Genomic DNA, 57,671 nt, shown 5'->3' with positions numbered 1-57,671 from the left:
AGCAGAAAAACCGACCAGGCGATGTATTTCGGAAGTCTATTTGTCATCATGACGTCATATAAAACGCCGTGCGCGTAAACGGAAGCGGGTGTTTTTCACGTCTCGCCCAATTAATCACACTTTTTGGTCAAATAGTTGAGAAACCGCCTTTCGCTCAGGCCCCGCACGGGCTAAGGCAGAAGGCAACCGGGCGAGGATCGCGGCTGATGGCGTTTGTGCTGTCGCCTTTCGGTCCATGTCACGGTGTCGGGTGGATTTTCCACGCAGGATCAGATTTTCAGGGAAGAGCACAATGAGTTTCAAGCCGCACGGCAAACATCTGGTTGCAGGAGAATGGGTCGCAACGGAAGCAAAATTCCGCAGCGAGCCTGCACATGGCGAGGCTTTCGATTTTTCGGTCGGCACGGTCGATCTGGTGAACAAGGCTGCAGAAGCTGCTGAAGAAGCCTTCTGGAGCTACGGCTACACCACCCGCGAAGAGCGCGCCGCATTCCTCGACACCATCGCCGATGAGATCGAAGCCCGCGCCGACGCCATAACCGAAATCGGCTCGTCCGAGACCGGCCTGCCCGCAGGACGCCTGCAGGGCGAACGTGGCCGCACCGTTGGCCAGCTCCGCCTTTTCGCCTCGCATATCCGCAAAGGTGACTATCTCGACCGCCGCCACGACGAAGCGCTGCCGGATCGCCAGCCGCTGCCGCGCCCGGATATCCGCCTGATGCAGCGCCCGATCGGCCCCGTCGCCGTCTTCGGCGCGTCGAACTTCCCGCTCGCCTTCTCCACGGCCGGTGGTGACACCGCTGCTGCTCTGGCCGCCGGCTGCCCCGTCGTCGTCAAGGGCCATTCCGCCCATCCCGGCACCGGTGAAATCGTTGCGGAAGCAGTTCTCGCCGCCGTCAAGAAGCACAATCTGCATCCAGGCGTCTTCTCGCTGATCCAGGGCGGCCGCCGCGATGTCGGTTCCGCGCTCGTGCAGCATCCGCGCATCAAGGCGGTCGGTTTCACCGGTTCGCTCGCTGGCGGCCGCGCGCTGTTCGATCTCTGCGCCCAGCGTCCCGAGCCGATCCCCTTCTTCGGCGAACTCGGTTCCGTGAACCCGATGTTCCTGCTGCCGGAAGCGGTTTCCGCTCGCGGCGAGGCCATCGCCAAGGGCTGGGCCGGTTCGCTGACCATGGGTGCGGGCCAGTTCTGCACCAACCCCGGCATCGCCGTCGTTCTCGCCTCGCAGGCCGATGCGGTTGCCGAAACCGCGCGTGCCGCACTTTCCGAAGTCGGCCCGCAGGTCATGCTGACGGACGGCATTGCCGCTGCCTATCGTGACGGCCGCGACCGCATCGCCGCCGGCAATGGCGTGCGCGACGTGCTGACCACCACCTGCGATCTGCGCAATGCAACGCCCTACCTGTTCCGCGTTTCGGGCAAGGACTGGGTTGCCAACCACGCGCTTGCCGAAGAAGTCTTCGGACCGCTCGGCCTGATCGTGACGGTTGATAGCGCGGAAGAAATGCTGGAAGTCGCAAAGAGCTTCGAAGGCCAGCTGACCGCAACGCTGCATCTGGATGCCGGCGACGCCGAGCTTGGCCGCAAGCTGCTGCCGATCCTTGAGCGCAAGGCCGGCCGCGTTCTCGCCAACGGTTTCCCGACCGGCGTGGAAGTCTCCGAAGCCATGGTTCACGGCGGTCCTTATCCGGCATCGACGAACTTCGGCGCAACCTCTGTTGGTACCATGTCGATCCGCCGCTTCATGCGTCCGGTTTCCTACCAGAACATCCCTTCGGATGTTCTGCCGCAGGATATCCGCTAAAACTGACGGAGGCAGGCGCAGCGATGCGCCTGCCTTTTTTATCCGGCTTTACAGCCCTTCGGGAAATACGGCCTGACGCTGAAGCGTCACCTGCCTCCTCCCGCCTCCCCTTTTCTCGCCTCACTGTCTCCATCCAGATTTTTCCGTACCAAGACGTCGGCATCGGTTGACATCGCCCCCGCACGTAATGCTAATACGCAATCTCGTAACGTAATAACATTACAATCATCCTTCAGAACCGATACCGGTTCTTATCCGCACGGGGATGATAACGTCTGGAAGGAACACCATGAGATTTTCCCTTCAACAGCACCTTGGCATGAGCGCGCTTGCCACGTGCATTGCCCTCACCCTGCCGCTCGCCTCTGGCGTGGCGCAGGCGGAAGAAAGCGGCGACACCGTCAAGGAATGGCGTCTCTTCATTGCCGATCACACCCAGCCTGTGGTGCGCGCAATCAATTTCGAAACCGGCAAGGAACTCGGACGCTACGACCTGAAGGGCTATGCGGCGCTGACCGCCAGCGCATCAGGCAAGACTGTTTTCGCCACACAGTCGGATTCGGATATCGTGCATGTGATCAAGACCGGCATCGTCTTTTCCGACCACGGTGAACACCGCGATCTGGATGTGGAAGATGCAGCACTGCTGCCCGTTACCTTCGAAGGCAAACGCCCGTTCCACGTCGTGCCACATGATGACCATGCGATCCTCTTCTACGACCGTGGTGGCAAGGCTGAGATCATCGATGAGGCCACCCTGCTGGATGGCAAGGCAAAGGTCCGCACTGTCGATACGACCGCCCCGCATCACGGCGTGGCAGTGACGATGGGCCGTTACGTTCTGGTATCCGTACCCAATACGCAGATCGAAACCAAACCCGACACGCTGCCGCCCCGCATCGGGCTGCGCGTTCTTGACAGGGAAGGCAAGCAGGTTGGTGAACAGGCAACATGCACCGATCTGCATGGCGAGGCGACATCCGCACGGCTTGCGGCCTTTGGCTGCAAGGAAGGCATTCTCGTTGCCCGGCCGGGCGGCACGGATGGCCCGAAGCTCGAAATGCTGGCCTATCCGGAAGATTTCCCGAAAGCCTATACCGGCACGCTGCTCGGCGGCAAATCCATGCAGTTTTTCCTTGGAAACTACGGTGAGGACAAGGTCGTCCTGATCGATCCTGACAGCAAGGACGCCTTCCGCCTTGTCGAACTGCCGACCCGGCGCGTCGACTTCATCCTCGACCCCGCCAATCCGCGCAATGCCTATATCCTGACGGAAGATGGCGACCTGCATGTGCTTGACGTGCTGGAAGGCGCCATCACCCGCAAGGCGAAGGTCACCGAACCCTACAGCAAGGATGGCCATTGGCGCGATCCGCGTCCGCGTCTCGCCGTTGCCGACGGGCAGGTGGCAATTTCCGATCCGCGCCATTCGCTGGTGCGCGTGGTGGATGCGGAAAGCCTGAAGGAAACCCGCACGCTTGCGGTGGAAGGCCAGCCCTACTCCATCGTTGCCGTTGGCGGCTCCGGCGCTTCGCACTGATACCGAACAGAAGAAACCCCGTGCGCCCGAAGGACGCACGGGGTTTCCTGATTTTGATGGGCCGTATTATCAGGCCGACTGCACAGCCTGTATCTTCTCGATGCCGCCAACAATGCCGGAGAAATCCTGCCAGACGCCCTGCGCGCCCTTGCGCCATTCGTCCAGCGCTTCCGGCTGCAGCACCTTGCCGCCCTTGGAGAGCGCAAGCTCGACGGACTTTACTTCGTCCTCGACGATCAGCTGGTTGAAATATTGCGCGCCTTCGCTCGATGCTTCCAGGAGAACCTTCTTCTCTTCGTCATCCAGCTGGTTCCAGAAGGTCGCACCGTAATAGACGACGCCTGAAGCCCAGATGTGGCCGGTTTCCGTCAGATAGGGCACGACCTCGTAAAGCTTGAAGCCGGCATAAGCGGACTTGGTGAGATCCATGGCATCAGCCACGCCGGTTGCCAGCGCATTATAGGTCTCGGTGATCGGAATCCCTACCGGGGTGGTGCCGAAGGCGCTCCACAGCTTGGTGTGCAGCGGGCTCTGGATGACGCGGATCTTCTTGCCTTCCAGCTGCTCCGGCCGGGTTACCGGCTCCTTGGTCAGAAGATGGCGTGCGCCGTAATTGATGAAATCGGCAGCGATGAATTGCTGGGCGGCGAGCTTCGTCTTCAGATCAGTGCCAGTCTCGCCCGTCACCACCTTGCGCACATGGTCGGCATCGCGAAACAGGAAAGGCAGATCGAGGATCTGCAGTTCCGGCACCCAGCCGGAGAGCGAGGAGACTGTCGAAAGGCTCGCCTGAACCGATCCCAGCCGGATATTTTCCGCCACTTCCTTTTCACCCCCCAGCGCACCGCTCTTGACGATGTTGAAACGGAAACGGCCGGGCAGCTTTGCCTCCACCAGCTCGCTGATCTTCACCCAGATTTTCGTCTCCGGCTTGTCATCGGCAAACAGCGAGGCAACGGTGATGCTGCGGGTTCTGGCATTTGCCGTACGCACGAAGGCGGGCGCAGCGAGCGTTGCGGCGCCGATGGCGGAGAGTTTGAGGAGATTGCGACGATCGATAATAGTCATGATTGAAACCCCAAATTTAGAAGAAAATGGCCCAGGCGCACAGAATGGCGAGGGAAACGAGAAGCGAGACGAGATAGGGAACGACGGCCCGGAAAAGTGCTGTCGCCGGAATTCGGGTGACGCCGCTGACCACGAAGATCAGCATGCCGAGCGGCGGTGTCAGGCCATGGATCATCAGATTGACCACGAGAATGACGCCGAAATGGATGGGATCAATACCGGCTGCCACGGCTGCGGGCAGCAGGATCGGCCCGAACAGCAGGATGGCAGCACCAATATCCAGCACCAGACCAACCACGAGCAGGATGAGGTTGGAGAGCAGGAGCACCGCAATCTTGCTGCCGCCCAGAAGCGTCACAAAATCGGTGACGAGGCCGGAGACATTGTCCACCGCCAACAGGAAGGCGAAAGGCCCCGCCGTGCCGATCAGAAGACCGATGGCCGCCGCTTCACCCGCCGACTGGCGGAAGGTCGCGAAAATGCGGCCCGCGCCCAGCCGGTAACCGAAACCGAGAAACAGCGTATAAAGGGCGGCAAGGGCCGCAGCTTCCGTAGTGGTGACGACGCCGATGCGGATGCCGACCACCACGATGACGCCAAGCCCGAAGGCAGGTATCGCAGCCACGGCCGAACGCCAGCGTTCGCTGCCTGTCGCCCGCGGCAGGGTATCGACGCTGCGCACGCTGAGATGGATTGCCACCGCAAGGCAGATTGCCATAAGCCCACCCGCGAAGAAGCCGCCAACCAGCAACGAGCCCACCGACAGGTTGGTGGCCGTCGCAAGGATGAGAAAGGCGATGGAAGGCGGAATGACATTGTCCAGCACCGAGGTAGCGGCAATGATCGCGCCCGCCTGCGCCGGCGGATAGCCGTGCTTCACCAGTTCCGGCTGGAAGGTGGAGGCGCCGAAGGCGGCATTGGCGACCGAGGAGCCGGATGCGCCGGAAAACAGCACGCTGGTCAGAAGCGTCGTCTGCGCCAGCCCTGCCCGCCGGTGGCCGACCATGGAGGCGGCAAAACGAACCAGCTGGTTGGCGACGCCCGATTCCGTCAGCAGGCTTCCGGCCAGCAGGAAGAAGGGAATGGCCAGCAGCAGGAATTTCGACATGCCCGTCACCGTCGAAGACACGATGGCTGGCTCCGGCAAGGTGCTGCCGAAGGCGATCGCCACATAGGCGGCGGCAAGGAAGGCATGGGCAAGCGGCGCGGCCAGAACCAGCCCTACCGCCGCCGTGAGTGCCAGAAACAGGCTCGGCGGCAGGCTCGTATCGATAAACAGTTCCGGCAGGCCGACATAAGAAACGACCGCGATGGCGACGGAGAGCAGAACGGCAAGCGCCTTGCCTTCGCCGACCCGTTGAAGCGCCAGATAGACAAAGATCAGCGCGCCGCCTGCACCGAGAAAACCGAAGCGCACCCATTCCGGCAGACCAAGCGTTGGCGATGTGCCACCCAGCATGGCCGCAATTTCCGCCCCGCCGAAGGCGAGGATGAGGGCTGCGACGAAGGAAAAGGCATCGGCCAGAACTTCGGTTGCAGCATGAAAGCGTTCCGGCAGGAAGCGCACGAATACATCCAGCCGCATGGCCAGAGCGCTCTTGAGGCTGAGCGGCGCGCCGACCGCGATCATTGCCACATTGAGCCAGATGCCCAGATCTTCCGCGCCGATGAAACCGGTATGGAACAGATATCGCAGAGCGACATTGACCAGCACCACCACAAGAAGCGTCGCAAGGATGGCTGCGGCAACCGCACCCAGCGCCTTGTCCAGAACGGCAAGCGCCCGTTCGGCCACGCGTTGTGGACCGAAGCGCCGTTGCGCGATTGTTGTTGCCGGACTTGCCGTCATGTTGTTCTTCTCCACTCCCGCACCATGCTCAGGAGGCCTTGGCCGAGAGGTCGCGGTCGAACAGGGTCGACCAGGTGAATTGTTTTGCCGCTGACACTTCCCGCGATACGTCGAGACGAGGCAGGACCTTTTCGCCGAAGCGGAAGGCTTCCTCCAGCAATGGCATGCCGGACAGGATAAAGGTGTTCACGCCCGCCTTCTTATAGGCCTCCAGCGTGCGGATAACAGTATCCGGCGAACCGACAATCGCGGTTCCCGGGCCCGGACGGACAAGCCCGATGCCGGCCCAGAGATTGGGAGCGATTTCCAGATCGAGCAGGTTTTCCGGCTTCTGCCCGCCATGCATCGCCGTCATGCGCTGCTGGCCGACGGAATCGGACTTGCCGACAAAACGCTGGTTGGCGGCAATCGCGCGCTCATCCATTCGCCCGTAAAGGTCGGCCGCCGCGGCCCAGGCCTCTTCATCGGTATCACGCACGATGACATAGAGCCGAATGCCATATTCCAGTTCGCGGCCAAGCTGTTCTGCCCGCGCCTTGACGAGGTCGACCTTCGCGCCGATCTGATCGGGCGTTTCACCCCAGGAGAGGTAGGTCTCGACATGTTTGGCGGCAACATCGATGGCCTTGTCCGAAGAACCGCCGAACCACAAGGGCGGCGGCTCGATGCCCTGCCCCACCGGCAGCGCGAGTTTAGCACCCTCGGTCTGGAAATGCCGCCCCTTGAAATCCACCGTCTCGCCAGCGAAAAGCCGGTGCCAGATCTGCAGATATTCATCCGCCATGTCGTAACGCTCATCATGCGGCATGGTCATGCCGTAAGCGCCGAGCATTTTCGCATCGCCAGAGACGACATTGATCAGCAGGCGGCCACGCGAAAACTCCTGAAGCGTCGCCGCCATCTTGGCAAGCAGCGTCGGCGCAATCAGGCCCGGATGGATGGCGACCAGCAGTTTCAGCCGCTCGGTATGGGAGAGCAGTGCGCCCGCCAGAACCCAGACATCATGCGCGCCGGTGGCAAACAGCGCGCCGGTGTAACCCAGCTGATCGTAAGCCAGCGCCAGCTGTTTGTAATAACCGAGATCAACCTTGCGGGAGCCTTCCGGCTGCCAGGGATAGGCGCCGTCGGGTGCGCACATGTACCAGAAAACATTCATCTGTCGCCTCCGACGCTGGCTGATTGCGGGGCCGGGCTTTGCCCAGTCTGAACCGGTAAAGAAGAATGGCCGTGCCTGTAAAGCGTATCGGCCTCCTCCTGCTGTTCGGCAAGGATATTTTCAGTGGCGGGCACCACGGAAAGATCGCGTGAGCGCAGCACCTTCGCCCACGATGCCGCATCACCCTCACTGCCCGGTTCGGCGGCAAGCAGCGCCGCAGCCCTGTCGATATCCGCCATGACGGCGCGGCCGACGCGGTCCAGTTCGGCCGCAATCGCCTGTCGTGTCTCCTGCGCTATATTGTGACGCGCCAGCGTCCAGAACAGCGAGCGGTTGGGAATGGTAGAACCACAACGGACCAGAAGGCTGATCTCCTCATGGGTCAGAGCCTTTTCCAGCCGTGGCGACATCGTTACCCAGGCATCGACACGGCCTTCCACGAGATCGAGCAGGCTGTCGCTGTCACCGCTTTCAATCCGCGTCACGTCCGAAAGACCAAGACCCGCCCCTTCCAGGCTGCGGGCCAGAAGATAGGTGTGAAACGATCCGTCGATCAGCGATATGCGCTTTCCCGAGAGATCAGCGGCAGAACGGATCGGGCTGTCGCGCCGCACGAGGATCGCGCCATTGGCGGGCCTCGGCGCGGAAGCGGCGATATAGACCGCCGAAAGCCCGCGCGCATCCGCTTCAATGGGCGGTGTCGAGCCGGTGCCACCGAAATGGATGCCACCCTTTTCCAGCAGAGCCGCCGTGTCGCGTCCTTCGCGATAGGTCACGAATTCCGGATTAAATTGCTCGAAAGCGCCGGGCCAGAGCCGGGCGAGCCGTAAATGCAGATTGTTGGGATGGACCCCGATTTTCATGTCGACACCTCATTTCACAATCAATCTACTTTTTTATAGAGTGTTTTCGAGGAACGTTTTGGCGATCCTCAGCCGGAAAGCGAAAGAGAAATCTACTAATCCTGTAGATTTTAAAAATTCTGCAGCCGACTAAAAACGACCTGCATCAAGCCATTGAAATTTATCGGCATACAATTTACTTTTTTATAGTCTGAAACAGGGACCAGTAGTTGTGACGAAACCGGTTTCCAATCTCATCTGCCGCAGCGTGGTGGAAGCGAGCGAGCTTTTGAAGCTTGTCGCCAACGCCAACCGTCTGGCCATCGTCTGTTACCTCATGGAAACGGAAGCGTCTGTTTCCGCACTGGAATACGAACTTGGTATCCAGCAGCCAACGCTTTCGCAGCAGCTCGCCGAATTGCGCGACGCCGGTATCATTGAAGGCACACGGGAAGGCAAGGCGGTGATCTATCGTGTCACCGACCCGCGCATTATCCAGCTGGTTCTGACCCTGCGCGGTCTTTACAAGGACCTTTCCGATGTGACGGGCAAGAAAGGCCGTCGTGCCTTGCCGCTGGATGAGGCGATGTTCGACTGACATGATCGACCTTTACACCTGGATCACGCCGAACGGCCTCAAAATCTCGGTTGCGCTGGAAGAACTCGGCCTGCCCTATCGCAGCCACGCCATCGACATCGAAAAAGGCGAGCAGTTCGCGGCCGATTATATCCGCATCAATCCCGGCTCGAAAATTCCGGCAATCATCGACAATGACAACGGCACCGTCCTGACGGAATCAAACGCGATCCTCCTCTATCTCGCCGAAAAGGCCGGCCGGCTTCTGCCCGCCTCTGGCGCCGAGCGACTGACAGTCACCGAATGGCTGATGTGGCAGGCCGCCAATTTCGGCCCGACACTCGGTTATGCCCATTATTTCCTGACCTATCATGCCGGAGAGGCCCCCTTTGCCGAAATGCGTTTTGCCGCGGATGTGGAGCGCCTCTACCGGACATTGAACGACCGTTTAACGGGGCGGGAATATGTGGCGGGAGATTTTTCCATGGCCGATATCGCCATCTGGCCATGGGTCTCGCGTTTCGCGCGCCACAAAGTCAATCTCGATGATTTTCCGGCGGTACAGCGGTGGTATCGCCAGCTTGGACAGCGGGAAAGTTTTAAGCGCGGTTATCGCGTACCCTTCGCAACGTCGGACGTACCAGGACTTTAACAGGCGACGAGATGGCCGGGCGAGACTTCGCGATACTCACGCGGCTTCACGACATAATCGACCGCTCGGATCGGGCTTTTCAGCTCGTCATTCGCCGCACCGCGCCTTGTGTTGCGGCGGTCCGGGTCCGGCACCGGCACGGCGGCCATCAGCTTGCGGGTATAGTCGTGCTGCGGATTGTCGAAGACAGCGGCACGCGGGCCGATTTCGACGATCTCGCCGAGATACATCACCGCCACCCGGTGGCTGACGCGTTCCACCACTGCCATGTCATGGGATATGAACAGGAAGGCGAGATCGAGGCTTTGCTGCAGATCCAGCATCAGGTTGATGACCTGCGCCTTGATCGAGACATCCAGCGCCGAGACGCTTTCATCGGCGACGATGACCTTCGGCTGCAGCGCCAGCGCGCGGGCAATGCAGATGCGCTGGCGCTGGCCGCCAGAAAACTCGTGCGGGTAACGCGCCGCCATATCCGGCGAAAGGCCGACCTTTTCCAGCATGTCGGCCACCACCTCCTTCGCCTCGCGGGCGCTGCCCATGCGGTGCTCCAGAAACGGTTCGGCAATTGCCGCACCCACCGTCATGCGCGGGTTGAGCGAGGCGAAGGGGTCCTGAAAGATCATCTGAACCGTCTTGCGCATTTCGCGCATGCCCATCTTGTCGAGGGCGAGAATATTCTCGCCATTCACCACCACCGAACCGGCATCCGGCTCGATCAGCCGCATGATGGCACGACCGGTAGTCGACTTGCCGCAGCCGCTCTCGCCCACCAGCGATAGTGTCTCCCCAGCCCTCAGATCGAAGGACACGTTTTCCACCGCGTGGACGCGGCCGCTGAGGCGTCCCAGCAGGCCGGAGTGGATGTCGAAACGCTTGGTCAGCCCCTCCACCTTCAGCACCGGCTGGGCGCTGGCGTCAACGGTATCGGCCGGACGCGCCGGCTCCTGCGTTTCCCCCGTGGTGGTGTTGACGATGGGAAACCGGAGCGGTCTTTCCTCACCCGTCATCGACCCGAGAACCGGAACGGCGGACAAAAGCGCGCGCGTATAGGGATGTTTGCCGCGGTGGAAGATATCCGCCGTCGCGCCGACTTCCACCTGTTCGCCGCGATACATGACGACGGTACGGTCGGCGATCTCAGCCACCACGCCCATGTCATGGGTGATGAACAGGACGGAGGTGCCTTCCTCTTCCTGAAGCGTCTTGATGAGGTCGAGAATTTGACCCTGAATGGTCACATCGAGCGCCGTCGTCGGCTCGTCGGCGATCAGGAGCTTCGGCCGGGACGCGAGCGCCATGGCGATCATCACGCGCTGGCGCATGCCGCCGGAAAAGCGGTGCGGATATTCATCGAAACGCGAGGCGGCGGAGGGTATGCGGACCTTTTCCAGCAGGCGGATCGTCTCGGCCCGCGCATCGGCTTTCGACATCGGCTGATGGCACAGCAGAGCCTCGGAAATCTGGTCGCCGATGGTGAAGAGCGGATTGAGGCTGGTCATTGGCTCCTGAAAGATCATCGCCACCTCATTGCCCCGCACCCGCCGCATGGCGTCTTCGGAAAGCGAGAGCAGGTTGCGACCTCCGAGCAGGATTTCACCCTGCACCCTGCTGCTTTCGCGGTCCAGCAGCCGCATGATGGAAAGCGATGTGACGCTTTTGCCCGAACCGCTTTCGCCAACGATCGCAACCGTCTCGCCCGGCCCGACATCAAAGGAAATATCACGCACCACGGGTTTCCAGCCGCCATCCACGTGAAAGGACGTGGTGAGATTGCGGACGGAAAGCACGGCATCTTCTGCACCGAGCGGTGCTGCCTGCGGCATGGTCATGATCATTCCCTTCTTTTCTTCTCGTTTGAATTCAGGCACGGCGTGGCGGCTTGTTTCTTCTCCCCGCCGGGGAGAAGGTGGCCCGAAGGGTCGGATGAGGGGGCAACGTCAGCGATTGACAGCACCCTTGCCCCCTCATCCCGCTGCCGCGACCTTCTCCCCGGCGGGGAGAAGAAGCTCGCGGCACCCGTTCGTTCCATATGCAGTCGTTATTAGTCCGGCCAGCGCAGCATGCCGTCGAAGCGGTGGCGGCTGCGGTCTTCGAACGGTGTGGCGATCACCTCGTTGGAGGCGCGTGCCTTATCCAGCTCTTCCGCCAGACGGGAAGCCACGATGGCTTCCTGGCCGGGATGCAGGTTGCAGGGGTCGAGATAGAAATAACGGTGTTCCACCTCGTGATCGCGGGTAATGATCGGCGGATTGCCTCTGGCCAGCGCCGTCGTCAGGTCCCATGCCGTGATATGGGCTTCTTCGGCATCGATGATGACGCGCAGCCGGTCGAGCGGATTGTTGGTTGGATCGGGCTCGATCAGCGCCGTCACGCCGGGGCGCCCGTCCAGCGTCTTTTTCCAGAGATTGAGATAGCCGGTTTCGCGCTCGCGAATGCCGTCATGGTCACGCTTTTCCCAGGCTTCCAGCGCCGCCATGACGCCGTAAATGCTTTCCTTGCCGACCTTCATGCCGCGGCCGATGCCCATATTCTGAAGGAAGGCATTGCGCACCAGTTCCTTACTTCCGGCGACGATGCCGGAGGTGGGACCGCCAAGGAACTTGTGGCCGGAATAGAGGACAACATCCGCGCCTGTCGCCAGAAACAGCTTCAGATCATATTCTGACGCCGCATCGACGATAACAGGAACGCCCTTGGCGTGGGCAATCTCGACGAATTCGGAGAGACGCAGCAGACCGTAATCGACCACATGGTGCGAGACGACATAGACCGCCGCCGCCGTCTTTTCGGTAATGGCGTTTTCCATGTGGAAACGATGGGTTGATGTCGCCTGCCCGATCAGCACCACCTTGCCGCCGCCGAGGCGGATTGCCTGATCCACCGGCGCGCCATAGCTCACCACATGCCCCATCTGCACCAGAACTTCGTTCTTCTCAGGCGCGACATCGGGCAGCTTTTCGATGGCCAGCAGATTATTGCCGGTAATGGCGCCCGCCACCGCAAGGCTGATGCCGGAGGAGCAGGACGCCGTGACGAAACCGGCCTCGCCGCCCGTCAGCCGTGCAATGATCGCGCTTGCCTTGCGTTGCAGATCATTGATCTCGACGAATTGCGGCAGGATGGCCGCCATGGCCTGAACGGCCTCGGGAACGACAATCGACGCGCCGAGCGAGGTCATGGTGCCCGAGACGTTGATGACCGGGCGAAGGCCGATCCTGCTTCTGATATCCTCGGTCATGTCTTTCTCCTGTCTTTGCGATGCGATAGGCATCGACATATATACCATAATAATGTAATAGCTTCTCAAAACCATGAGGAGCCAAAATTGGACGCCCATAGACTGGACGAAATGCCTTCAACCGCCGTGTCTCCCACGGAGGAAAACCCGGACGCGAAGACGGCCAAGCGCTCGCGCGTCAGCGGCATCGACCGTGCGCTTCAGGTTATTGATTACCTTTACGAAACCGGATCGCCAGCCGGCGCTTACGCGATTGCCAAGGCCATCAAGGCACCGCTTTCCACCGTCTATGTGATCATCGACGATCTCGTCGAAAAGAACATGCTGGCGCGCAATGCCGATGGCAATATCTGGCTTGGCGCGCGGCTTTACCATTATGGCCTTGCTTATGCCCGCTCGCTGGATTTCATGGGTGTCGCCACCCACGAAATGCACGATCTGTGCCGCCATGCGGGCGAGACCGTGCAGCTTTGCGGCCGCGATGGCGACCATATGCTTGTTCTGGCCATGGCCGATGGTCCAAGCCATTTTCAGGTCGCGTCGCGCGTCGGCACCCGTGTTCCCCTGAACTGGACGGCCTCCGGCCGCCTGCTCGTCGGCCATCTGCCGGAGGCGGAGCGTGTCGAACTGTTCAAGCGCTGCGCCCGCACCTCGCCCACTGGCCGCGCGGAAATCAACCCGGAGACCCTGTCGCAATCGGCAGGTGCCGCTTTCCATGACCGCCTGTCGATACAGGTCGCCGAATCCGATTACGCCGTCGCCTGCATTGCCTCGCCGATCTGCGACAACAGGGGCGAATGCGTTGCGACGATTTCCATCGTGCTGCCGGAACAGAAGGTGCTGGCGGACGAAAGCCATTACACCGAACAGGTCAGGGTTTCGGCAGAACGGATCGAAAAGCTGATGGGCTGGCGCAACCATTAAACGGCCTCACCCCTTGAGCGCAACGATTGCTTCGATCTCAACGGTGATGTTGCCCGGCAGTGAGCCGAAACCAACGGCGGAGCGGGCATGTTGTCCCGCATCGCCGAACACATCGATAAAGAGATCGGAGCAGCCATTGATGACGCTCGGGTGATCGCGGAAATCGCTGACGGCATTGACCATGCCGAGCAGCTTGACCACTTTTTTCACCCGCGACAGATCACCCAGCGCCTCATGCATGACGGCAAGCAGATTGATGCCGGTGAGACGCGCATGGTTATAGGCCTCTTCCAGCCCGATTTCCGCGCCCACCTTGCCGGCATAGAGATGGCCGTTTTCTTCCCGCGGCCCCTGGCCCGAGAGATAAAGCATGTTGCCTTCCACCACATGGGTGACGAAATTGGCAATTGGCGGCGGCGGCGGCGGCAGGGAGATGCCGAGCGCAGCGAGCCGGTCATAGGGCGAAAGGTGCCCTTCTGCATCAAGCGAAGACTGTTTCACGCGAATTCCTCATAATGCCGGGACGGGTATCCCGTAATGTCTGCGGAAGGCGGAGCGTGCCCCGCCATTCCATTCGGGTTCAGCGCCAGGAATAACCATGGCTGTGGCGCACCAGCTTGCGCGCCCTTGGAATATAACGGCTGGCGGCAATCGCTTCCGTGCCGATGACCGCGTAACGCGGCTCGAACAGACGCGTCAGGCGCGCCACATCGCCATTTGAATCGGTCGCTTCCAGATCGGAATCCACGAGATCGAAAATGGTGAAGTCGGCGCGCTGACCAACATCGAGACGGTTTTCCATATCGAGGCGGATGACGGAGGCCGGATTGCGGGTAACGGCCTCGATGACATTTTCGAAGGGCATATCGACCGACAGCAGCTTCGACATGGTCGTCGCCAGATCCCAGACCGGGAAATTCATCGAATGGCCATGCAAATCCGTCGAGATCGAGAACGGCAACAGGCCGCGTGCAATTGCCGCTTCCGCCACCTTGAAGGAGAAGGAGGCGCCGCCATGGCCGATATCCAGCCGGATGCCTTCACCGGCGCAGCGTTCGGCAAGGTTGAACAGGTCCTCGTCTTCCATGATGCTGGAGCCCGACTTGCCGTTGAAGCAATGGGTCACGACATCACCGGGGCCGAGAATTTCCAGCACCTCGTCATAAAGTGCGGGCGGTTCGCCCACATGCACCATCATCGGCACTTTCAGGATCTTGGCGATCTTCTTGCCGAGCTTGACCGGCGTCACACCCCAGGAGCCGGTGATGACATGGCTCGCCCGCACCTTCAGGCCGACAATATGCTCGCTGTTTTCGGCGTAACATTCGAGAATGCGATCAAGGTCGATATCCTTGATGTCGCGCAGTTCCGGCACCCGGTTGCAGGCGACAAGGCCGATGGAACCAAGATTGAGGAAGGCCTTGATGCGCTCTCTCGAGGGCTCGATGATATATTCACGGAAACCGTGGAAATTCGCCTCGCCCGCCGAACCGGCATCCACCAGCGTCGTGACGCCGCGTTCCGCCCCGCATTCGGAGGGGCGGATGGAGATATCGGTACCCCCGTGCCAGATGTGCACGTGCAGATCCACCCAGCCGGGCGAGATGAAGGCGCCCTTGGCATCGATACGCTGTGCATCCGCAGGCGCCTGCAGGGCAGCGCCTACCGCGGCGATCTTGCCGTCGCCGCCGATCAGAATATCGGTCGAGGCCTGGGACGCCCCCTTTCCGAAACCGACGGGTTTGACATTGGTGAGAAGAATGGGAGCTTGAAGAGGCGCTTTCGCCTGTTCGCCGGACGTCATATTACAAATCCCTTCGCAGTCTTGGGTCGAGCATGTCCCGCAGCCCGTCGCCGACCATTTGCAGCGACAGCACGGAAAGAATGATGGCAAAGCCGGGGAAATAGGTCATCCAGTCAGCCTGACCGATATATTGGCGGCCAGCGGAGATCATGGTTCCCCAGGTGGGTATCTCGGGGCTAACACCGAGCCCCAGAAAGGAAAGGCCCGCCTCGGCCAGCATGGCGCTGGCGAAAAGGAAGGTGCATTGCACGAGGATGGGCGAGACCAGATTGCGCAGCACATGACGCGTCATGATGTGGAAGGTGGAAATGCCAAGCGCCTTCGCCGCCTCCACATAGGGCAACTCGCGGATTACCAGCGTCGAGGCGCGAACGATGCGGGCAAGGCGCGGCGAATAAACGACTGCAAGCGCGATGATGACGGTGGTCAGCGACGGGCCGAGTGCCGCCACGAGCGCAATCGCCAGCAGAATATCCGGAAAGGCCATCATCGCATCGATCAGGCGCGCAATCGGCGTATCCAGCTTCTGGAAGAAACCGGCGAGCAGGCCGAGCGTGATGCCGATCAGCGCCGAAAGCGCCACCACGGCGGCCCCGACCAGAAGTGACAGTCTTCCGGCATAGATGGTGCGGGAAAACACGTCGCGGCCGAACTCGTCGGTGCCGAACCAGTAAATTTCGCTCGGCGGCTTCAGGCGGTTCACAATCGACAGTTTCGACGGCGAATAAGGCGCAATCATCGGCGCGAAAACGGCAAGCAGCACGAAGACAACGAGAACGATGAGACCGGCAGCGACCGTCTTGCGCTTCAACAGGCGCCGAATGAACAAGATGGTCGGGTTGCGCGCCGGCGGGGTGGTGGAAACAATATCGGCCATCAGTAACGAACCCTCGGATCGACCAGCAAATAAAGCATGTCGATTGCAAAATTGATGAGCACGTAAAGCCCGGCGATGATGAGAAGCGCACCCTGAATGACCGGATAATCCCGCCGGAGTACGGCTGAGACGACAAGATTGCCGACGCCCGGCAGGCCGAAGACGGTTTCCGTTACCACTGCGCCGGAAATCAGCACGGCGGCGGTGAGGCCAAGCACGGTGAGAATGGGAATGAGCGCATTCTTCAGCGCATGTTTCATCACCACCCGGCGCTCCTTGACGCCCTTGGCTCTGGCGGTGCGGACATAATCGTCACCGAGAACATCCAGCATCGAGGCGCGGGTGAAACGCAGAATGAGCGCGGAGGAAACGAGGCCGAGCGCGATGGCCGGCAAGGTCAGGTGATACATGCGCTCCATGAAGCTGGCACCCGGCCCGCCATAACCCGAAACCGGAAATAGATCGAGCCGCACGGCAAAGACCTGCATGAGGATGAGGCCGAGCCAGAAGCTTGGAATGCTCGCCGCCAGCATTGCAATGGTGGTGGCCGCCTGATCCACGAAGGAACCGCGCCGGTAAGCGGCGTAGATGCCGATGGGCAGCGCGATGACGCTGGCAATCAGCAGCGAAAAGATCGTCAGGAAGAAAGTCGGCTCCGCCCGGTCCAGCAGTGCCGATCCAACCGGCATGTTGAGAAAGATAGACTGGCCGAGATCACCCTTCAGCAATTGGCCGATATAATAGACATATTGCACGCCGAGCGACTGATCGAGACCGAGCCGGGTGCGCAGCTCCGCAATATCCTGCGCCGTGGCATCCGGCCCCAACATCACGGCGGCCGGATCGCCGGGTGTAACGCGCAGGATGACGAAAACGATGGTGACGACGAGGAACATCACCACGATCATTCCCGCAAGTCTTTGGAAAATATACCGTATCACGTATCAAGGCTCCGAAGCGGGTGATAGGCCGCGACCAGGCGACGGTTGAGTTGGTTTACGTAAATGCCGACCGCATTTTTCCGTCATGCCGGACTTGATCCGGCATCCAGCCACCACGCGTCCGCGTGGTGAGAGAGTCTCTTGCGATCAAGGACTTGACCGCGCTGGACCCCGGCTCAAGGCCGGGGTGACGGCGAGCGGTGCCGGTCTTATTTCGTGACCGAAGCGTTCCAGAAATACGGCCACGGAGCCGGGTCGACACCATCAAGCTTGTTGGACTTGGCCGCTGCGGCATTGAAGTCACCGATCTTGATGAGCGGCAGCTCGGCATAGATCGTCTTCTGCACGTTGGCCCAAAGCGCGAGGCGTTTTTCCGGATCGGCTTCCGACGTGAAGGCGTCAACTGCCGCCTTGCGTGCCGGCGTATCCCACCAGCCCGGCGAGCTGGTGGACAAAGCTCCCATCAGCGCCGGTTCCGGCAGGAAGGGGCTGTGGCTGATATAGATGTCCCAAAGCTTCGGATCGGCGCGGCGCTGCGTCAGCGTCGCCCAGTCCACCACCTGCATATCCACCTTGAAACCGGCGAGCTTCAGATATTCCGCCGCAACCTGCGCCATCTTGTAATGGAACTCGTATTGGCGGCTGGTTAGGATGCGCAGCGGCTCGCCATTATAACCGGCTGCCTTCAGTTTTTCGGCGGCGGCTTCCGGGTTGCCGACATTATAATTGCCCTCGACACCCTCTTCCGTGTGCCAGGAGAAATTGTCGGGGTAATAGGCGCCGTCCAGCGCGTAGAAATCCGTGCTGCCAAAAGCGGCTGCGAGCATGTCTTCCATATTCAAGGCTTCGGTCACGGCCTTGCGGACCTCGAGCTTGGAAGCAAGCCCCTCCTTGGTGTTGAACACGAAGACCGGGAAACCGAATGGTTTCAGCATCATCGGCTGCGAGGCCGACGAGGACTTCACCTTGTCGAAGGATTCCACCGGAATGGAATCGACATAGTCATATTGTCCGGAAACAGCAGCTTCCACGCGGGTATTCGGATCAGGCACCGGAACGAAGCGGATTTCATCGAGATACTGATGGCGTGCGCCACCATAACCATCGCTTTCACCGTCACGGGATTTGTAGCCATCGAACCGCACGAGCTGGATATATTGGTCCGCCTTGCGTTCCTTCAGCATATAAGGACCGGTGCCGACAAATTCGGCCATCGGCTCCGCCTGTTTTTCAGCCGGCAGAATGATGGCGGCGGAGTTGTTGAAAGCCAGAAGCGAGGTCAGCGGCGCATAGGCCTGCTTGAGGGTGATCGTCACCGTTCCGGCATCGGGCGCGGAAATATTGTCGATGAAACCGGCGGCCTGCTTGCCGCGCGAGGCGATCTTCATCCAGCGGCCGAGCGAGGCGACGACATCTTCCGAGGTCATGTCGCTGCCATCATGGAACTTGATGCCCTGGCGCAGCTTGATCGTGTAGGTTTTGCCATCCGCACTGATTTCCGGCAGACTTTCGGCCAGAAGCGGCGTCACCTTCCAGCCCTTGTCGAAGGTGTAAAGCGTTTCGAAAATATGCTGCGTGACGATGCCGACCAGATCGGCGGTCGAGGCCATGGGATCGAGTGTCGGCGGCTCGCCGATCGTCGCGACGTTGATGACGCCACCCTTCTCCGCGGCCATCATCACACCCGGCGCCAGCAACAGCGCGGCGGTGGCGAGAAATGCAATTTTACGTCTCATGTTGAAGCTCCCAGCTTTTTTTATCAACTCGATGTTCCATTATTATGTTATATGCATCTTTATAAGAGAATATCTTGATAAGACGCCTTGTCAATGACCTCGTGGCGAGATCTCGGAATTCATGGGTTGAGGAACCAGCAGGAAATCTTTGCCAGCGTTAAAACCAAGCTTTTGGGAATGACGGCCACATCTTCCGGGCGAGACAGAAGAGAATTAACAGGTCGGGATATTTCGCATTTGCGAACAAACTGCTATTGAAGATCGAACCAAGACCAGTTTTCGACCGACATCGCTTAGCATTCCTATTATTTTTATATCATTCCGTCTCCGGCAGCCGCTTTTTCAGGACTGGAGACAAGCAGGCCATTCTATACCGCCGAGTTTTTTCCAGGGCGGATTATAAATTTTTATTACGTTGAAATTATTGAGGAAATTATGAAGACGGCAATCGTCCATGACTGGCTCACCGACCGAGGTGGGGCTGAAAAGGTGCTTCACAACCTTCTCGAAATCTATCCTCACGCGGATCTTTATTGTCTTGTCGATTTCATGAGCGAGCGCGACCGGGGTTTCCTCGGCGGGCGGCCCGTCAACACCTCTTTCATCCAGAAACTGCCCTTCGCCCGCAAGAAATACCGTTCCTATTTACCGTTAATGCCGCTTGCCATCGAACAATTTGATCTCAGCGGCTACGATCTGGTGATCTCCTCAAGCTATGCCGTCGCCAAGGGTGTCATCACCGGTCCGGGCCAGTTTCACGTCTCCTATATCCACAGCCCCATCCGTTATGCCTGGGATCTCCAGCACCAATATCTGAAAGAAACAAAACTCAATCGCGGCTTCGCCTCATGGATTGCGCGCGCCATCCTGCACTATATTCGCATGTGGGATATACGCACCGCCAACGGCGTTGACCTGATGACGGTCAATTCCAAATTCATTCGCAACCGGGTGCGCAAATGTTACGGGCGCGATTCAACGGTGATCTATCCGCCGGTGGACACCTCGCATCTGTCTCCTTCCGAATGGAAAGGCGACTATTTCGTTACCGCGTCGCGCCTTGTGCCCTATAAGAAGGTGCACCTGATCGTCGAAGCCTTTGCGAAGATGCCCGAAAAGCGCCTCGTCGTCATTGGCGACGGGCCCGACATGAAACGTATTCGCGACATCGCCGCGCCCAACGTTGAGATCCTTGGCTTCGTCGGCAATGAGGAGCTTCATAAATACATGGCGGAAGCCAGGGCCTTCGTTTTTGCGGCAGAAGATGACTTCGGCATCGTACCGGTGGAATCGCAGGCGCTCGGAACACCGGTCATCGCCTATGGCAGAGGCGGCGTGCTTGAAACGGTCATCCCGCTCGGCGCTTCAAACCAGCCGACGGGCCTCTATTTCGGCGAACAGACACCGGAAGCGATCTGTGCCGCCGTGCAGGAATTCGTCGACAATTCCGAGCGCTTCGACAAGAACGCCTGCATCAACAATGCCGCCCGCTTCTCACGGGAACGTTTCCTGCGGGAATTTGCCGATACCGTGAATTTTGCACTGGCGGAACGGGCCTGAACGTCAACGACCCGTTGCGCGGCTGAAGACCGAGCCCCGCCGATCGATAATGCTAAACCGCTGGCGGCACGCCTGTTAATGACCGCACCGAAGTAGATCTGGATCAGCGATCCCGCCTCAGCGCGAAGTATTTAAATATCGAGGATGCATACACAAAGGCCAGCCCTAATTATTAGCCGGATTTATTGTTGCAGGTTGCCCCCGCGGCACTAATCCTAAGATGCCTTAATCGGTTTATCCAGTTCATTCTCAAACAGCATTGCCTAATTTTATTTATTGTGCGATTTTCGCGCAGTTTTAGGTGTTGATATGTTTTTATTTAATTCTTTTTTAACAAAAAATAGGCGCGCTTTTTTTGCTGTTGGCCTTGCCAGTGCGCTGATGAATATTCTTAATCTTTCCGGCTCGCTCTTCATGCTGGAGGTTTACGATCGCATTTTGCCCAGCAAGAGCATCCCTTCGCTTGTCGCGCTGGTCGTTCTCCTCATCATCCTTTACGCCTTTCTGATGGGCTTTGATGTTTTGCGCAGCCGGATATTGGCGCGTATCGCCGATACTATCGACGACGCGCTCAATCAGAAGCTTTTCAGGGCATCGATCGGCGCTCCTCTTCTTGCCTCCGCCAAGATCGATGGCTTGCAGATCGTCGGCGATCTCGATCAGATACGTCAGTTTTTGTCCGGTCCGGGCCCCGGAGCATTTTTCGATATTCCCTGGCTCCCCATCTATCTGCTGATCTGTTTTGCCCTGCATCCGTGGATCGGCTTTGCCGTGCTTGGCGGCGCCGTCATTCTCGTCATCTTGACGCTTTTGACCAATTGGCTCACCGAAAAGGCGACCAAACAGGCTTATGCCGCGCGTGGGCAGAGAAACACGCTCGTGGGCAACAGTCAGCGCAATATTGAATCCATCAGGACAATGGGGATGATGGGTGCGGTGACCTCGATGTGGAGCGATCTGCACTCCCAATATCGTGCAGTCACCCTTTCGACCTCCGATACGGCGGGCATGCTTGGCGCGATATCGCGCACATTCCGCCTGCTGCTGCAATCCGGCGTCATGGCAATCGGCGCCGTGCTGGTCATCGAGGGCAATGCATCGGCGGGCAGCATCATCGCAGGCTCGATCCTTTCGGCAAAGGCGCTTGGCCCCGTCGAACATGCGATAGCCAACTGGCGCAGTTTCATGACGGCGCGACAGGGTTGGAAGCGCATCAACGAATTTCTTGAACTGGTGCCTGAGCCGCCGCCGCCACTTTCTCTGCCGCGGCCGCAATATACCGTTGCCGTCGATCGTGTGACTGGTGGGCCGCCGAGTGCTGCGCGCGATACGGTTGCCGATATTTCCTTTACGCTGAATGCTGGCGACGGGCTTGGTATCATTGGCCCAAGCGCGTCCGGAAAATCAACACTGGCGCGCCTGATGACGGGGATCTGGCCCTATGAGCGCGGTTCCGTGCGCTTCGATGGCGCAGCGTTGAACCAATGGGATTTCGAGGTTCTCGGCAAATCCATCGGTTACATGCCCCAGCAGGTGGAGTTGATGGCGGGAACCGTCGCGCAGAATATCGCACGATTTGACCCTGATGCGACAGCGGAAGCAATCGTTGCGGCGGCCAAGGCGGCTCAGGTTCATGACCTGATCCTGAGCCTGCCCAGCGGCTACGACACCTATATCGGCGATCGTGGCGAGGCCTTATCGGGCGGGCAGAAGCAGCGCATCGGCCTTGCCCGCGCGCTTTTCGGCGAACCGTTTTTTGTGATTCTGGATGAGCCAAACTCCAATCTGGACAGCGAAGGCGAGATGGCGCTGCGCAATGCAATCGGCGACATCAGGGCGCGGGGCGGCATTGTTGTCGTCATCGCCCATCGTCCCAGCGCCATCGAAAGCGTCAATCTCGTGATGGTCATGAGCGGCGGCCGGATGCTGCGCTTCGGTACCAAGGAAGAAGTGCTGGCGCAAATCCTGAGGCAAAACCTGCATCAGGTACCGGCAGCGGAGGAAGAAACGCGCAGGATCGAAAACCGGGTGGGCGAAAATGGTTGAGCAGGAAAAAGCCGGCGTCACGAATGCGTCTCTCGTAAAGCATTCCGCCGCAGTGATGGTTCTCGCCATCGGCCTGCTCGTCGGCTTGGGCGGCTGGGCAGCCATGGCAAAGCTTGCCGGCGCAGTCGTCGCCACGGGACGGGTCGTCGTCGAAGGCAACTCCAAGAAAATCCAGCACCTTTCCGGCGGAATTGTCAGCGAGATCAGGGTCGCCGAAGGCGACAGGGTCGATGCAGGGCAGATTTTACTGCGGCTGAGCGACACGATCGTTCAGGCCAATTTATCCATCGTGGAGAACACGCTCGCGCAGCTTTATTCGCGCCGTGCCCGCCTGCGCGCCGAAATTACCGAGGCCGCGTCTTTCACCGTGCCGGAAGATCTGGTGGAATTGACCAATCCGAAATCCGCCAGGACATTCATCGACAGCGAACAGGGGCTTTTTAACAGCCGCCTCAGCGCACTGACCGGCATGAAAAAACAGCTGGCAACGCGCAAGGAGCAACTTCTTGACGAAGCGCGAGGCATGGGCGTTCAGGTTGAGGCAACCGAAAACGAGCTTGCCATCGTCAAGGAGGATGTTTCCAAGACGCAGGAACTTTACAGCAAGGGGCTCGTCACGCTTCAGCGGCTCAATCTCTTGAAGCGGCAGCTTTCCAACCTCGAAGGCCAGCAGGGCCAATATATGGCGGCCCGCGCCCAGACGGTGGGCAAGATGAGTGAAATGGACCTGCAGCTGCTGCAGCTCGACGAAGACCGCAAGTCTGAAGTTACCAAAGACCTGACATCGGTCGAGGCAACGGTCGCCGAATACGAAGAACGGCTTGCCGCAACACGCGATCAGCTGGATCGCCTTGATATTCGTTCACCGATCGCCGGGCGTGTCTATCAGCTTTCCGTGCACAATATAAATGGCGTCATTCAGCCGGGTGAAGTGCTGATGCTGGTGGTGCCGGAGAAAGACGACCTTGCAATCGAAGCGGACATACTTCCGCGGGACATTGACCAGATTTACGTCGGCCAGCCGGTCACCATCCGGTTCACGGCCTTCAACCAGAGCACGACACCTGATGTCGTTGCCGAAGTCGCCGTCGTCGCTCCCGATCTACAGATGGATTCCCGAACCGGGGCCTCCTTTTACACCCTGCGGATCAAACCGGATAAGATCGGGATGCAGCATCTTCCGGGCGGAAAACTGTACCCGGGAATGCCGGCGGAAGTCTTCATACAGACGAGTGAGAGAAGCGTTCTGTCCTATTTCGTGAAACCGTTTCAGGACCGACTTAATAAAACGTTCATACAGGAATAAGCTTCTTTATGCTGCAGGTTATCCGAATGAAAACATTCACAAAATATGCGGGTAGACACTCAGTATAGTTAAAAATAAGCGTAAATTAGTCTCTTGTTTTATTATTTTTTATGGATTAAATATCGTAGGCATTGCTAAGTTTAGAGTAAATTTCAATTCATTTCAGTCTCAAAATTTATAGGAGAGTAACATGGCATTAACTGTCACTTTCGGTAATGGCGGCGCTTCGACGGTTTCGTCGCTCACCAATCTCATCGATCAGGAAGCTTACAAGCTCCTCACGGAATCGACGACGCAGACCAAGAACGGCTCCTCGCTCAATTCCGGCGTCGTTGATGTCGGCGCCGTTTCGGTTCCCGGCAGCAGCGTGGGCGGCAAGGTCGATGTTGGATACGACGCCAGCACCAACAGCTTCAATTTCGACGTGACGTCGGCATGGAACTCGGTGAAAAACGTTCTCGCCAAGTCCGACTCCGCAGAAAACCTTTCGTTCAAGGATTTCGTGCAGGTTGACGTTCACCTTGGCGGCACCACCGCTTCCAACGTTGAAGTTCTCAATGCCAAGCGTGGTAATATCTCCACCGGCTCGGGCAATGACACGGTCACCCTCTCACTTCTTTCGAACGACAAAGCCTGGGTAAACGCCTTCAACATCGACACCGGTGCCGGCAACGACACCATCATCGTCAAGGCCGGCTCTGCCCTTAATGATCTGTCTTCGGCGGGCGCAGGCGGCGTTGCTGCCGGCACCAATGTCGTAAACGGTGGCAAGGGCATCACCGACGGTAGCGCAACCTCTGTCACGATCAACGCTGGTGACGGCAACGACACGATCGATCTTAGCGGCGTCAAGCTCGCTTCGTCGCTGGTAACCGGTGGCAAGGGCATCGATCACATCATCGCCAGCGGCGGTGCCGATACTTTCGTGTTCAATCTCGGCGACATGGCCAAGAGCCTTGCGACCGACTCCATCAGTGGCTTCAACGCCAGCGTGGACAAGCTCAAGCTGGTTGGCACGACAATCTCGGACTGGACGCTGTCGAACTTCGGCGACGACACCGTCCTCGACTACAATGTGGACGGCGCGCACAAGGGTGAAAAGATCATCGTTTCGGGTGTTCACCTTACCGGCAGCGGCTGGTTCACCGCATAATTCTCTCAAAGAGAATTTGCATTAGCAGCGCCATTGCCTAAAATGATCGTGGTCCGGATCGTATATCCGGACCACGATTTTTTTGTCCTGAAATTTCTCATTCTCTTTTGAACTTTTAGATTTTATCAAAAACTTTTCAGAGCACCGAGATGGAACAGAAAAAGTCGCGCGACAATAGTTATGATGTCGCCAAAGGTCTGTGCATGATCCTTGTGGTTTTCGGTCACGCGGAAAGGGGACTAAGCGTTTCCGGCGCACCACCGCAATTCAGCCTTCTGGGATTTTTCGACTACACGATCTATACTTTTCATATGCCGTTTTTTTTCTTCGTTTCGGGGCTGTTTTTCTCATCCGGCAAAACGACGGACCCCAGAGATTTCCTGGGCAAGCTGGGAAAAAATATCGCTTATCCCTATCTGTTCTGGTCGCTCCTGCACGGCAGCCTCATGGTTGCCATGGGGCGTCTCGGCCTCACAAATACGGTCATTGATTTTACCAGAATTCTCGAAATCCTGTGGAATCCGATCAGTCCATTCTGGTTTCTCTACGCGCTGTTTTTCTGCCAGCTCGCATCCTTTGTTTTAACACAGCTATCCGCGCTAGTCCGCCTGGCACTCGCACTTGTTCTTTTCACACTGCTTTATTCACTCGGCCATTCCGTCCTGTGGGATATCGCCTACGGCTTCGTGTATTTCACACTCGGCATCGTCGCGAAACAATATGGTTTTCAGCAGAGACGATACGATACGCGCTCATTTCTCGGACTGCTCGCAGCCTTTGCAATTTCAACCTATTTGTCATGGCAAGCCGAGATTCCCGAAAGGCTCCCTTTTATCTCCGCCGTTCTCGGCATCTTTCTGGTGATCGCACTATCGCAAATTCTCGCGAGGAGCGAAAACGCGATATCGTCCGTATTTGAAACGCTTGGGAGACTGTCTATCGGCATTTATGTCATGCACATCATCGCCATCGGCTTTGGCCGGGCTGTCGCAGTAAAACTGTTTCAGGTGACAGATATGGCAAGCCTTCTGGCAATAACGACAATCATCGGTGTTGCGCTGCCGGCCATCGTTCAAATGGCCGCCATCCGCCTTGGCATCCATGAGTGGCTGGCATTGCCCGCCTCGGCCCATAGAAGATCAAACGACATCACACCGTCTTTCGGGCGCATCCGCAAAAAGCTGAAAAAACTTTCGTAAAACAAATAATTACCAATTCGTGATATCAAGACATAAAGAAACTTCGCAAGCGTGACAAAACTGCACTAGCGCAATGCAGCAATCGAAGAGATTATGGCTCTGACTGAATATTAAAAGCAAAGACATCAACGCTCCTTTGAACCACGAATGTGCGCGATTGCAGCTTTCTGGCACAGATGATCGGTGAATGAACTTGAAGCATCGCCTAGAATTGGGCATATGCCTGATGCGGGCAGAAGCAGTTTCTAAATACGATTCTGCTGAAGCAATGTAATACCGGTGGAGTTTCCTTTACCGGATCTGTTTATGACGTGTCTATTTTTAAAAATTATACGATGTCCGGACTGTTTTACTTTTCGGACGAAATTCATTTTGAGGACCAAATGCGTTTATTGAATGTTTCGATTCTGCTTGCCTCCGCAGCACTGACAGGCTGCACGGTCACAGCGGCGTCCGGGCCTGATGCGGCGTCAATCGAATCCAACGCTTCGGTAAAATTCGGTTCCAAGGACAAGCAGAAAACCGCAGGCGTCGACTACGCGCTGATCGACATAAACAGTTCCGTCCTGAATTATGTCGGCGATACCACGACAACGACCCTGCTCGGTAGCTTCGGCGGTGGCAAGGGCGGTGTGCCTGCGCTGCCAATGGGTGTCGGCGACGTGGTGCAGGTGGCGATCTTCGAAAGCCAGGCGGGTGGTCTGTTCATCCCGAGTGATGCGGGCAGCCGCCCAGGCAACTTTATCAGCCTGCCCAACCAGACGGTGGATCGGGAAGGCAATATCAGCGTGCCCTATGCCGGCAAGATCCGCGCGACCGGCCGCAATGTCGAGGATGTGCAGAGCGAAATCGAGGAGCGACTTGCCAACCGCGCCATCGAACCGCAGGTTCTCATCACCAAGATTTCCAGCCGTTCGGCGCAGGCTTCCGTGCTTGGCGATGTCAAGGAGCCGACAAAGGTCCAGCTGTCGGAAGCGGGCGATCGCGTTCTTGACGTGATCTCCTATGCCAAGGGCCTCAGCGCGCCCAATATCGAATCCTATGTAACGCTGATCCGCCGCGGCAAGACTGCGCGCGTCAACTATAATCACCTCGTCAGCACGCCGACCGAGAACATCTATGTGGTTCCGGGCGACACGATCATGGTGGAGCGTGAGCGCCGCACCTATCTCGCCTTCGGCGCTTCCGGCCTCAACGGCCGTTTCGAATTCGAGGACGCCGATCTCAAGCTTTCGGATGCGCTCGGCAAGGCGGGCGGATTGCTCGATTCCCGTGCGGATCCGGCCCAGGTCTATGTCTATCGCACCGTCAAGCGCGAGCTTCTGGTCAAACTCGGCATCAATACGTCCAAGTTCCCCGGGCAGGACGTTCCGGTCATCTTCCGCGCCAATCTGCGCGATCCCTCCACCTTCTTCGCCAGCACGAAATTCCCGATGCAGGATCGCGACATCATCTACGTCACGAATTCGCAGGCAACCGAACTTTACAAGTTCCTCGATCTCGTCGGCTCCGTTCCCGCAACGACGGGCAATGTGGCCGAGGATGTACTTGCGACGCGCAATGCCATCCGGGCCTTCTGACCCATGGCATCGCCCCGCTGACACCAAAGCCGCCCCGGAAACGAGGCGGCTTTTTTGGCTGAAACCATTAGCGGGAATTGTCTGCCGGTCAGGGTGCATATCGACGACATTCCGCTCCAGCAACTGACGGCACCGGTGAACGCAGATGCTGATCGTGGAGGCAGAGGCCGACGCTCAGGCAGCGGCTGTCGCGTGGTAAGCCGGCGACCGGCAGCGATCAAGAACCGCCACACCCCCTGCTCCGCAAGGCGTAGCGCCGTGGCCATTGTCGCCGCCATTACAAAAGTTTAAGGTGATTTCGCAGCGCAATGGGTATCTTCTGGGTGGCAAGCTGCTCCCAAGGCTTGCCGCACATGTTCGGGAAACATGTATCGCTCTCATTATGCGGAATCGTCAGATGAAACGTTTCTGGACCGCCCTCAGCGTTCTTGCCATCGCAGCCATCGGCGCGTGGTATTTCAAAGACCGCCTGCCCCTCGATCAAATTCCCTATCTCAAGCAATTCGCCAGCGTCTCGCAACAGACGGCCCCTGCCACGGCTGATACCAGGGCGCAGCACGCACAAAACGGCCAGGCCGCCCCACAACAGGGCCAAAGACAGGGTGGCGGGCGGCGCAATGGCGGACCGCCCACCGTCAGCACCATCGCCGTCGACAAGGCGACGCTGCCGATGGATGCCATGGCGACAGGCTGGGCGGTTGCCGCCGATATTACCAATATCGCCCCGCTTCAGGCCGGTCTCGTCACGGAAATCGCGGCAAAGGACGGCCAGCATATCAAGGCCGGTGATCTGATCCTGAAAATGGATGACCGCATCGCCCGCGCCGCCGTCGACAAGGACAAGGCCAATATTGCCGCCGATCAGGCGACGCTCGATCAGGCCGAGGCGGCTTTCCAGCGCGCCGCCAATCTGGTCAAGCAGAATGCCGAAGCCCAGCAGGTACTGGATCTGGCCAAGGCGGCGCGGGATTCGGCCAGCGCCAAGATCGGTGCTGACCGCGCGGCACTGGCCGCCGACCAGGTGACGCTTGAGAATATGGAAATCCGTGCGCCCTTTGACGGTCGGCTGGGCGATATCAGCGTCAGTCCCGGCGCTTATCTCAGCGCCGGCGTCAATATCGTGACGATCACGAAATACGACCCCATCGATGTCAGTTTCCGTCTGTCCCAACGTTATCTGCCGCAATTGCGCGAAGGCCTCGAGAAGGGCGCAACTGTGGATGTAGACCCGGCGGCAACCGGCGGTGAAGCCATGCAGGGCGTACTGCGCTTTTACGACAATACGGTGGACCAGACCTCCGGCACCGTACTGGTGAAAGCCGAATTCAAGAACGATCGCGGCCTTTTATGGCCCGGCCAATCCGTCAACGTCACAGCCCACTTCGTCTCGGATGAAGAGATGATCGTCGTGCCGACGGTTGCGGTTCGGCCGGGGCCGAAGGGAAGTTTTGTCTATACCGTCGATGAGAACCACCGTGTTCATATGACAACGGTCGAAGTCGCCCGCTCGAACGGCGATCTCACCGCCATCGCCAGCGGCCTGTCCGGTGGGGAACATGTAATCATCGAAGGCCAGTCAGAACTCGCCGACGGCCAGCAGGTTGTCGAGCAGTTTTCCGACAAGGGTGGCGCGGACGGCAATCTGGCCGCCAATGTTCCGCAGGAAAAGGCTGGTACCCCATGATCTCGAATTTCTGCATCAACCGGCCCGTCGCAACCACCCTTCTCGCCATCGGCCTCGTGCTAGCCGGGCTGGCCGGTTTCCGTCTGCTACCCGTCGCCGCACTGCCGAAGGTCGACTTTCCGACGATCAGTGTCTCGTCGTCGCTATCAGGCGCTTCGCCGCAGACCATGGCCACGTCAGTCACCACGCCGCTGGTCAAGCAGTTCGAGACCATTCCGGGCGTCAGCGAGATCAGCGCCACCAATACGCTGGGCAACAGCTCGATCGTGCTGCAATTTGACCTCAACCGCGATATCGATGCGGCGGCTGCCGATGTTCAGGCCGCTATTTCGCGGGCGCAGCGGCAATTGCCAAGCAACATGACGACGACGCCGAGCTACCGCAAGTCCAACCCCGCCGATGCACCGGTGCTGTTGCTGGCCATCAACAGCAAGGAACTGCCGACCAGTAAGGTGGATGAGATTGCTGAAGATATCATCTCGCCGCTGCTTTCCACCATTTCCGGTGTCGCCCAGGTCAGCGTCTATGGTGCACAGACCTATGCCGTGCGCATCGGCCTGGACCCCGCGCAGCTTCAGGCACGCGGGCTCGGCGTCGATACCGTTACCAATGCCATAGCCCAGGCGAATAATCAGGTGCCCGTCGGCGCCCTGCAGAACGACAACCAGCGCCTGACGATCGAGGCCGACACCCAGCGCACCGATGCGGCGACCTTCCGCACCCTGGTCGTGGCGACGAATAATGGCGCGCCCATCCATCTCGGTGACATCGCCAATGTTACCGACAGCATCGACAACACCAATGCCGGCAGCTGGTTTGACGGCGAACAGGCGATCATCCTTGCCGTACAGCGACAGCCGGACGCCAATACCGTCGACGTTGTCGATGCCATCAAGGCCAAGCTGCCGGCACTTCGCCAGCAATTACCGCCCTCGGTGAATATCAACGTCATGAATGACGCCTCGACCGCCATCACGGATGCGATCTCCGATGTCCAGTTCACGCTTTTCCTCACCATCGGGCTGGTCGTCGCGGTCATCTATCTTTTCACCGGCCACCTGACGGCGACCATCATTCCGGGCCTTGCCGTACCTTTGTCGCTGATCACCGCCTTCGGCGCCATGTATGTGCTGGGTTACAGCATCGACAATATCTCACTGCTTGGCCTGACATTGTCCGTGGGGCTGGTGGTGGACGATGCCATCGTCATGCTGGAAAACATATTACGCCTGCATGAAAAGGGGCTGACCATGCGGGAAGCTGCCCTTCAGGGGGCGGCGGAAGTCAGCAATACCATCCTGTCCATGTCCATCTCGCTGGTCGCCGTGTTCATTCCCATCCTGTTGATGGGTGGGGTGATCGGCAGGCTCTTCAACGAATTCGGCATGGTCGTCACGCTCGCGATCATGGCCTCGGCGCTGGTGTCGCTGACGGTAACGCCGATGCTCGCCTCGCGCCTTTCCGGCAATTCGTCCAGACCGCCAGCCATCGTTCGGTGGTTCGATGCCGGCTTCGAGCGCACACTGCGTGGTTATGGCCGTGCCGTCGGCTGGTGCCTCTCCCATCGTCGTGCGGTTCTGGCTTCGTTTCTGGCCTCGATTGCCGCCTCACTCTATCTGTTCGAGACCCTGCCCTCCAGTTTCTTCCCGCAGGAGGATATTGGCCGCCTTTCCGTGTCGACGCAGGCGCGCGAGGATATTTCCTATACTGCGATGCGGGACCTTCAGGCACAGGTCGCCGACCAGATCCGCAAGAACCCGGCCGTTGTGCATGTCACCTCCATTGTCGGCGGCAACTCCCGCAATCCGCTGAACAACGGTTCGATGTTCGTTGAACTTAAGCCCAAGGAACAACGCGCGCCGCTCAGCCAGATACTGGCGGAACTGGGGCAGGCCACATCGAAAGTGGCGGGCATCCGCACTTACATCAATCCGCAGCAGAGCCTGCGTTTCGGCGGGCGCAGTTCCGCCAGCCAGTATCAGCTCGTCGTTCAGGGCCTGAATGCCGATACGACCAATGACTGGTCTAACAAGCTGATGGAAGCGATGCGCCGCGACCATACGTTCACTGCCGTCACTTCCGACGCCCAGAACGGCGCCATCGCCGCAACAATCACCGTCGATCCGGAAAAAGCCGCCGCCTTCGGCATCACCAATGACCAATTGCGCAAGACGCTGGAAATGTCCTTTGGCGGTTATACGGCGGCGCAAATCCAGTCGACCGGTGACAGCTATGATGTGATTGTGGAGTTCGACAGTTCGAAACAGTGGAATGATGATTTCCTCAGCGATATCAATATTCTCTCGGCCAAATCCGGCGTTCTGGTTCCGCTTTCCAATTTTGCTGCCCTCACCCGCACCCAGGCACCGGTCACCATCAACCAGACAGGCCAGCTCGTTTCCACGACGATTTCCTTCAACCTGCCGGATGGGGTGGCGTTGTCCGATGCCACCAGCCGGATCGATCAGCTCAAGAGTACGATCGGCCTGCCGCAGGACGTTTTCACCAGCTATGGGGGCACGGCGGCCATATTCCAGCAAAGCCAGGGCAATACCGGCATCCTCATTCTTGCGGCGGTGCTGACCATCTATGTGGTTCTCGGCGTTCTCTATGAGAGCTTCATTCACCCCCTGACCATTCTGTCCGGCCTGCCGGCGGCGGCCTTCGGCGCGCTGGTGGCGTTGAAGGTGATGGGCATGGATTTCTCGATCATCGCACTTATCGGCCTGTTGATGCTGATCGGCATCGTCAAGAAAAACGCGATCATGATGATCGATGTGGCGGTGGAACTGATGCGCGAAAAGGCCGAACCGCCCGTCACCGCCATTCACGAAGCCTGCGTTCGCCGGTTTCGGCCGATCATGATGACGACCTTCTGCGCGTTGCTGGGCGCGCTGCCAATCGCGCTTGGCTCGGGTGCCAGTTCGGAACTGCGCCAGCCGCTCGGCGTCGCCGTGGTTGGCGGCCTTATCGTCTCGCAATTGCTGACGCTGTTCATCACCCCCGTTATCTTCGTGGAAATGGACCGGTTCGGCAATTTCCTCGCCGGTCTGTTTTCCCGCAAGAAATCAGCCGGGAAGCACGCCGAGCCGCAAAAGCCGGAGGGTGAAGGCGAGCCTGATTCCGTCGCTGCCTAGACCATTTTGATTTTACGCGTTGTCCGGACGTAAAAGCGTTTCCGCTTTTACTGGAAACGCTCTAACGCAGATTTCCGAGGCGCTTCAGCGCCTCGGAAAAACCTGCCGCCTGCAACTGGAACGACACCGTGCGGCCCTGCAGATCGGGGGCTTCGATCGTCAATGTCTTTCCCGCCTCAAGCGCCGAGACAAGCTCGACAAAGGGCGTGAAGGACACGATGCAGCCGACGGGCAGGCAGGTGCTGACCTGCACTTCCTGCAGCCGCACAGTTCCAGATTTCACCGAAAACAACTTTGTGACGGCAAGGCCGAAAGGCATGACGATGGTGCCGGACAATTTGTCCGGCATTTTCGGATCATCAATCCGGAATTCGACCGAGACGACAAGCTTGCGGGTTTTCTCCTCAAGCTGCACCTGGGCTATGGCGCAGGCCGGCTTTTCCGTCGCCACTGAAGCGTTCGGGTCGGCCTCGTCGTTTTTCGCTTGCGCCGCGCAGGCGAGCTGCCAGCTTCCATAAACCTCGTGCATGGGCGCAGCAACCTTCGCTGCCTCCTGCGCAAGCGCACTCGCTGCAACACTGGCGAAGAGGAAGGCAGCGAGGGTTGTCTTCCCAACCAAGTTTTGACCACGCCTCATCAAAAACGGACTCCCAGTTCGGCAGAGGCGGATTGATCCAGCATGCCTGCTCCGAAAACAGCGCCATAACGGAATGTCAAAGTGGCGGCAGGATTGAGGTCGTAGCGCAGTCCCAGATTGATCAACGCCACATCCTGCGCCATCGCCGCACTTGTAACGGAAAAGCCTTGGCCACCCGTGTAGAACAAGGTGCTCTCAACCGCCGGATCGCCATAGGCATGACGCCAGCCGATATCGAACATCGCCTGCCCAGCCATGCCCTCAAATGCGATATCACGGCTGAAACGCGCACCAAGCGTCGAATAAAGCTGGTCATGGCTGGCGGAGCCGGAAGAAACGGCGGCCATGCCGCCCTTCTCGCCGAAGGCATCCGACCGTGTGTTCACATAGCTGATATTGGCATAGGGCTCAAACTGGACGAGATCAAAATCGAAACGCCAGGCGGCCTCGGCAAAGACCTGCGTGGTGGAGGCGTCATAGCCGGCGGTCAGATTTTCCTGCAATGTCGAAAACGACACCGCCCGGCGGGTTTCGACGTCCTGAAAAGCGTGGATCGCTCCGAGGCGCAGCGAGGCCGGGCCAATTGCCCCGCCCGCATAGGCAGCCGCATAATAGCTGTCCACATCCGCCGACGCCAAAAAAGACTTCTGGCTGATGACATCACGGCCATAACCGGCAGCAACACCGGCGCGCCAACCGTCGCCCCAATCACCATCGAGACCAAAAAAGACGCCGCCACCCTTCATACTGACCGACGAGCCATTGCCATCGCCATCGATATGTCCGCGCGACCCGAAACCATTGGACCAGAAAGTGAGGGAGCCTTCATCGATATTCATCGGATCCGATGCACCCGCCCTTCCGACAGAGGGCAGGATCGGACGCGCACCGATACCCTTGAAGGCGCTGCGCAGCCGGTTGAGAATAACGTCGCGGGTCAACTGACTGCGGTTTATCAATGCCATGGCAAGTGAAGGATGCAGTTCACCGGCAAGCTGTGAGAAGGCGGATTGCGTTTCGCCGTCCTGCAGAAACAACGCCGCCTGATAAAGCGAGGAAGCCTCCCCAAGCGCCTCGACGGCCTTGGCGGCGCTGCGCGCGTTATCCGACGATGTTGCAGCAGCAAAAAGCCCGTTCTCCGATGATGCCCGATTGAAGGAAAGATAGGCGTTGCCGTTATCTGCGCTCTTTGTGACACTCGCAATTACGTAAGCGAAATTATCATCCACACCGGAAAATGTGCCAACAATACCGCCCGTCGCCGTCAGGATTCGATATTGGGTGTCGAGACTGTAGGCCGTATAGTTTGAAAGCGGTGTGACGACGAGACGGACATTGTTATCGATGGTGATGGCGCCATTGACATCAAGCCTGTCGGAACTGCCTGATGCGTCGATTTCGACCGCATAGGCCGAGCCGCTGGCGAATGTCACATCGCCCGTGGAGGTGAGCGTGCCGATGGAATTGCCGGGCGAAAGCGTGCCGCCCGAGGCGACGGTCACGCCGCCGATGGTGCCGGACCCGCCGAGCACCGCACCGCCGCCGACCGAAACCACGCTTGTGAGTGATCCATTGACGCTGAGCTTGCCCGACGAGACCTCGGTGGGGCCTGAATAGGTGCTGTTTCCGGAAAGGACCAGATTGCCCTCACCGGTCTTTTCGAAAGCACCGGTGCCGCTGACGACATTCGAAAACGTACCGGCACCGTCTACGTTAAGTTTCGCATTATTGACGATGTTCCCCGAGCCGAAGCTTTTTGCGGTTCCCGTCAGCGCGCCGGCCGAAATAGTGGTGCCGCCGGCATAGCTGTTGTCGCCGGCGAGAAGGAGATTGCCGTTGCCCGTCTTTTCAAACGAGCCGGAACCGCTGATGACATTGGAAAGCCTGCCGGCCCCATCCACGACGAGCTGCGCATTATTGGCGATCTCGCCCGAACCGAAACTGGTGGCGGTTCCCTTCAGGGTGCCAGCCGAAATCCTCGTTCCACCGGAATAGCTGTTGTTGCCGCTGAGCGTCGTGACGCCGTTTTTGGCATTGATCCGGCCAGCGCCGGAAATATCCGCGGAAAGTTCGTAGTCGCTTTCCGAGTGGTTGAGGACGATGCTGCCGTTGCCGGAACCGAAGGCAATCGCATTCGCCTCAACCTCCCCGGCAGAACGCGCCGTCTGCCCGGCGGCAGCGCCGATATTCAAAACGCCGGTGGAACGCGCCGCCGATGCGATCACGATGGTCGTCGCGGCAAGGGAACCGCCGCCCGTCACCTCCACCATGCCGCTGCCGCTTTTCCCGATAACGAGGGTGTTGCCGATCTCCGCGTGTGAGCCCGCACCGACGACCTGCAATGCACCGTCCGAACCGGCCTCCGCGCCGAGAAAAAGCTGATTGGCATTCAGGGAAGCGCCATTGAATACCGTTACGGAGCCGCTGCCGGAGCGGCCGATATTCATGGAGCCGGAACCGGCAAGATTGTTATCGACCGCAACCGTGACATTCGAGCCGGTGCCTTCGATGGTCATTGTGCCGGAAGAACCGGCAAGTTCGCCCAGGGTTATCTGCCGTGCCTCAATGCCGCCGCCGGTACTGACCACCACCTCTCCCTCGGCATCATTCTGATATCCAACGAAGAGGGTCTTCGCCACCGTCCAGCTCGATCCGCCGCCGTCGACGATCACGGAAGATCTCGAACCGCTAAGTGTTGCGACATAACCGGTATCGCTGTCGACGGAGCCGCCCGCATCGATCTGCAGCGAGCCCTCGCCGGCATTGCCGACATGGAGATTTCCGGAATTGCGCAGGGCGCTCCCCGAACCGGAGATACTGGCGGAGCCGACGCCGCCGGCATTTACCCCGAGAACCGTATCGACCGCTTCGACAAGCCCGCCGCCGGTTATTGTCAGGCGGCCTGTGCCGTTGACGCCAACGCCGAGACTGCCACTGCCGACCGTCCATACGGAACCGCTGCCATCCACGCCAACATTACCCGTCGCACCCGCGGCATTGCCGAGACGCGCGGATGCACTGTCCACCGCGCCTCCCGTCTTCACATTCAGCGTGCCATAACCAGCCATTCCCACCGGGTCTGACGCATCGCCGCCAATCTGCAAATCACCCGTCGTCCATTGCGTGCCGCCGCCGGTTACATCCACCACGGCAATCGAATGGCGGCCGATGGTGACGGCGCCGCTGGTGACGGTCGCGGCTGTACCGACAGCCATAGTGGCCGCGCCCTCATTGCCGACAACCAATGTGCCCTGGGTTTCCAATACGGAACCAGCGCCATCTATCCTGAGCCCACTTCCATCCGATGACCCCAGATTGCCAACGACCGTTTTGCCCTGGCTGATCACCACGCCCCCGCCAGCGATGGAGAAAGAGGCTAGTCCGCCACCGCCGATGATCATATCGCCGGAGCCTGTCACTGTGCTGCCGGCACCCTCCACTGACACGGTCCCCATGGAACCAACTCCGTTGGCGACAACCAGTCCGCCGGTGGTAAACTCGCTTGCGCCCAGCACCTCCAGCAAACCGAAGCCGCCATAACCCACGAAAACGGTGCCGGAATTGTCAAAGCTGGACGAATTGTCCAGTTTGACGGTGCCATATCCCAACCCGTCCTTACCGACGTAGATATTTCCCGCAGACGTGGCCGAACTTCCACTGAGTGAAAGCTCACCGACGCCGCTTCCGCCCACGGTTATATCGTCGGTATTCGACCAGGTTCCCCCCGAAAAGTTCAATTTTCCGGTAACGCCGGCGTTGTAGCCAATGTCGCTCCCGACTGTCGTCAGGCCGCCATTGACTGAAAGCGAGCCATCGGTGTCGATCCCGATCAACAGATCTGAGATATCGGCATGCTTCCCCGCTGCAATCGTCGGCCCCGCGGAATTGAAGCCGGCAGTATCGTTTGGTCCAGGAACTCGCGTATAGCCGTACCAGTTGGAGGGCAAGAACCAGTCGTCCGTGGATGATCCAACCCAGACGATCGTTTCCGCCAGCGCGGGTGACGCGAGTGCGGCGGAAAACATCAGGGCAAAAAGGCTCGTCGAGCCACGCAGAGAGCACCAGGATACGGGCGCTGGCTTCAAGGGCGCCTTCTGCGGATCTTTCTCTTCAGAAACACCACAGAACCAACCGGACATCCAAGCTCCCTCACCGGCGTATTACGCCGCCCTGCCCTGACCGGCGAATCACTGTTTCAGACAAATCAATTAGCCCACTCTGAAAGATAATTGATAGTATAAACAGCATAAAAACTGCTCTGAACGTCTGCGTAAATATAAAATGGAGCGTGACAGGCACGCTCCATGAAATAGTTGGAAAGATTGTTTGAGCCGCAGAATTTTTGCCGAAAACCGAAGCAGAAACGGCAGTTTCTACTACTGCCGGGAAAACCGCCCAAAGGCTCCACCTGAAAAGCACAGGGGGTCGCCATCACGGTGTGCGGCGCGCAAAACCTCGCCGACGATGATGGTGTGGTCGCCCGCATCATGGGCGGCGGCCTGCCGGCATTCAAACCGGGCGAGCGTTCCGGGAATGACCGGCACACCCTCATCGTTCAATTCCCAGTCCAGATCGTCAAAGGCACGGCCATTGCGGGTGAAGCGGGCGCTCAGCACGTCCTGATCGGCGCTCAGCACATGAATGGCGAAATGGGTGGCACCGCTGAAGGCCTGATAACGCGACGAGTTTTTGGCAGGCGACCACAGCACCAGCGGCGGATCAAGCGATACCGACGCGAAGCTGTTGACCGTCATGCCGATCGGTCCGTCCGGCGTCGTTGCCGTCACAACCGTAACCCCCGTCGTGAAGGCGCCGAGCGCGTTGCGAAAGCTGCGGCTGTTTTCGCCGCCGGGAACAAATACATGCTCATTGGGCATTTTGATCGCCTCTGCCATTGCCACTGTCATCACGGCACCTCGTTTCCGATTGCGAGTGTATAAAGCTCAAACCATGTCTGGCGGTCGATCGTGACGCGAAGCGCATCGGCCGCCGTTTTGATGCGCTCGATATTGTTGGTGCCAAGCACCGGCACGATCTTGGCCGGATGGCGCAAAAGCCAGGCGATGGCGACAGCGGTGGCATCCACGCCCTGCTCCTTGCCGATGCGCTGCAGCGCCGCCATCGTTCCACCATGGGCGCCGGAAAACAGCGAGCCGCCGCCAAGCGGTGACCAGGCCATCGGCGAAACGCGCTTTTCCTGCAGGAAAGCGAGATCACCATTGGTGAAACTATCCGTGGCAAGCAGGCTCATTTCGATCTGGTTCGTCACCAGCCGGTTTTTCATGGCCGATTGCAGCAGCGAGAAATCCCATGGCCGGAAGTTGGAGACACCAACGGCCTTCACCTTGCCCGACGCCACCAGTGCGTCGAGCGCCTTGCCGGTTTCCTCCGCATCAACAAGCGGATCAGGGCGATGAATGAGCAAGAGATCGACATAATCGGTTCCCATGTCGCGCAGCGACGCCTCGACCGAGGCATTGATATGGCCAGCCGTCGTATCATAGTGCTTGACGCGGGCGGCGGAGTGACGTCCGGCCGGTGCGACGATGCCGCATTTTGTGACGATCTCTATTTTGTCGCGCAGTCCCGGAGCAGCCTTGAGGCCGTTACCCAGAATGGCTTCCGCCGTGTATCCGCCGTAAATATCGGCCTGATCCATGGTGGTGATGCCCTGCGCCAGGCAGGCTTCGATCTTGGCCTGCACATGGGCGGGCGACGTGTCCTTATCGTCACCGATGCGCCACATGCCATAAACGATGCGGCTGAGTTCGAGTTTGTCGGAAAGAGCGATGCGTTCCATCAGTGGCGTTCCCCGTTGCCGAGCGGCGTGGCAGGCGTTTCAGAAGGCACCCGGCCGTAAGCATGCGGCAGGGAGCAGGTTTTCATCTGCGGCAGAACCTTGGTGCCGAAGTGTTCCGCCTCATCAATATGCGGATAGCCGGAAAGAATGAAGGCGCGAATGCCCATCTTCTGGTATTCCTCCAGCGTCGACAGAACCTGATCCGTCGAACCGACGAGAGCCGCGCCGCAGCCGGAGCGCGCCCGACCGATGCCGGTCCACAGATTGGGTTCGACATAACCGAACTTGTCAGCCAGTTCGCGGGCACGCGCCTGATGCGACACGCCGAGCGAGCCGCTGTCATGGGCGCGGTTGCGGATCAGCTGGCCATATTCGTCATCGAGCTTCGAGACAAGATGCTCCGCATATTCGCGGGCTTCCTGTTCGGTATCGCGCACCACCATGTGGACGCGCAGGCCGTAATCCAGCGTGCGGCCATGGGCGGCTGCACGTTCATTGGCGGCGCGCATGCGGTCCGCCAGCTGGTCCTTCGTCTCAGGCCACATCAGATAGACGTCACACTGCGCGCCACAGAGTTCCAGCGCATCCGGCGAATAACCGCCGAAATAAAGCAGCGGTCCGCCATTCTGCTGGTAAGGCCGTGCCGGCTCGGTGGAGACGCCCTTGAACTGGTAGATTTCACCGTCATGGTCGATGGTGTCGCGCGTCCAGGCCTGACGCAGGATCTCAACGACCTCGTGGCTGCGCTTGTAACGAAACGCACTATCGGCCACTTCTCCGGGAAAATCGGAGCTGATGACGTTGAGCGTCAGGCGGCCCTTCAGCATGTGGTCGAGCGTCGCCACAGTGCGCGCCAGCATGATCGGCTGCATCTCGCCGCAGCGGATGGCCGCGAGGAAATTGATGCGGTCACTGATCGGCGCACAGCCTGCAACGAAGCTCAGCGTATCCTGCCCGACCTGATAGGATGACGGGCAGAGGATGTTGCGGAAACCGAGTTCCTCGGCCTTTTTGACGATATCGGAGCAATGGTCGAAGCTGGAGCGCAGGCTGCCGTCTGGCACGCCCAGATAGGCGTAATCATCGGAGCACAAAGCGGAAAACCAGGAGACCTCGGCAGCATCGAGATCAGCGGATGTAACGGGTACGACGGTCATGCAATTCCTCCTCAGGGCCGCTCTTGTTTTTCTTGCATAACATCAAGAAATATGTAAATCAATGATGTATCAATTTTTGTTTCGGGGAGGAAATGGCATCATGAAAAACACTGGCGGCAGCCTGCCCATGTATCTGCAGATCGCCGAAATGCTGGTGCGCGAGGTGGCGGCGGGCCGGCTGATCGATGGCGAAAAACTGGCGCCGGAGCGTGATATGGCGGCCGATCTCGGCATTGCCGTCGGCACGCTTCGCAAGTCACTCGCCGAATTGCAGGAGCGCGGCCTGCTGGAGCGCGTGCAGGGTTCGGGCAACTACATCCGCGCCGTCAGCGATCCGCAAAGCGTTTATGCCTTCTTCCGCCTCGAGATGATCGAGGGCGGCGGCCTGCCAACGGCGGAGGTTCTGGATGTGGCGCGGCTTGCCAAACCCGCCGCCCTGCCCGCTTTCGGCACGTCCGCCGAAGGGCATCGCATTCGCCGCCTCCGGCGCATTGCCGGAAAACCGGCGGCGATCGAGGAAATCTGGCTTGATGGTTCTTATGTCGACACGATCGCCATCGAGAACATGTCGGAATCCCTTTATCTTTATTATCGCACCCGTCTCAATCTCTGGATCTCGAAGGCGGAAGACCGCATCGATCTGGGCGACGTGCCCGACTGGGCACCCGAGGCCTTCGGCCAGAAGCCGGGCGCGCCGGTGCCGCGCGTGCTGCGTCTCAGCCAGGCGCAGGATGGCGCGGTGGCCGAAGTTTCATGGACATGGTTCGACCATACGGTTGCCCGCTACGTTTCTCGCATACGTTGAGATCGCCGCATATTCGCGTGATCCACATGGGGGCAAGAATTTGACGGGAGGCAAGGAAGCGACGACCTGCCTTGCGGCGAGTTTCGCCATTATATTTCTTTAAATCAACGACTTAATAGTTTTTGATTTCTGTCAGAAATAAAATTGATACACTATTGATTTCCTTTTTGTGAAAGGTAATATCACGGAATTAGGGAGACAGGCGTTTCGCCATCCCACGCTATCGCCGGATAATCGGAACAGATTTTCGACAGAGCGATACGTGGAACTTGAAGGTTGATACCGGCTTTTGCGTCCATCGGGATTTTGGACGCGTCGGTTGTGAGGAGGAAAATATGGCTTCAGTCAGCCTGCGCAAGCTGGATAAGAGTTACGGTGCCCTGCGCATCGTCAAGGGCATCGACCTTGAGATCAACGACGGTGAATTCGTGGTGTTCGTCGGCCCTTCCGGCTGCGGCAAATCCACGACGCTGCGTATGGTCGCGGGTCTGGAAAGCATCAGCGGCGGGGAGGTCATGATCGGTGACCGTGTCGTCAACCGGCTGCCGCCGCGCGAACGGGACATCGCCATGGTGTTTCAGGACTATGCGCTTTATCCGCACAAGACAGTGCGTGAAAACATGGGTTTCAGCCTCAAAGTACGCGGCGTGAGCGCTTCGCAGGCCAATGCCAGCATCGATGAGGCGGCAAAGATGCTCGGCATCGAGCATCTGCTTGACCGCCGGCCCGGCCAGCTTTCCGGCGGCCAGCGCCAGCGTGTGGCCATGGGCCGCGCCATCGTGCGCCGCCCGCAGGTGTTTCTGTTCGACGAGCCGCTTTCCAACCTTGACGCCAAACTCCGCGGACAGGTGCGCACGGAAATCAAGCGGCTGCACCAGCAGCTCGGCACGACGATCATCTATGTCACCCATGACCAGGTGGAGGCCATGACGCTCGCCGACCGCATCGTCATTCTGCGTGGCGGCGATATCGAGCAGGTCGGCACGCCGGACGAGGTCTATAACCGTCCGGAAAGCGTCTTTGTCGGCGGTTTCGTCGGTGCACCCGCCATGAATTTCGCCCGCGCCAGGGTAAACGGCGACCGGCTGACATTTTCCGACGGCAATTTCCTGCCGATGGCGGCCATCCGGCCAGCCCGCGAAACTGGCCTCGAAGGGCGCGAAGTCATTGTCGGCATTCGCCCGGAACATTTCGGCCCCGCCGAGGGCTTCGATACGCAGCTTGCGGTCAAGGTACAGGTGGTGGAGCCGCTGGGTTCCGATACGCTCGTCCATTTCAGCCTCGGCGATGCGGCGCTGACCGCCAGAATGCCGCCGCAGCTTCGCCCGGCGCCGAACGAGGAGCTTAAGATCGGGCTCGATCCGTCCAAGGTTCATCTTTTCGACGCCGCGACGGAGCGCTCTATCCACTGATTGCCGGGCGTGGAAACGCTGCGGCCAACGGGTTTAATAACGGGAGGAACACATGAAATTCAAAGCTATAACCAGGGCAGCGCTCTGCGCAACCATGCTCACTTTCTCGGGACAGGCCTTTGCCGATGCCGAACTGAAAGTTTTCGTTTCCAGCCAGCATCAGCCGGATGTCTGGCGCAAGGCGCTCGATCAATATGAGGCGAAGACGCCGGGCGTGAAGGTTGTCATCGAGACAGGCGGCAACACCTCGGAAATGCAGGCGCAATATCTCAACACCGTGATGTCGGCGAAGGATTCCAGCCTCGACGTGCTGATGCTCGACGTCATCCGTCCGGCGCAATTCGCCACCGCCGGCTGGACCAGCGATTTCTCCGGCAAGGACATGTCCGCCTATCTGCCGACCTATGCCGAAGCCAACACCGTTGACGGCAAGATCGTGGCATTGCCCGCCTTCGCCGACTCCATGTTCCTTTATTACCGCAAGGACCTGCTGGACAAATATGGCATTCAGCCGCCAACCACCTGGGACGAGCTGAAGGAAGCATCCAAGAAGGTGATGGAGGGTGAAAAGAACCCCGAGCTTCAGGGCCTGTCCTTCCAGGGCAAGGCGATCGAAGGCGCGGTCTGCACCTTCCTCCTGCCCTATTGGAGCGAAGGCAAGTCGCTGGTCGAAAACGGCAAGCTGAACTTCGATAACCAGGCGGCCGTGGATTCGCTGAAGCTCTGGAAGAGCTTTGTCGATGAAGGCATTTCCAAGAAGAACATTTCCGAAGTCGCGACCGACGACACCCGCAAGGAATTCCAGGCTGGCAAGGTTCTCTTCGCCGTCAACTGGTCCTACGCCTGGACGCATTTCCAGGGCAAGGAATCGCAGGTGAACGACAAGGTTGGCGTCGCCCGCCTGCCGGCCGTCAAGGGCGGCGAGCAGACAACCTGCCTCGGCGGCTGGGAATTCGGCGTTTCCGCCTATTCCAAACAGCAGGATGAAGCCAAGAAGCTGGTGGAATATCTCTCCGGTCAGGATGTGTCGAAGTTCATGGCCATCAACGCCACGCTGCTGCCGACCTATGCCGCGCTTTACAAGGATGCCGACGTGACCAAGGCAATCCCGTGGTTCGCCGATGCCCTGCCCGTGGTTGAAACCGCCAAGGCCCGTCCCGTGACGCCGCGTTACAACGAGGTCAGCGAGACGATCCGCACCACCGTCAACGGCGTACTTGCCGGTGTCATGACGCCGGAAGACGGCGCAAAGCAGATGGAAAGCCGTCTGCGGCGCGTTCTGCGCTAAGCTTCAAGGCCGGAAAGCGGCATGGTTTCATGCCCTTTCCGGCTGCTTCGACGGACAGGAATAAACGCGCCCGGGCGGTGCGATAAACGGGCCGGATATGAACCGGTCCGATCGGGAGACGATGACGTGAATCCAGTTGCGGGAGTGGCAGGTGTGACAATGCCGGAAAGAACCATGGTCCGGGTGGACGAAAAGCAGCTGCCGCGCTGGACGCGGTGGCTCGATCTCGGCGACCGGTCGCTTGCCGTGCTTCTGCTGGCGCCTGCCGCCATTCTTCTGTCGCTCATCATCGTCTATCCGGTGGCGCGGCTTGTTTATACCTCGTTTTTCAGCCTGTCGCTGACATCGGGCCTGCCGGCGGAATTCATCGGCTTTGAAAACTACACGGCGATGTTCGATGACCCGATCTTCTGGGAAACGACCTGGAACACGGTTCTGATAACGCTGATTACCGTGCCCGGCGCGCTATTCATGGGCCTCGGCCTCGCGCTGCTTGCCAATCTGCCCTTTTCCATGCAATGGCCGATGCGCCTGTCGCTGCTCATCCCCTGGGCGCTGCCGCTCTCCTTTGCCGGCCTGATCTTTGCGTGGTTCTTCCATTACGAGTATGGCGTGGTCAATGATGTGCTGAACCGGCTGGGCTTTGAAGGTGTCATCTGGTTCAACTCCCCCAACTGGGCGTTCGCGGCCATCTGCCTGACGATCATCTGGAAGACATCCTCTTTCATGGCGCTGATGATCCTTGCCGGCCTGCAGACCATTCCCCGCTCGCTCTACGAGGCGGCGGATGTGGATGGCGCCGGTAAAATCCGGCAGTTCTTCGAAATCACCCTGCCGCTTCTCAAGCCCTCGATCGTCGTCGCCCTCATCTTCCGCACGATCACGGCGCTGCAGACCTTTGATATTCCTTACATGATGACCGGCGGTGGCCCCGGCACATCCACCACGACGCTTGCCATGTACATTCACCAGAACACCGTTTCCTTCCTCGATCTCGGTTACGGTTCGGCGCTCGCTGTCATGATGTTTGCGCTCTCCATGTGCGTCACCGCCGTTTATCTCCGCATCATCAGGACGAAGGACTGATCCCATGAGCACCGTTGCAAATTCCGGTCTGTCCTCGTTCTTTTCCGGCAAGCCGCTGCGCTTCATCGCGGCCTCCATCCTTCTGGTCAACGGCCTGTTTCCGGCAATCTGGATCCTCTTCACCTCGCTGAAGACGGAAGCGGAACTGACGGCGAAGCCGATCACCTGGTTTCCGCACGCGCCCACGCTGGCCAACTACATGCAGGCCTTTTCCGATCAGCCGCTGCACCTCTTCCTGTTCAACAGCTTCATGGTGGCGCTGCTTTCGACCGCACTCACCATCCTGATTTCGGTGCTGGCGGCTTACGCGCTGGCGCGGCTCAACCTCAAATACCGGGCGCTGATCCTGTCGCTCATCATCGCCGTTTCCACCTTTCCGCTGGTGACCCTGCTGGTGCCGCTGTTCGAAATCATGCGGGCGCTGAACCTGCTCAACAGCTGGACGGCGCTTATCCTGCCCTACACCGTGCTTTCGCTGCCGGTCTGCACGCTGATGCTGGTCTCCTTCTTCGAAAGCATTCCGCGCGATCTCGAAAACGCCGCCATGATCGATGGCTGCACCCGCATCGGCGCGCTGTTCAAGGTGGTCGTGCCGCTCTGCGCACCGGGCGTCTTTACCGCCGGCATTCTTGCCTTCGTTAATGCCTGGGATGAATTCCTGCTGGCGCTTTCCTTCAATTCCAATCCGGCCCTCCGCACCCTGCCCGTCGGCATCCAGCTTTATCAGGGCGAGTTCGCTTTCCCCTGGCCGGTCATTTCGGCGGCGCTGGTGGTTGGCATCGTGCCGGTCGCGATCCTGATCGTCATCTTTCAGGAACGGGTTGTCTCCGGCCTCACCGCCGGCGGCCTCAAGGGCTAAACAGGTACAGTCATGCATTTCGAAAAGACCAAAGACGGCTTCACGCTCGCAATCGGCGGCCGCACCATCCTTGCCCATTCGCCAGACAACCCCGCCTTCTTCGCCGGTTCTGGCCGCGAGCGGATGGATATGTATCGCGGCAATTTCGACATAGAGGACTATGTCATCGAGCGGACCGCCCTGTGCCACGCCGAGTTGAATGGCGACAGCGTCACGCTTTCCTCCGCGCCCGGACAGGCCACTCGCCTGCGCCTGACGCTGGACGGCAACGCCATCAGGCTGACGGCTCTGGATGAAACCATCAACCGCCTGTGGCTGCGCATCGTCGCGGAAACGGATGAGCACGTCTGGGGCGGCGGCGAGCAGATGTCCTATCTCGACATGCGCGGCCGGCGTTTCCCGCTCTGGACTTCTGAACCCGGCGTCGGCCGTGACAAGACCTCGGAGATCACCTTCAAGGCCGATGTGAGCGGCAAGGCGGGTGGTGATTATTACAACACCAACTACCCGCAGCCGACGTATCTCTCGTCGCGCAAATACGCCCTGCATGTGGAAACGAGCGCCTATTCGGTGTTCGATTTCCGCAACGGCGATTTCCACGAAATCGAAATATGGGCGATCCCGGAAAAGATCGAGTTCTTCGCCGGCGATGCCTTCACCGATATCGTCTCCGCCCTGTCGCTGCGGTTCGGACGCCAGCCGGAACTGCCGGAATGGGTCTATAACGGCGCGATCATCGGATTAAAGGACGGCGTCAACTCCTTTGCCCGGCTGGAGAAAATCCGTGCGGCCGGAACGAAGGTTTCCGGCCTCTGGTGCGAGGACTGGGTGGGCCTGCGCCAGACATCGTTCGGCGCGCGCCTCTTCTGGGACTGGCAGGCCAATGACACCCGCTACCCACATCTGCGCCAGAAGATCGCCGAGCTGGCCGATCACGACATTCGTTTCCTGGGCTATGTGAACCCCTATCTCTGCGTTGACGGCCCGCTGTTCCCGGCCGCCGAAGAAGCCGGTTATTTCGCAACTGGCGCGGACGGCAAGACGGCGCTGGTGGATTTCGGCGAATTCGACTGCGGCGTTGTCGATTTCACCAATCCGGCCGCCGCCGAGTGGTTTGCCGAAGAGATCATCGGCAAGAACATGCTGGATTTCGGCCTTTCCGGCTGGATGGCCGATTTTGGCGAATATCTGCCGATCGACATCAACCTCTCCAACGGCGTCGATGCCAAGCTGATGCATAATGCCTGGCCCACCCTCTGGGCCGAGGTTAACGCGAAGGCCGTCGAAAGCCGGGGCAAGACGGGTGAAGCGCTATTCTTCATGCGCGCAGGCTTCACCGGTGTGCAGGCCCATTGCCCGCTGATCTGGGGCGGCGACCAGTCGGTCGATTTCTCCCGCCACGACGGGCTTGTCACCGTCATCTGCGGCGCGCTCTCTTCCGGCCTGATGGGCAACGCCTATCACCATTCCGATATTGGCGGTTACACCAGCCTGTTCGGCAATGTCCGGACAGCGGAACTCATCATGCGCTGGACGGAAATGGCCGCCTTCACGCCTGTCATGCGCACCCATGAGGGCAATCGCCCGCGCGACAATCTCCAGATCGATCAGGACGAAACGGTTCTCGCCCATTTCGCCCGCATGACGGCAATTTACGTTGCGCTCGCCCCCTATCTGAAATCGCTTTCCGCAGAGGCGGCTGAGACAGGCTTGCCGGTGCAACGCCCGCTTTTCCTGCATTTCGAGGATGACCGGCAGACCTACGCCATTCAGGACTGCTATCTCTATGGAGCCGACATGCTGGTTGCGCCGGTCTGGAAAGCGGGCGAAACGCAGCGCAAGCTTCATCTTCCGGGCAATGGCGAATGGGTGCACCTGTGGAGCGGCGCGCGCCATCCCGGCGGACGCGAAGTCACCATCGAAGCGCCGCTCGGCCAGCCGGCGGTTTTCTATCGTGCCGATAGCCGACATATCGCCCTGTTTGAACAGCTTCGCAGCATCTGAGCCGTTGACAGCCAGCTAAAAAAGCGACAGTTTCCCACGCATTCCGAGGGGAGCACCGAACGGTGCTGAGATGGCGATGAGCCGGACCCTTGAACCTGATCCGGGTCATGCCGGCGTAGGAACGGAAACTGTCGCACCCTTCAGGCGCTGCCCTTTCTCTTCTCCGCTTGGCCATGATCTCCGTGATTGTCACATCTGGAGACTGAATGATGATGCTGAAACCTTCTGTCCTTCGCACATGGTGCGTTTGCGTCTGAGGTCCGGCTCATGCGTGCCACCCATGCATTGAACGGTATCGGTCTCCTGCTGCTTCTGTGGCAGGCAGGCACATGGCTGTTTGCGCCGCCACGCTATATCCTGCCGTCGCCCGCCGATGTCGCCGCCGCCTTCTGGCGTCAGCCCGGCTTCCTGTTCGGGCAGGCCATGGTAACGCTTGGCGAAATGGCGCTTGGGCTAGCGGCCGGTGTTACGGCTGGCATCCTCGTCGCCTTCACCATCGCCGCTATCCCGCGTCTTGGCCGCCTCGTCTGGCCCATGGTTCTGGTGCTCCAGGCCTTCCCGGTCTTCGTGCTCGCGCCCATTCTCGTGCTCTGGTTCGGTTTCGGCATGGCCTCGAAAGTGGTGATGACGGCGATCATCATCTTCTTCCCCGTCGCCTCCTCCTTCACCGATGGCCTTAACCGCACGGATCGCGCCATTCTCGACGCCGCCTCGCTGACGGAGGCAAGCCACTGGCAGATCCTCACCCGGCTGCGCGTGCCGCTGGCGCTGCCATCGCTTATTTCCGGGCTGAGGGTCGCCGCCCCGCTCGCCCCGCTGGGCGCCGTCATCGGCGAATGGGTGGGAGCTTCGGCGGGGCTCGGTTTCGTCATGATCCAGTCCAATGCCCGCATGCAGACTGACACCATGTTTGCCGCCATGGCCATTCTTGCCGTCATGGCGGTGCTGCTGCGGCTCATCGTCGACCGGGCGACCGCCAATCTGGCCCCCTGGGCCAAAGAAACAGAATATACCATTCCTCTCAGATATTTACGGAGACTTTCGGCACCATGAAACGAACGCTTCTTTCCCTCATCGTCGCGGCAGCAGGCGCATTTGCTCCCATGCAATCACAGGCAGCCGACAAGCTTACCGTATTGCTCGAATGGTTCGTGAACCCCGATCATGCGCCGATGGTGATCGCCAGGGAACGTGGCCTGTTTGCCGACGCCGGGCTGGAGGTGGAACTGGTGCCGCCGGCCGACCCTTCCGCCGTGCCGCGTCTCGTCTCGGCAAAACAGGCCGATATCGGCGTGCATTACCAGCCGAACCTCTATCTCGATCACGATGCCGGCCTGCCGCTCGTGCGTTTCGGCACACTGGTGGAAACTCCGCTGAACACCGTCACGGTTCTCGCGGATGGGCCGATCAAGAGCCTGAAGGACCTGAAGGGCAAGAAGGTCGGTTTTTCCGTTTCCGGTTTTGAAGATGCGATGCTTAAGCGCATGCTGGAAAAGGACGGCCTGACGAAGGATGACGTCGAACTCATCAACGTCAATTTCTCGCTCTCGCCATCGCTGATCGCCGGCAAGGTGGATGCAACGCTCGGCGGTTTCCGCAATTTCGAACTGACGCAGATGAAGCTCGAAGGCCATGAGGGCCGCTCCTTCTTCCCGGAAGAACATGGTGTGCCGGCCTATGACGAGCTGATCTTCGTCACCCATCGCGATCTCGCAAAAGACAACCGCCTGCCGCGTTTCCTCTCTGCCGTGGAGCAGGCCGCGATCTTCATCACCAATCACCCGCAGGACTCCTGGCAGCTTTTCATCAAAGCCTATCCGAACCTTGACGATGCGCTGAACAAGCAGGCCTTCTTCGACACGCTACCGCGTTTCGCCAAACGTCCCGCCGCTCTCGACCGCGCGCGCTACGACCGCTTCGGCGCCTTCATGCAGGAGATGCAGCTGATCAAGCAGGCACCGAAGGCAGACGATATCGCCGTGGAGCTGCAGCAGCCATGACGACGAATTTCCCGACAGCGGCAAAAGCCGCCGAGATTCTGGAGCGGGTGCGCAAGACGCGCCCGCGCGTACACTGCCTGATGAACACCGTGGTGCAGAAATTCACCGCCGACGGCATCACCGTCGTCGGCGGCATTCCCTCGATGACCACCTCGCTCGAGGAAATCGAGAGCTTCGTCACCAAGGCGGATGCATTGACCGTCAATCTCGGCACGCTGGATGCCGAGCGGCGCAAGGTCATCCGGCTGGCGATCGAGATCGTCAATGCATCCGGCAAGCCGTGGATCGTCGACCCCGTCCATTGCGATTATTCGCCATCCCGTCTGGAGTTTGCCCGCGAACTCATCGCACTTTCCCCGACGATCGTGCGCGGTAACCGCGCCGAAATGAGCCTGATCGGCGATGTGCCCGACGCGGTGCGGATCGAAACAGGGCCGGTCGATCATCTCCGCGACACGACCCGTGGCGTCAGGATCGTCAACGGTCATCCATGGATGGCAAAGGTCACCGGCACCGGTTGCCTCTCGGGCGGCATCATCGCCGCTTTCATGGCCGTGGAGAAAGATGCGCTGGCGGCGGCGTCCTCCGCCCTTGCCGTGACAGGGGTTTCCGCCGAGTTAGCTGCGAAACAGGCCAGAGGCCCCGGCACCTTCGAACCGGCATTTCTGGATGCGCTTTCCGAAATTTCAGGGGAAGACATCATCAACCACGCGAGGATAGAGCATGAACAAGGTTGATTACCGCCTCAACGCATTGGTCGATGCCAGTCTTGCCGATGTCGCGCCCTTACCCGAGCTTGCTTTGGCGGCCGCACTCAACGGTGCGACCATTCTGCAATATCGTGACAAGCACGGCTCGACGCGGGAGATGATCGACAACGCCCGCGCCATTCATGAGGCCATCGCCGGCACCGGTGTCCCGCTTGTTATCAACGACCGCGTCGATGTGGCGCTCGCCTCCGGCGCTGATGGCGTGCATCTCGGTGCCGATGACATGGATGCGAAGACCGCACGGCGCATTCTCGGCGAAAAGGCGATCATCGGCCTCACCGTCAAGAACCGCGCCGATGCCGAGCGAGCGGCCTCCATGCCTGCCGATTACGCCTGCATTGGCGGCGTGTTCGAAACGGTTTCCAAGGTGAACCCGGACAAGCCGGTCGGTATCGATGGTTTTGCGACGCTTCGCGCCCTGCTGCGCGAATGGCGGCCGGATATGCCTGTCGGCGCCATCGCCGGTATCGACCTTGCCCGTGTACCGTCAGTCATCGCCGCCGGCGCGGATGGTGTCGCGGTTATTTCCGCCATCTTCCGGGCAGGCGATATTGACAGCGCAACCAAGGGCTTCCGCTCTGCAATTGACGCGGCGCTGAAAGCGAGACAGCCATGACATCCATTGCATTGACCATTGCCGGCTCCGACAGCGGCGGCGGTGCCGGCATTCAGGCCGACATCAAGACCTTCTCCGCTGTCGGCGTCTATGCCGCCAGCGTCATCACCGCCATCACCGCCCAGAACACCAGGGGCGTGACGGCGGTGGAGGATATTTCAGTGGCCACCATCGTTGCCCAGATGGACGCGGTTTTTTCCGATCTCGCCGTCAATGCAGTGAAGATCGGCATGGTCTCACGCATCGAAACCATCGCCGCCATCGCGCAACGGCTGCGGCGGCAATCGCAACCGGTGGTGCTTGATCCCGTGATGGTGGCGACATCAGGCGACCGGCTGCTGCATGAGGACGCCATCGAGACATTGCGGCGGGAGCTTTTGCCGCTCGCGGCCGTCGTCACGCCAAACCTGCCCGAAGCGGCGCTGCTGACCGGCACGCCGATGGCGGAGGCGCAGACGGACATCAACCGCCAGGCCGAGACGATCCTCAAGGCCGGTGCAAAAGCCGTACTCATCAAGGGCGGCCATGGCGATGGGCCTGAGAGCACGGATTATCTGTTTGCTGATGGCACCATGCTGGCGCTTGCCGCGCCGCGGGTGGACACGAAGAACGACCACGGCACCGGCTGCACGCTGGCGGCGGCGATTACGGCCCACGTTGCCAGGGGTTGTGAGCTGCGGGAGGCGGTCGGGCTTTCGAAGGAATATCTGAATGGGGCGCTCGATGCCGGGCGGGGGCTTGCTGTCGGGAATGGGCGGGGGCCGGTGCATCATTTTTATCGGTGGTGGGGGTAGCAACGCGAAGGTGGCGCGTGGGGCTTACCCCCCTCTGTCCTGCCGGACATCTCCCCCACAAGGAGGGAGATCGACCCGAGGCGAGGTCTCTCCCATCTCAACGTTGAGATTGAAGTGGCGGTAAAGCGTCTTGCCGATCTCCCCCCTTGTGGGGGAGATGTCCGGCAGGACAGAGGGGGGTAAGCCCCGACCTCGACACTACCTCGCCTTCGGCGTCGCCAACACATTCCGGATCGCAAAACTCGAGTGAATCCGCGAAACCCCCGGCAGTTTCGACAGAATCTCCTTGTGAATCCGCTCGAAATCCCCCGCACTTTCCGCCTCACAGCGCAGGAAATAATCCGAGCCGCCGGTCATCAGGTAACATTCGCGGATTTCCGGATACCGCCGCACCGCATTCTCAAACCGGTTGAGAAAATCCTCCGTCTGGCGGTCGAGCGTGATCTGCACGATGACCGAGATGACCTCTCCGCCCGCAAGGCCGCTGGTCAGCGCCGTATATCCGCGGATAATGCCCTCCCGTTCGAGAATATCGACCCGGCGCAGACAGGCCGAGGCCGAAAGCCCGACTTCCGCGGCCAGCTTCGCATTGCTGATACGGGCGTTGAGCCGAAGCAGGCGGATGATGTGGCGGTCGGTCGCATCAAGTGACGACATAGAAAATTCCAATCAGACAAAGAAAATTGCGCCATTTTGAATTCTATCGCATTTCCTTCGAACAATCGCCAAGAAATTCGATAATCGTTGCAATACTCTCATGGGATAAAAATGAGGGTGAACGACCATGGACATGCAGATCAGCCGCCAGCAGGCAGCCGGTGGTGCAAGCGGCCATCTGAGCATCGATCTCGGCGCATTACGCGACAATTACCTGACCCTTGCGGCCATGGCCCCCGCATCGCAGACGGCAGCGGTCGTCAAGGCGGACGCTTATGGCCTCGGCGCTGATATCGTCTCGCAAACCCTGTTCGACGCAGGCTGTCGCAATTTCTTTGTCGCCCATATCGATGAGGCGCTGGCGCTGCGCCTACGTCTTTCGGCGGAAGCGCGGATCTTCGTGCTCAACGGGCTTCAGCCCGGCAACGAAACCTCCTGCGCCGCCATGGCCGTCACGCCGGTTCTGAACTCGCTGGAGCAGATTGCGCAATGGGCGGCCCATGCGAAAAAGCTTGGCAGGACGCTCACCGCCGCAGTGCAGATCGATACCGGCATGTGCCGTCTTGGCCTCTCCCCCGAAGAGCTTGAAATCCTGGCCACCCGGCCGGCATTGCTCGATGGTATCGACATCGCCTTCGTGATGAGCCACCTCGCCTGCGCCGACGAGCCGGACCATGCCTCCAATGCCGCGCAGCTTTCCGTGATGTGCAAGGCCGCGATCGCCTTTCCTGACGCACCTGTCTGTTTTTCGAATTCCGGTGGCATCTTTCTGGGCCATGATTACCATAATCACCTGCTGCGCCCCGGCATCGCGCTCTATGGCGGCGCGCCCTCCGTTGCCCGCCCGAACCCGATGAAGCCGGTCGTGCGTCTCGATCTCGCCGTCATCCAGACACGCACCGTGTCCGCCGGCTCGCTGGTCGGTTATGGCGGCTCCTTCGAAGCCGCAGGTCCCACACGTCTTGCAACAATCGCCGCCGGTTATGCCGATGGCCTGCCACGCTCGCTCAGTAATCGCGGGGCAGCGTGGTACAATGGAATTCGCCTGCCAATTGCCGGGCGCGTTTCGATGGACAGTATCATTCTCGACATATCCGCCCTGCCCGAGGGAACATTAACCCAGGGCAGCCTCGTTCAGATGATAGGGCCTGAACAGACACTGGAAGACATCGCCGAGGATGCGGGCACGATTGCCTATGAAATCCTGACCGGCCTCGGACGCCGTTACCGCCGCAGCTATATTCAGCCGGGAGAAACCCCGGCAGCCGCTTCAACATCAGTCAGTAACAAGTGAGACGATCATGAACGTCACTATCCTCGGAGCCGGCGTTGTCGGCGTGACATCCGCCTGGTACCTGGCCAAAGCCGGACACAAGGTGACGGTGATCGACCGCCAGCCGGCCGCGGCGCTGGAAACCAGCTTCGCCAATGCCGGTGAGGTCTCCCCCGGCTACTCCTCGCCATGGGCAGCGCCAGGCATTCCGATGAAGGCGATGAAATGGCTGTTCATGAAACATGCCCCCCTCATCATCCGCCCGACGGCCGATCCGGCGGCGTGGCGCTGGATGAGCCAGATGCTGCGCAACTGCACCTCGGCGCGTTATGCCATCAACAAAAGCCGCATGGTGCGCGTCGCCGAATATAGCCGCGATTGCCTGATGGCGCTGCGCGACGAGACCGGCATCCAATATGACCAGCGCATGCAGGGCACGCTTGAGGTCTTCCGCACCCAGAAGCAGTTCGATGCCATCGGCAAGGATGTCGACGTGCTGACCGCCGGCGGTGTACCCTTCGAAATTCTCGACCGCGACGGCTGCGCTGCCATTGAGCCCGGTCTGGCGCCCGCCAAGGAGAAGATCGTCGGTGGCCTGCGCCTGCCCGGCGACGAGACTGGCGACTGCTTCATGTTCACCACCGAGCTCGCCCGCATGGCGGAAGAAGCCGGTGTTACCTTCATCTATGATACCGGCATCATGCGTCCTGTAGTTGAAGCCGGCCGCATCAAGGCCGTGGAAACCACCAAGGGTCTGGTGGAAGCCGATGTTTTCGTCGCTGCACTTGGCAGCTATTCTCCGCAATTCGTGCGCCAGCTCGGCCTTAACCTGCCGGTTTATCCGGTCAAGGGTTACTCCATCACCGTTCCGGTCGTGAAGGAGGAGCGCGCACCCGTCTCCACCGTGATGGACGAGGCCTACAAGGTGGCGATCACCCGGCTGGGTTCGCGCATCCGCGTCGGCGGCATGGCAGAGATCGCCGGTTTCAGCAAGGATCTGCCGGCCGCGCGGCAGGGAACGCTGACCCATTCAGTGGAAGACCTGTTCGGTGGCGCGGGGGATCAGAGCCAGGCGAAATTCTGGTCTGGCCTGCGCCCGATGACACCGGATGGTACGCCAGTCATCGGCGCTACCCGCTACAGCAATCTTTACCTCAACACCGGCCACGGCACGCTTGGCTGGACCATGTCCTGCGGTTCCGCCCGCGTACTTGCCGATCTCATCAGCGGGACCAAGCCGGAGATCGACACGCACGATCTGGCGATCAGCCGTTACGCCGCATGATCAACGCTTGCCGCGCCGCCACCTGGCGGCGCGGCTTGCGAAAATCGGGCCGGCCCGCGCGAATTTTGGCCGTCAACACGCCACAATTCATTCAGCGCCCGTTCAGCAGCAGCGCTATATTTCTTTAACCATCGAATTTGCAACTGGCAGCGCCCCTGCCGTCTGGATGGAAGAAGACCATGTCGTCCTTTGCAGCTAAAACCGTTCTGGCCGTCGCCGTTGCCGCAGCGACCATCGTTCCTTTCAACACCGCGTCTGCCGACGACTGGGGCCGCCGTGACCGCCGCGACGCCGCCATTCTGGGTGGCGTACTCGGCCTTGCTGCCGGTGTTGCCGTCGGCTCCGCCCTTTCCCGCCCGGCGCCTGTTGACGATGAGCGCGTCTACATCGACCCGCCGCGCCGTTACGAGCCGAGCTATGTCTATGACGAGCCGGATTACCAGGAATACCGTCCGGCCCCCGTCTACCGCCCCGCTCCCGTCTATCGTCCGGCACCGGTCTATCGCCCGCAGCCGGTTTATGACAGCCGCCCGGTCTATGGCCAGCGCGCCACCTATCGCACCATCGAGCCGTGGACCAACGCCTGGTATGACTATTGCTCGCAGCGTTACCGCAGCTTCAACACCCGCACCGGCACCTATACGGATTATGACGGCCAGCGTCATTTCTGCGTCGCGGGCTAATAGCGCCAGCGGCTTCCAGCAGGAGCGACAGCAGAAAAGCTGAGCGTCATACTGGCGAGCGCGCCAATGCCTCCTCCGTCATCCTCGCCCTTGAGGCGAGGATCCACACTTTCGAGCTCCGATGGATCCTCGCCTCAGGGGCGAGGATGACCCGAGTGTGGGAAACCCGTCCAAAGCGTTGCGGCTCTTTCAAGCCCCCCTCAGTTCTTCACATAATCCGCCCGGTTGATGCCGTGGCGTTGCAGCTTGTCATAAAACGTCTTGCGGGCAATGCCGAGCGTTGCAATTGTCTCCGCCACATCCCCATTCGACTGTTCCAGCGTTTCGCGAATGATCCGCGCCTCGATTGCATCCATGCGCTCGGGCAAGGTGCCGGATGCGGGTATGGTGGCCTGTGCAACAGGTGCAACGGCCGCTTCGGTCTCCAACCCCAGAACCACCCTTTCGGCGAAATGCCCGAGTTCGCGCACATTGCCCGGCCAGTCATGTTCCTGAAGCCGACGGGAAATGCCGGCGCTGATCTGCGGCACGGGCATGTTGAAGCGATTGGCGGCCTTGGTGACGAAGTGGGAAAACAGCAGCGGAATATCCGCCCTACGTTCCCGCAGCGGCGGTATCGACAGCGTCACCACATTCAGCCGGTAATAAAGGTCCTCGCGAAAGGTGCCGCGCTCGGCGGGATCGCCAAGATCGACCTTGGCCGCCGCCACCACGCGGATATCGACCGGCCGTTCCTCGTTTGAACCCAGCGGCGACACCTCGCGCATTTCCAGCACGCGCAGCATCTTCACCTGCACGGCAAGCGGCATGCTTTCAATCTCGTCCAGAAACAGCGTGCCGCCGCTGGAATGTTCGATACGGCCGACACGTTTCTTCTGCGCGCCGGTGAAGGCGCCGGGCTCATGGCCAAAAAGCTCGCTTTCGATCACCGTTTCCGGCAGTGCGCCGCAATTCAGCGCCACGAAATTCCCCCGCGAGCGCTTCTTGCTCCAGCGGTGCAGCGCCGTCGCCACCACTTCCTTGCCGCTGCCTGTCTCACCCGCCACCAGCACATCCACATCCGTATCGGCAATGTGCCTAAGCGTGGTACGCAGCCGCTCCATGGCCGGCGTCTGGCCGATCAGCGGCAGATCGTCTTCCGCCTGCCCGGCAGCGCGGCGAAGCGCGCGGTTTTCCAGCACGAGGCGGCGCTTTTCCAGGGCACGGCGGGCACTCTCCACCATGCGTTCGGCCGGAAAGGGCTTGGCGATGAAATCATAGGCGCCGTTATGAAGCGCATCGACCGCCATCGGCACATCGCCATGGCCGGTGATGAGGATGACAGGCAGATCGGCATCGATCTTGCGGACATGGTCGAAGAATTCGAGGCCGGTCATGCCCGGCATGCGCACATCCGTGATGACGATGCCGTCGAAATCCTCGTTCAGCGCCGCAAGCGCCTGTTCGGCGCGGGAAAAGGAGGTGACCGGCAATCCGTCGAGTTCCAGCGTCTGCACCATCGCCTTGCGCAGCTGCGAGTCGTCATCCACCAGGAATATGGTTCCATCCACCGTCATGTCATGCTCGCTTCAGATATACGGAAAAAGCCGTGCCCGCCCCGCTGCTCGTCACCTCGATACGTCCGCCATAATCCGAGGCAATATCGTTGGAGATGACGAGGCCAAGGCCGAGGCCGCTTTCCTTTGAGGTGTTGAAGGGCGAAAACAGCTGGGCGCGGATGGCCTCGGGAATACCCCCGCCATTGTCGCTGACCGAAAGCACGACCATATCGCCCTCCTCGCGCACGCGCACTTCCACGCGGGCAGAGCCAATCTCTTCCGTGGCTTCCAGCGCGTTTTGCAGAAGGTTGATGAGGATCTGCTCCAGCCG

Annotated in this window: 47 protein-coding genes and 1 riboswitch (2 of these 48 only partly in view); of the genes, 27 read left to right on the top strand and 20 right to left on the bottom strand. The window is 59.6% G+C overall.

Annotated features, from left to right (window positions below):
• Positions 1 to 47: the 5' end (the start) of an antibiotic resistance protein VanZ gene (locus tag QSV77_RS17510; protein WP_246753466.1), read on the bottom strand. It extends 325 nt beyond the left edge of the window; 47 of the gene's 372 nt are visible here — the first part of the coding sequence; its start codon is at positions 45 to 47; its stop codon lies off the left edge, out of view.
• 245 nt (positions 48 to 292) lie between these two features.
• Here QSV77_RS17510 and QSV77_RS17505 point away from each other — a divergent pair, with 245 nt between their 5' ends.
• Complete coding sequence (locus QSV77_RS17505; protein WP_302734454.1) at positions 293 to 1,804, top strand: aldehyde dehydrogenase (NADP(+)); 1,512 nt, start codon at positions 293 to 295, stop codon at positions 1,802 to 1,804.
• A gap of 289 nt (positions 1,805 to 2,093) precedes the next feature.
• Positions 2,094 to 3,344, top strand: a complete 1,251-nt coding sequence (aztD, locus tag QSV77_RS17500; RefSeq protein ID WP_302734452.1) for a zinc metallochaperone AztD — start codon at positions 2,094 to 2,096, stop codon at positions 3,342 to 3,344.
• A gap of 69 nt (positions 3,345 to 3,413) precedes the next feature.
• On the opposite strand, the gene QSV77_RS17495 is transcribed toward aztD, so the two are convergent.
• Genes QSV77_RS17495 through QSV77_RS17480 form a run of 4 tightly spaced genes read right to left on the bottom strand, consistent with a single transcriptional unit; the run spans position 3,414 to position 8,280 of the window.
• On the bottom strand, positions 3,414 to 4,412 hold the full coding sequence (locus tag QSV77_RS17495; protein ID WP_302734451.1) for a TRAP transporter substrate-binding protein: 999 nt from the start codon (positions 4,410 to 4,412) through the stop codon (positions 3,414 to 3,416).
• 16 nt (positions 4,413 to 4,428) lie between these two features.
• Positions 4,429 to 6,261 carry a TRAP transporter large permease subunit gene (locus QSV77_RS17490; protein WP_302734450.1) on the bottom strand — a complete coding sequence of 611 codons (1,833 nt, stop codon included), beginning with the start codon at positions 6,259 to 6,261 and terminating at the stop codon, positions 4,429 to 4,431.
• A 28-nt stretch (positions 6,262 to 6,289) separates the two neighbouring features.
• Positions 6,290 to 7,417, bottom strand: coding sequence for an LLM class flavin-dependent oxidoreductase (locus QSV77_RS17485; protein WP_302734449.1), 1,128 nt, complete (start codon positions 7,415 to 7,417; stop codon positions 6,290 to 6,292).
• Positions 7,414 to 8,280 (bottom strand): ABC transporter substrate-binding protein, encoded by an 867-nt coding sequence (locus tag QSV77_RS17480; RefSeq protein ID WP_302734448.1) that lies wholly within the window; start codon positions 8,278 to 8,280, stop codon positions 7,414 to 7,416. The genes QSV77_RS17485 and QSV77_RS17480 overlap by 4 nt, the downstream gene beginning before the upstream one ends.
• Before the next feature lie 211 nt (positions 8,281 to 8,491).
• Here QSV77_RS17480 and QSV77_RS17475 point away from each other — a divergent pair, with 211 nt between their 5' ends.
• Positions 8,492 to 8,857, top strand: coding sequence for a helix-turn-helix transcriptional regulator (locus QSV77_RS17475; protein WP_065117652.1), 366 nt, complete (start codon positions 8,492 to 8,494; stop codon positions 8,855 to 8,857).
• 1 nt (position 8,858) lies between these two features.
• Positions 8,859 to 9,488, top strand: a complete 630-nt coding sequence (locus tag QSV77_RS17470; protein WP_302734447.1) for a glutathione S-transferase family protein — start codon at positions 8,859 to 8,861, stop codon at positions 9,486 to 9,488.
• On the opposite strand, the gene QSV77_RS17465 is transcribed toward QSV77_RS17470, so the two are convergent.
• The gene (locus QSV77_RS17465) at positions 9,485 to 11,320 is read right to left on the bottom strand and encodes an ABC transporter ATP-binding protein (RefSeq protein WP_302735265.1); all 1,836 of its coding nucleotides are present in this window, start codon (positions 11,318 to 11,320) and stop codon (positions 9,485 to 9,487) included. The genes QSV77_RS17470 and QSV77_RS17465 overlap by 4 nt on opposite strands.
• A 212-nt stretch (positions 11,321 to 11,532) precedes the next feature.
• The gene (locus QSV77_RS17460; RefSeq protein WP_302734446.1) at positions 11,533 to 12,729 is read right to left on the bottom strand and encodes an aminotransferase class V-fold PLP-dependent enzyme; all 1,197 of its coding nucleotides are present in this window, start codon (positions 12,727 to 12,729) and stop codon (positions 11,533 to 11,535) included.
• Between the two features lie 87 nt (positions 12,730 to 12,816).
• Between QSV77_RS17460 and QSV77_RS17455 the strand changes: the two genes are divergently transcribed.
• Positions 12,817 to 13,653, top strand: a complete 837-nt coding sequence (locus tag QSV77_RS17455) for an IclR family transcriptional regulator (RefSeq protein ID WP_164865293.1) — start codon at positions 12,817 to 12,819, stop codon at positions 13,651 to 13,653.
• Positions 13,654 to 13,659: 6 nt separating this feature from the next.
• Here the strand turns inward: QSV77_RS17455 and QSV77_RS17450 are convergent, their stop codons facing one another.
• The 5 genes from QSV77_RS17450 to QSV77_RS17430 form a co-directional block, all read right to left on the bottom strand.
• Positions 13,660 to 14,154, bottom strand: coding sequence for a RidA family protein (locus tag QSV77_RS17450; RefSeq protein WP_020011822.1), 495 nt, complete (start codon positions 14,152 to 14,154; stop codon positions 13,660 to 13,662).
• Between the two features lie 79 nt (positions 14,155 to 14,233).
• Positions 14,234 to 15,457: an amidohydrolase/deacetylase family metallohydrolase gene (locus tag QSV77_RS17445; RefSeq protein WP_302734445.1), complete on the bottom strand. Its 1,224-nt coding sequence runs from the start codon at positions 15,455 to 15,457 to the stop codon at positions 14,234 to 14,236.
• 1 nt (position 15,458) lies between these two features.
• A complete protein-coding gene (locus tag QSV77_RS17440) occupies positions 15,459 to 16,334 on the bottom strand; it encodes an ABC transporter permease (protein WP_065117645.1) in 876 nt (291 codons plus the stop codon).
• A complete protein-coding gene (locus tag QSV77_RS17435) occupies positions 16,334 to 17,275 on the bottom strand; it encodes an ABC transporter permease (protein ID WP_302734444.1) in 942 nt (313 codons plus the stop codon). The genes QSV77_RS17440 and QSV77_RS17435 overlap by 1 nt, the downstream gene beginning before the upstream one ends.
• 209 nt (positions 17,276 to 17,484) lie before the next feature.
• Entirely contained in the window at positions 17,485 to 19,011 is a 1,527-nt protein-coding gene (locus QSV77_RS17430; protein ID WP_269699444.1) for an ABC transporter substrate-binding protein, read from the bottom strand.
• A 435-nt stretch (positions 19,012 to 19,446) separates the two neighbouring features.
• On the opposite strand from QSV77_RS17430, the gene QSV77_RS17425 reads away from it, so the two are divergent.
• The 8 genes from QSV77_RS17425 (at position 19,447) to QSV77_RS17390 (ending at position 32,676) form a co-directional block, all read left to right on the top strand.
• Positions 19,447 to 20,571, top strand: a complete 1,125-nt coding sequence (locus QSV77_RS17425; protein ID WP_302734442.1) for a glycosyltransferase family 4 protein — start codon at positions 19,447 to 19,449, stop codon at positions 20,569 to 20,571.
• A 309-nt stretch (positions 20,572 to 20,880) separates the two neighbouring features.
• Positions 20,881 to 22,617: a type I secretion system permease/ATPase gene (locus QSV77_RS17420; protein ID WP_302734441.1), complete on the top strand. Its 1,737-nt coding sequence runs from the start codon at positions 20,881 to 20,883 to the stop codon at positions 22,615 to 22,617.
• Complete coding sequence (locus QSV77_RS17415) at positions 22,610 to 23,923, top strand: HlyD family type I secretion periplasmic adaptor subunit (protein ID WP_302734440.1); 1,314 nt, start codon at positions 22,610 to 22,612, stop codon at positions 23,921 to 23,923. Before QSV77_RS17420 ends, QSV77_RS17415 begins: the two co-directional genes overlap by 8 nt.
• Before the next feature lie 190 nt (positions 23,924 to 24,113).
• Positions 24,114 to 25,076 (top strand): rhizobiocin, encoded by a 963-nt coding sequence (locus QSV77_RS17410; protein WP_269699441.1) that lies wholly within the window; start codon positions 24,114 to 24,116, stop codon positions 25,074 to 25,076.
• Positions 25,077 to 25,225: 149 nt separating this feature from the next.
• Positions 25,226 to 26,275, top strand: coding sequence for an acyltransferase family protein (locus QSV77_RS17405; RefSeq protein WP_302734438.1), 1,050 nt, complete (start codon positions 25,226 to 25,228; stop codon positions 26,273 to 26,275).
• Between the two features lie 383 nt (positions 26,276 to 26,658).
• Positions 26,659 to 27,855 carry a polysaccharide biosynthesis/export family protein gene (locus tag QSV77_RS17400; protein WP_302734437.1) on the top strand — a complete coding sequence of 399 codons (1,197 nt, stop codon included), beginning with the start codon at positions 26,659 to 26,661 and terminating at the stop codon, positions 27,853 to 27,855.
• Positions 27,856 to 28,252: 397 nt separating this feature from the next.
• Positions 28,253 to 29,539 carry an efflux RND transporter periplasmic adaptor subunit gene (locus QSV77_RS17395; protein WP_302734436.1) on the top strand — a complete coding sequence of 429 codons (1,287 nt, stop codon included), beginning with the start codon at positions 28,253 to 28,255 and terminating at the stop codon, positions 29,537 to 29,539.
• On the top strand, positions 29,536 to 32,676 hold the full coding sequence (locus tag QSV77_RS17390; RefSeq protein WP_302734435.1) for an efflux RND transporter permease subunit: 3,141 nt from the start codon (positions 29,536 to 29,538) through the stop codon (positions 32,674 to 32,676). The genes QSV77_RS17395 and QSV77_RS17390 overlap by 4 nt, the downstream gene beginning before the upstream one ends.
• Positions 32,677 to 32,737: 61 nt before the next feature.
• On the opposite strand, the gene QSV77_RS17385 is transcribed toward QSV77_RS17390, so the two are convergent.
• From QSV77_RS17385 to QSV77_RS17365, 5 genes are all read right to left on the bottom strand, one after another.
• On the bottom strand, positions 32,738 to 33,313 hold the full coding sequence (locus QSV77_RS17385) for an invasion associated locus B family protein (protein ID WP_302734434.1): 576 nt from the start codon (positions 33,311 to 33,313) through the stop codon (positions 32,738 to 32,740).
• Positions 33,313 to 37,452: an autotransporter domain-containing protein gene (locus QSV77_RS17380; protein ID WP_302734433.1), complete on the bottom strand. Its 4,140-nt coding sequence runs from the start codon at positions 37,450 to 37,452 to the stop codon at positions 33,313 to 33,315. Before QSV77_RS17380 ends, QSV77_RS17385 begins: the two co-directional genes overlap by 1 nt.
• A gap of 237 nt (positions 37,453 to 37,689) precedes the next feature.
• Positions 37,690 to 38,214 carry a flavin reductase family protein gene (locus QSV77_RS17375; RefSeq protein ID WP_142842818.1) on the bottom strand — a complete coding sequence of 175 codons (525 nt, stop codon included), beginning with the start codon at positions 38,212 to 38,214 and terminating at the stop codon, positions 37,690 to 37,692.
• A 5-nt stretch (positions 38,215 to 38,219) separates the two neighbouring features.
• A complete protein-coding gene (locus QSV77_RS17370) occupies positions 38,220 to 39,113 on the bottom strand; it encodes an aldo/keto reductase family oxidoreductase (RefSeq protein ID WP_142842722.1) in 894 nt (297 codons plus the stop codon).
• On the bottom strand, positions 39,113 to 40,270 hold the full coding sequence (locus tag QSV77_RS17365) for an LLM class flavin-dependent oxidoreductase (protein ID WP_065117634.1): 1,158 nt from the start codon (positions 40,268 to 40,270) through the stop codon (positions 39,113 to 39,115). Before QSV77_RS17365 ends, QSV77_RS17370 begins: the two co-directional genes overlap by 1 nt.
• A gap of 100 nt (positions 40,271 to 40,370) precedes the next feature.
• On the opposite strand from QSV77_RS17365, the gene QSV77_RS17360 reads away from it, so the two are divergent.
• The 11 genes from QSV77_RS17360 (at position 40,371) to thiD (ending at position 51,904) form a co-directional block, all read left to right on the top strand.
• Positions 40,371 to 41,075, top strand: a complete 705-nt coding sequence (locus QSV77_RS17360; protein WP_142842720.1) for a GntR family transcriptional regulator — start codon at positions 40,371 to 40,373, stop codon at positions 41,073 to 41,075.
• Between the two features lie 335 nt (positions 41,076 to 41,410).
• A complete protein-coding gene (locus QSV77_RS17355) occupies positions 41,411 to 42,487 on the top strand; it encodes an ABC transporter ATP-binding protein (RefSeq protein WP_302734432.1) in 1,077 nt (358 codons plus the stop codon).
• 52 nt (positions 42,488 to 42,539) lie between these two features.
• Positions 42,540 to 43,775, top strand: a complete 1,236-nt coding sequence (locus tag QSV77_RS17350) for an ABC transporter substrate-binding protein (RefSeq protein ID WP_142842718.1) — start codon at positions 42,540 to 42,542, stop codon at positions 43,773 to 43,775.
• Positions 43,776 to 43,949: 174 nt separating this feature from the next.
• The gene (locus tag QSV77_RS17345; protein ID WP_003519885.1) at positions 43,950 to 44,861 is read left to right on the top strand and encodes a carbohydrate ABC transporter permease; all 912 of its coding nucleotides are present in this window, start codon (positions 43,950 to 43,952) and stop codon (positions 44,859 to 44,861) included.
• A 4-nt stretch (positions 44,862 to 44,865) separates the two neighbouring features.
• Entirely contained in the window at positions 44,866 to 45,720 is an 855-nt protein-coding gene (locus QSV77_RS17340) for a carbohydrate ABC transporter permease (RefSeq protein WP_035220846.1), read from the top strand.
• A 12-nt stretch (positions 45,721 to 45,732) separates the two neighbouring features.
• On the top strand, positions 45,733 to 47,724 hold the full coding sequence (locus QSV77_RS17335; RefSeq protein WP_302734430.1) for an alpha-glucosidase: 1,992 nt from the start codon (positions 45,733 to 45,735) through the stop codon (positions 47,722 to 47,724).
• A gap of 36 nt (positions 47,725 to 47,760) precedes the next feature.
• Positions 47,761 to 47,863, top strand: a riboswitch (TPP riboswitch).
• A gap of 128 nt (positions 47,864 to 47,991) precedes the next feature.
• Positions 47,992 to 48,777 (top strand): ABC transporter permease, encoded by a 786-nt coding sequence (locus tag QSV77_RS17330; protein ID WP_142842716.1) that lies wholly within the window; start codon positions 47,992 to 47,994, stop codon positions 48,775 to 48,777.
• Positions 48,774 to 49,724, top strand: coding sequence for an ABC transporter substrate-binding protein (locus QSV77_RS17325; RefSeq protein ID WP_161991428.1), 951 nt, complete (start codon positions 48,774 to 48,776; stop codon positions 49,722 to 49,724). The genes QSV77_RS17330 and QSV77_RS17325 overlap by 4 nt, the downstream gene beginning before the upstream one ends.
• Entirely contained in the window at positions 49,721 to 50,461 is a 741-nt protein-coding gene (locus QSV77_RS17320; protein ID WP_302734429.1) for a hydroxyethylthiazole kinase, read from the top strand. The genes QSV77_RS17325 and QSV77_RS17320 overlap by 4 nt, the downstream gene beginning before the upstream one ends.
• Positions 50,448 to 51,110, top strand: a complete 663-nt coding sequence (gene thiE / locus QSV77_RS17315) for a thiamine phosphate synthase (RefSeq protein WP_302734428.1) — start codon at positions 50,448 to 50,450, stop codon at positions 51,108 to 51,110. The genes QSV77_RS17320 and thiE overlap by 14 nt, the downstream gene beginning before the upstream one ends.
• On the top strand, positions 51,107 to 51,904 hold the full coding sequence (thiD, locus tag QSV77_RS17310) for a bifunctional hydroxymethylpyrimidine kinase/phosphomethylpyrimidine kinase (protein ID WP_302734427.1): 798 nt from the start codon (positions 51,107 to 51,109) through the stop codon (positions 51,902 to 51,904). The genes thiE and thiD overlap by 4 nt, the downstream gene beginning before the upstream one ends.
• Before the next feature lie 198 nt (positions 51,905 to 52,102).
• Here the strand turns inward: thiD and QSV77_RS17305 are convergent, their stop codons facing one another.
• Entirely contained in the window at positions 52,103 to 52,561 is a 459-nt protein-coding gene (locus tag QSV77_RS17305) for an Lrp/AsnC family transcriptional regulator (protein WP_003500727.1), read from the bottom strand.
• Between the two features lie 127 nt (positions 52,562 to 52,688).
• On the opposite strand from QSV77_RS17305, the gene alr reads away from it, so the two are divergent.
• The 3 genes from alr to QSV77_RS17290 all read left to right on the top strand — a co-directional run bounded on the left by alr (position 52,689) and on the right by QSV77_RS17290 (position 55,802).
• Complete coding sequence (gene alr / locus QSV77_RS17300; protein ID WP_302734424.1) at positions 52,689 to 53,855, top strand: alanine racemase; 1,167 nt, start codon at positions 52,689 to 52,691, stop codon at positions 53,853 to 53,855.
• A complete protein-coding gene (locus QSV77_RS17295) occupies positions 53,800 to 55,119 on the top strand; it encodes a D-amino acid dehydrogenase (RefSeq protein WP_302735264.1) in 1,320 nt (439 codons plus the stop codon). The genes alr and QSV77_RS17295 overlap by 56 nt, the downstream gene beginning before the upstream one ends.
• Positions 55,120 to 55,298: 179 nt before the next feature.
• Positions 55,299 to 55,802 (top strand): BA14K family protein, encoded by a 504-nt coding sequence (locus QSV77_RS17290; protein ID WP_052819027.1) that lies wholly within the window; start codon positions 55,299 to 55,301, stop codon positions 55,800 to 55,802.
• 200 nt (positions 55,803 to 56,002) lie between these two features.
• On the opposite strand, the gene QSV77_RS17285 is transcribed toward QSV77_RS17290, so the two are convergent.
• On the bottom strand, positions 56,003 to 57,358 hold the full coding sequence (locus tag QSV77_RS17285) for a sigma-54 dependent transcriptional regulator (RefSeq protein WP_302734423.1): 1,356 nt from the start codon (positions 57,356 to 57,358) through the stop codon (positions 56,003 to 56,005).
• A gap of 1 nt (position 57,359) precedes the next feature.
• On the bottom strand, positions 57,360 to 57,671 hold the final stretch of the coding sequence (locus tag QSV77_RS17280) for a sensor histidine kinase (RefSeq protein ID WP_302734422.1). It continues 1,530 nt past the right edge of the window; the window shows 312 of its 1,842 coding nt (coding positions 1,531-1,842); the start codon falls outside the window, past its right edge; it ends in the stop codon at positions 57,360 to 57,362.

Source organism: Agrobacterium sp. V1, assembly GCF_030518355.1.
In the GTDB taxonomy this organism is placed as follows: Bacteria; Pseudomonadota; Alphaproteobacteria; order Rhizobiales; family Rhizobiaceae; genus Agrobacterium; species Agrobacterium cucumeris.
The sequence above is the reverse complement of the archived record's forward strand: the minus strand, read 5'-3'. Positions and strand labels throughout refer to the sequence as shown.

Excerpts from the sequence above, each read along its gene's own strand:
- QSV77_RS17505 (WP_302734454.1), top strand. The coding sequence starts at position 293 with ATGAGTTTCAAGCCGCACGGCAAACATCTGGTTGCAGGAGAATGGGTC.
- aztD (WP_302734452.1), top strand. The coding sequence starts at position 2,094 with ATGAGATTTTCCCTTCAACAGCACCTTGGCATGAGCGCGCTTGCCACG.
- QSV77_RS17495 (WP_302734451.1), bottom strand. The coding sequence starts at position 4,412 with ATGACTATTATCGATCGTCGCAATCTCCTCAAACTCTCCGCCATCGGC.
- QSV77_RS17490 (WP_302734450.1), bottom strand. The coding sequence starts at position 6,261 with ATGACGGCAAGTCCGGCAACAACAATCGCGCAACGGCGCTTCGGTCCA.
- QSV77_RS17485 (WP_302734449.1), bottom strand. The coding sequence starts at position 7,417 with ATGAATGTTTTCTGGTACATGTGCGCACCCGACGGCGCCTATCCCTGG.
- QSV77_RS17480 (WP_302734448.1), bottom strand. The coding sequence starts at position 8,280 with ATGAAAATCGGGGTCCATCCCAACAATCTGCATTTACGGCTCGCCCGG.
- QSV77_RS17470 (WP_302734447.1), top strand. The coding sequence starts at position 8,859 with ATGATCGACCTTTACACCTGGATCACGCCGAACGGCCTCAAAATCTCG.
- QSV77_RS17465 (WP_302735265.1), bottom strand. The coding sequence starts at position 11,320 with ATGACCATGCCGCAGGCAGCACCGCTCGGTGCAGAAGATGCCGTGCTT.
- QSV77_RS17460 (WP_302734446.1), bottom strand. The coding sequence starts at position 12,729 with ATGACCGAGGATATCAGAAGCAGGATCGGCCTTCGCCCGGTCATCAAC.
- QSV77_RS17445 (WP_302734445.1), bottom strand. The coding sequence starts at position 15,457 with ATGACGTCCGGCGAACAGGCGAAAGCGCCTCTTCAAGCTCCCATTCTT.
- QSV77_RS17440 (WP_065117645.1), bottom strand. The coding sequence starts at position 16,334 with ATGGCCGATATTGTTTCCACCACCCCGCCGGCGCGCAACCCGACCATC.
- QSV77_RS17430 (WP_269699444.1), bottom strand. The coding sequence starts at position 19,011 with ATGAGACGTAAAATTGCATTTCTCGCCACCGCCGCGCTGTTGCTGGCG.
- QSV77_RS17425 (WP_302734442.1), top strand. The coding sequence starts at position 19,447 with ATGAAGACGGCAATCGTCCATGACTGGCTCACCGACCGAGGTGGGGCT.
- QSV77_RS17420 (WP_302734441.1), top strand. The coding sequence starts at position 20,881 with ATGTTTTTATTTAATTCTTTTTTAACAAAAAATAGGCGCGCTTTTTTT.
- QSV77_RS17415 (WP_302734440.1), top strand. The coding sequence starts at position 22,610 with ATGGTTGAGCAGGAAAAAGCCGGCGTCACGAATGCGTCTCTCGTAAAG.
- QSV77_RS17410 (WP_269699441.1), top strand. The coding sequence starts at position 24,114 with ATGGCATTAACTGTCACTTTCGGTAATGGCGGCGCTTCGACGGTTTCG.
- QSV77_RS17405 (WP_302734438.1), top strand. The coding sequence starts at position 25,226 with ATGGAACAGAAAAAGTCGCGCGACAATAGTTATGATGTCGCCAAAGGT.
- QSV77_RS17400 (WP_302734437.1), top strand. The coding sequence starts at position 26,659 with ATGCGTTTATTGAATGTTTCGATTCTGCTTGCCTCCGCAGCACTGACA.
- QSV77_RS17395 (WP_302734436.1), top strand. The coding sequence starts at position 28,253 with ATGAAACGTTTCTGGACCGCCCTCAGCGTTCTTGCCATCGCAGCCATC.
- QSV77_RS17390 (WP_302734435.1), top strand. The coding sequence starts at position 29,536 with ATGATCTCGAATTTCTGCATCAACCGGCCCGTCGCAACCACCCTTCTC.
- QSV77_RS17385 (WP_302734434.1), bottom strand. The coding sequence starts at position 33,313 with ATGAGGCGTGGTCAAAACTTGGTTGGGAAGACAACCCTCGCTGCCTTC.
- QSV77_RS17380 (WP_302734433.1), bottom strand. The coding sequence starts at position 37,452 with ATGTCCGGTTGGTTCTGTGGTGTTTCTGAAGAGAAAGATCCGCAGAAG.
- QSV77_RS17370 (WP_142842722.1), bottom strand. The coding sequence starts at position 39,113 with ATGGAACGCATCGCTCTTTCCGACAAACTCGAACTCAGCCGCATCGTT.
- QSV77_RS17365 (WP_065117634.1), bottom strand. The coding sequence starts at position 40,270 with ATGACCGTCGTACCCGTTACATCCGCTGATCTCGATGCTGCCGAGGTC.
- QSV77_RS17360 (WP_142842720.1), top strand. The coding sequence starts at position 40,371 with ATGAAAAACACTGGCGGCAGCCTGCCCATGTATCTGCAGATCGCCGAA.
- QSV77_RS17355 (WP_302734432.1), top strand. The coding sequence starts at position 41,411 with ATGGCTTCAGTCAGCCTGCGCAAGCTGGATAAGAGTTACGGTGCCCTG.
- QSV77_RS17350 (WP_142842718.1), top strand. The coding sequence starts at position 42,540 with ATGAAATTCAAAGCTATAACCAGGGCAGCGCTCTGCGCAACCATGCTC.
- QSV77_RS17345 (WP_003519885.1), top strand. The coding sequence starts at position 43,950 with ATGGTCCGGGTGGACGAAAAGCAGCTGCCGCGCTGGACGCGGTGGCTC.
- QSV77_RS17340 (WP_035220846.1), top strand. The coding sequence starts at position 44,866 with ATGAGCACCGTTGCAAATTCCGGTCTGTCCTCGTTCTTTTCCGGCAAG.
- QSV77_RS17335 (WP_302734430.1), top strand. The coding sequence starts at position 45,733 with ATGCATTTCGAAAAGACCAAAGACGGCTTCACGCTCGCAATCGGCGGC.
- QSV77_RS17330 (WP_142842716.1), top strand. The coding sequence starts at position 47,992 with ATGCGTGCCACCCATGCATTGAACGGTATCGGTCTCCTGCTGCTTCTG.
- QSV77_RS17325 (WP_161991428.1), top strand. The coding sequence starts at position 48,774 with ATGAAACGAACGCTTCTTTCCCTCATCGTCGCGGCAGCAGGCGCATTT.
- QSV77_RS17320 (WP_302734429.1), top strand. The coding sequence starts at position 49,721 with ATGACGACGAATTTCCCGACAGCGGCAAAAGCCGCCGAGATTCTGGAG.
- thiE (WP_302734428.1), top strand. The coding sequence starts at position 50,448 with ATGAACAAGGTTGATTACCGCCTCAACGCATTGGTCGATGCCAGTCTT.
- thiD (WP_302734427.1), top strand. The coding sequence starts at position 51,107 with ATGACATCCATTGCATTGACCATTGCCGGCTCCGACAGCGGCGGCGGT.
- QSV77_RS17305 (WP_003500727.1), bottom strand. The coding sequence starts at position 52,561 with ATGTCGTCACTTGATGCGACCGACCGCCACATCATCCGCCTGCTTCGG.
- alr (WP_302734424.1), top strand. The coding sequence starts at position 52,689 with ATGGACATGCAGATCAGCCGCCAGCAGGCAGCCGGTGGTGCAAGCGGC.
- QSV77_RS17290 (WP_052819027.1), top strand. The coding sequence starts at position 55,299 with ATGTCGTCCTTTGCAGCTAAAACCGTTCTGGCCGTCGCCGTTGCCGCA.
- QSV77_RS17285 (WP_302734423.1), bottom strand. The coding sequence starts at position 57,358 with ATGACGGTGGATGGAACCATATTCCTGGTGGATGACGACTCGCAGCTG.